We start from the raw sequence: 57,671 nt of genomic DNA on the forward strand, positions 1-57,671 counted from the left end.
CAGACAATCACGGTGATGCCCATGAAAAATGCCACGTGCGCTTGGGCATAGGCATCGCCATAGGGATAAAGCGACAGCGACCAGGCGGCGAAACCGGCAGCGATCACGCCTGCCAGTCCGTTGGTCCCGCGCAGCGTCGCCAGAATGGTGGTTGGCGCGGGTGGCGGCCGGTTTACCGTGAGCAGCCACTTGCGCGCACGAATAGCGCAAACAATAGTGAGCAGCGCCGGAACCAGCAGGGTCAGCCACATCGGAGCAGTTGCCCAATGGGTGAATGCCAACGCCCAGGTGTTGACCAGCAGCACGAAATACATCAATGGCAGCTGTCGGGACAACGCAACGTATTGGGCCTGCAACAGCCTGGGATTATCAGCGGGTACAGACATCACGGTGCGCAAGGCACTCACTAGTTTTTTCAGCATCGCAAGGCTTCTCTGTCACTACAGTCAAAGCGCACGTGGCTTGCTGCTCATCATGTGAGCCAATTAATGATCGGCCCACTTGTCATGCTCTCGGCAGGTGTGATTAATTCTTTACGGTAAAACCGATCCATGCGTCGGTTTAATGGAAATAAACAGGCGATACCCTTTTCGAGCAGGTGCTCGGGTATATCTAAAACGCTTGCAACCCCCCTCTTTTCAATCGTCCCCTATGGGCAGGGAGCATTACCATGAACAGGAAAGTCATTATCGATACGGACATGGGCTGGGACGACGTACTGTCCATCGCCTACCTGATGAAAAGGCCGGACATCGACATCGTCGGTATCACGGTCACTGGATGTGGCGAAACGGATCTCGGCTGGGGCGTCATCATCGCGCAGCATTTACTGGGCATTGGCAACCGTCTCAGTACTGTTGTGGCAAAAGGCACCGATAAGCCACTTGAGTACGACAACCGGTTTCCACAACCATTCAAAAACGATATGAATGACATCATGGGCCTTCTGGGAACGCTCAATCCGGCTGCCTTGCCGGCGTTATCAAACCTTCCCGCGTGGGAGTTCATGTATCAGGCCGTTAAGAACAGCCAGGATAAAATCACTGTTCTTTCGCTGGGTGGCTTTACCAACATTGCGAAGATGCTCTCACTGAGTAACCAACCCGCAGACTTCCAGATGATCGAGCAGATCGTCGCCATGGCTGGGGCTGTCTATGTTGACGGTAACGTCGCCGCCTTGAACGACGCTCAAAAGGAATGGAATCAGGGTGAGGCCTACAGCAGTAACCACTACGCAGAATGGAATGTGTTCGTCGACCCTGTCGCGGCCGATACCGTTTTTCAGTCGAGCCTGCCATTGACCTTGGTCCCGCTGGACCTCTGCAACCAGGTCATTCTCGACGCGAGCTACTCGCAAAAAATTACGGCGAGCGACCCTGTCGCCTTGCTGGTCAAGCAAGTGCTTCAAACCAAATCAGGCACGCACGCCGAAGGTTATCCGGTACCGATATTCGATCCGCTGGCAACGATGCTGATGGCAGGCGGTATTGAAGCGACGAAAATTGATGAGCAGTTTCTGTCCGTCAACACGAGCATTACACCGCAGGACAATCACTGCGGACAGATACAACTACAAGGCAGCGGTTCGCGAACCATCACCTCCGTGCTGGGTGTGTCGCAGTTCGCGTTCAGCGCGAATTTTGCTCAGGTCATCAACAACCGGACATGAACCAGGCGCGACCTAGACTCAGTTCGCCGCCACCTGAGCCCTATCGGCTTGCATGACCAGCGCTTTGAGCGATGCATCGAATTGTTTCAGCGCATTGACCTGCAGCTCGCGCTGCTGGTCAATCTGTGCGGCAATTTCTGGAGCAGCTTTGCCCTGCACCCAGACCGAGGTCATCTCCTTGACCACCTCACCTTCTGCCTTGCCGATGTATTGCAGATTGGTGTCATAAAACCGGGCCATGAACCGCGCTTCGACCTGACTATTGCGCTTGCTTACCAGGCGGTTATAGGTGTCAAGCATCACCACCACGTCGGGGCGCGCTTTCATCAGCGCGTCGAGGTTGTCGTAAACGGTCACCGAAGCGAACTCTTTCTGCAATGAGCCCACCAGCCAGTCGGTTGCGAGTTTCGGGTCCGAACTGCTGATGAATGCATTGCGGATGCGCGAATCGAGCGCGCCGTTCTGTCCGCTCCTGAGTGCTACCGAGTGATAGTTGTTCAGGTACTGGAGGTTACTGACGGTGTTTTCGCTATACAACACGCCCACTGACTGAGTGTGTTGCAGACTGGAGGCGCTGTCGGCCACCGGCATGAAATGGCAAGACTGTTCGGAGACCGTAGAGACTGACGAGACGGCAGCATTGGCTGGCGCAGTGAGCATCATGCTGGTGCTTAGCACAGCAGCAAACGTCAACAGGTTAAACATTCTCATCGCGTCGTCTCCCTTTGGAGCAGGTGGCTATGGCGCCATCCTCCTCCTTTGCCGGAAAAACAGAACTTGCCTTGCTTGATGATGACTATCGACTGAATGAATGATAGTTGATGCCAACGCACTGCAAGGTTTTTCGCGTCAATTTTCATCCGCCCTGACAGCCGCGCGAATGGCCTTGAGCAGCATCCGGGACGCCGGATTGTCATTATCGGCACGCCAGACCAGATGCAACTCGCTCTGCACGCCCTCGCCCAGATCAATGTCACGAAAAACGACGTCCTTGAACACCACATTGGTCGCACAGCGCGGTACCAGTGCCAGGCCCATACCGGCGTTGACCAGCGCCAGAATAGTCAGTGACGACCCAAGCCATTGGACATATTCCGGGGCAACTCGTGCGGAACGAAACATACCAGTCAGCAGTTCGTTGAACGGTGGGTACGCCGAGTGCGAATACATCAGAAATGGCGCGCCCTCCAGATCAGCCACCGTAACTGAATCAGCGTGAGCCAGCCGATGATTGCCCGGCACCGCCAGCACGAATGGCTCTCGCACCAGGCATTCGCTCTCGTAGCCCGGCTGAAACAGCGGCGCTCGCACGATACCCAGATCAATGCGTCGCGCCCTGAGTGCTTCGTGCTGCTGATAGGTGTTCATTTCAGTCAGGGAAATCTTCACCTGTGGCTGCTTCAGCCGCGCCTCGGCGATCACTCGGGGCAGAAATTCGTACACCGCGCTGCCGACAAAACTGATGGTCACCGAACCAATATCGCCTTCGGCAAAGCGCCGCGCGGAGATGGCTGCCTGCTGCGCACGCTCCAGCAAGGTCTGCGCTTCAATGAAGAACGCCCTGCCCGCTGCGGTCAGGGCCACACTGCGGGTGCTGCGCGTGAACAGCTCGACACCGAGATTGTGCTCGAGTATCTGGATTTGCCGGCTCAGCGGCGGCTGGGTCATGTTGAGCCGTTCGGCGGCGCGCCGGAAATTGAGTTCCGTGGCCACCGTGGTGAAGCAGCGCAGCTGAGAAAGCTCGAACATTGATCCACTCCCGGTATCAATCAAGTCACTAACTGGATTGGACGGGAATAATACACCCCCTCATGATCGACTCATCCCCAAAAAAACAATGAATGGGAGTCGCCTCTTGAATACCGTCTCTGGCACTACGGACCCCACGGTGCTTGCCCGTGCGGCCTCCAAGGTGAAACGCCACGTGTTGCCGCTGTTTGTGGTGATGTTCATCGTCAATTACATAGACCGGGTCAATATCGGTTTTGTACGCAGCCATCTGGAAACCGATCTGGGCATCGGTGCGGCGGCCTACGGGCTGGGCGCCGGATTGTTTTTTGTCGGCTACGCACTGTTCGAAGTGCCTTCCAATATGCTGCTGCAGCGCTACGGTGCCCGTGCCTGGCTGACCCGCATCATGTTCACCTGGGGCGCGGCCGCGATGGCCATGGCGTTCGTTCAGGGTGAAACCAGTTTCTACGTGCTGCGTTTCATTCTGGGTGCCGCCGAAGCTGGCTTCTTTCCCGGCATCATCTATTACTTCACCCAATGGTTGCCTTCCAGCGATCGCGGCAAGGCCATGGCGCTGTTTCTCAGTGGCTCGGCAATCGCTTCGGTAATTTCCGGCCCGGTATCCGGCGCGCTGCTGGGCATCGAAGGCCTGAGTCTGCACGGCTGGCAGTGGATGTTCCTGATCGAGGGTTTCGCGTCCATAGTGCTGTGCGGATTCGTCTGGTTCTGGCTGCAATCACACCCGCATGAAGCCACTTGGCTGAGCGACGAAGAAAAAGCCGCACTCAGCACCGCCATAGCCGAAGAGCAACGTCTGCGCGAAGCAACTCAGACCGTCAGGCCGTCGGTATTCCGCTTGCTGGCGGACCGGCAGATTCTGCTGTTCTGCTTCATCTACTTTTCGGTGGCGCTGACCATTTACGGCGCTACCTTCTGGCTGCCAAGCATGATCCGCAAGATGGGCAGTTTCAGCGACTTTGAGGTCGGCCTGTTCAACTCGGTGCCGTGGATCATCTCCATTGTGGCCATGTACGGCTTTGCCGCACTGGCGGCACGCTTCAAGCACCAACAGGCCTGGGTCGCTGTGACGCTGGTGATCGCCGCCGTCGGCATGTTCATGTCCACCATTGGTGGTCCGGTGTTTGCTTTTGTCGCCATCTGTTTCGCAGCAATCGGTTTCAAGGCCGCATCGGCATTGTTCTGGCCGATCCCTCAGGGCTATCTGGACGCGCGCATTGCCGCAGCGGTCATTGCGCTGATCAACTCCATCGGCAACCTCGGCGGCTTCGTCGCGCCCACTACGTTCGGTTTTCTGGAGCAGACCACCGGTTCGATTCAGGGTGGTCTTTATGGGCTGGCTGCCACCTCGTTACTGGCTGCCGTCGTGATTTTCTTTGCTCGCACCACCCCGCGTGGGGATCTGCGCCGCCCGTCCAGAGATGAGCCAGCCACACCGCACCGCGCCGTCGTGCCTGGTACCCCTTCCAGCCTCAAACCCTGATCACCGGGAGACCGCCCTTTGAAAATCATACGTGTGACCGTAACCCCAATCGCCTTTCGCGATCCGCCGCTGCTCAACGCCAGCGGTATCCATGAACCTTTCGCCCTGCGCTCAATCATCGAAGTGGAAAGCGACAACGGTTACATCGGCCTCGGCGAAAGCTATGGCGACGCCCCGGCGCTGGCCATTCAGCAACAGGTGCAGAACCAGTTGATCGGGCTCGACCCGTTCAACCTCAATCAACTGCGCAGCATCGTTCAGGCGACGGTTGCGGCACACAAACCTGCCAGCCTCGCCGGTGCTGAACTGGCACCGGGTTCGCACGCCAGCAAAGCGGTAAGCAACGCTTATTCAGCATTCGAGGTGGCGTTTCTGGACCTGCAGGCACGTTCCATGAACCTGCCGTTGGTGGACCTGCTCGGCGGTGCCATTCGTGACCAGATACCCTTCAGCGCCTACCTGTTCTTCAAGTACGCGCAGCATGCCGATGCGCCTTACGCGCCCGACAGCTGGGGTGAAGCGCTCAGCGAAGAACAGATTGTCGCCCAGGCACGGCGCATGATCGAAGCCTATGGCTTCAAAAGCATCAAGCTCAAGGCCGGTGCGCTGGAGCCGGAACATGAGGTGTCCTGCATCAAGGCATTGAAAAAAGCCTTCCCCGGCTACCCGCTGCGTATCGACCCCAACGGCAACTGGTCGCTGGAAACCTCGATTCGCATGGCAGAGCTGCTGGGCGATGACCTGCAGTACTACGAAGACCCAACCCCTGGCCTGGAGGGCATGTCGGAATTGCACAAGCGCACCGGCCTGCCGCTGGCGACCAACATGGTCGTGACCGATTTCGATGAATTTCGACGCAGCGTGGCCCTCGACAGCGTGCAGATCGTACTCGCCGACCACCATTACTGGGGCGGCCTGCGCGACACCCAGGCGCTGGCGAAGATGTGCGACACCTTCGGCCTCGGTGTGTCGATGCACTCCAACTCGCATCTCGGGATCAGCCTCATGGCCATGGCCCACGTCGCTGCGTCCGTGCCCAATCTGGACTACGCCTGCGATACGCACTACCCGTGGCAGGAACCGGATGAGGAAGTCATCAAGGGCGGCAAGCTGCCGATTGTCGACGGCTGCGTCAGCATCACCCGCGCGCCGGGCCTGGGCCTTGAGCTGGATTACGACCAGCTTGGCAAGCTCAACGATCAGTACCACAGCTGTGGCATTCGTCAGCGCGATGACGTGAAGCAGATGCAGAAGTACCAACCGCAATGGAAGGCCGTAAAACCAAGGTATTGAGCACGTTTTGGCAGCGTCAGTCAGACCGTGGCGCAGAACTGGCCGGCGGGTAGATACTCGGCGCATCCTGCCGGGTGCGACCACGGATCAAGGCTTCGGGGTTGCGGCTTATATAATCGGTCAGGACCCGCACCGAGCGGGCCGTACGTTGAACCTCGTCCATCGTCCGGCTGACCTGCTGGCGTACCGGCGAGTCTTCTGCAAGGGCCGCCCCGGCTATCTCCATCGTGCTTCGGGACTGCCCCAGAACAGTGTGAAGTTCGGGCATCACGTCTGCGTTGAACAGCTTGAACGTCTTGTGCGCTTCGTCAAGGCTGCCATTCAGATTGCCGGCGATCTCCTGCATCGGCAATTTGCTGACCTTTTCAACGATCAGCTGTACCTGCTCCTGCATTTTCTCCAACTCTCCCGGTACGGTGGGGATTATCAGCGGCCGCGCGTTGACATCGAATTGAACCGGCGCAGCGTTGGCAAAGAACCCCAGAGAAATATAAAGCTGGCCGGTCAGCAGACTCGCACTGCGAGGCTGTGCGCGCAGGCCCTGTTTGACGAAGTCGGCGATCAACTGCGCGGTACGCGAATCGTCGGGTGTGCCCAATGTCTCTACGATCTTTTCGTTGGCCTGCCCAAGGCGGTCCGGGTAGATAACCGCCCCTACAATGCTTGAAAAAGATTTGCTGGCCGCATCGTAGTCAAGATCGACGGAGACCACTCGCCCCAGATTTATGCCCATGAACTCGACGGGCGAATTGACTTCAAGTCCACGCAAGGACTGCTTGAACATCATGCGGATATAACCCGGCTCGCCATCGGGCGGTGACAGCGCCTTTTGCTGATCTTCGAACAGCTTGAAACGTGCATGCTCTGCAGCCCTTGGCGCGCTCGAACCGTATCCCGGCTCAACGAAGGCCACACCTCCGGCCAGTAACGTCGAAACCGATTCAGTCTTTATCTTCAGCCCATCGGCATCAACCGTCAGACCAATACCGCTGGCGTTCCAGAACCGTGTATCGGTGGTCACAAACCGGTCGTTGGGTGCATTGATGAAAATTTCCGCATCCACACCTTTGCCATCCTCGGACAAATGACAGGCAACCACTTGACCGACTTGAATGCGCCGATAATAGACGGGAGAACCGACATCGAGTGAGCCCATGTCCTCGGCGTGCAGGGTAAAACGTGTGCCTTTTGCGCCAAACGTAAGGGGTGGTGGGCTTTCCTGACCAATAAAGTGTTTTTTCGGGTGCTCGGACGTCCCGCTGTCTGCCGCGATAAACGGCCCGGAAAGCAGGGTATCCACGCCGGAAACGCCCTTGGCCCCGATACGCGGGCGCACCACCCAGAACATGGAGTCCTCGGCAGTGAAGGCACTGGCGTCGGCATTCAGATCCACTGTCGCCACAACACCCGTACGGTCTTTGCTGAGGGCGACGGCCGACACCTCGCCGATCACGACATTTTTGACCTTGACCCTGGTCTTATGCGCTTCAAGCCCTTCGGCGCTTTGAAAACTGATGAAGATTCTCGGCCCTTTCGACAGTGAACTGCTGATCAACAGCGATACGCATACCAGAGCAGCAATCACCGGAATCAGCCATACCGGCGAGGCACCGAATCGCCTTTTTCCAGTGATTGAAGCGCCAATTGTCGATGCAGAAACGGAACCTGAGCGATCAGACATTTTTTCCTCTGAGGCGCCCACACGGGGTCATGCCGACGGTTAATACTGTCGGCAGAACTCTGAACGTCGACTATCAATAAACCCTCAAGGAAATATCAAGATTTGATCAAGGCAGCGGGTCGAACTTCAATTCGCTGAGGCTTTGCACCTTGTCTTCACGAACCATTTTGTATTCGGTATTCGGGCCGATCCACTGCGCCCAGATCGCGTCGATTTCACCTGCTGCTTCCATCGCACGCAGCGATTCGTTGACCTTGGCCAGAAATGCCGGCTCGCCCTGACGCATACCGGCACCGATAGGCTCCAGCGCCATCGGCTCCTTGGCGATTGCCAGCTCCACACCACTGGCCTTGGCCTGCCCGACCAGCTTGATCGCGGTCATGGTGTTTGTCACCAGGCCCACCACCTTGTTCTGTTGCAGCGCCATGTAGGCAGAACCGGTGTCCTGGAAGGTCACAGGCGTGGCATCAGCCAGCCGAATCGACTGTTCGGACGTAGAGCCTTTGGTCGAGCTGATGCGTTTGCCTTTGAAAAAGGATTTCGGTTGATCGGCATTGGCGGCGCGCACTACCAGCGTTTCCTTGGCGATGTAGTACGGATCGCTGAACTGGATCTGGTCGGCGCGGCTCTTGGTGTAGGCCAGGTTGGCAAAAATCACGTCAACGCGGCCCATTTTGACTTCAGGAATGCGCGCTTCGACCGACAGCGGCTTGAGCTCCAGCTCGACGCCCATATGTTTGGCCAGCGCCTTGCAGAGGTCGACGTCCATGCCTACCAGTTCACGGGTTTTCGGGTCCGGTGCCGAAAACGGCGGGACGTCAGCATAGACGCCGCAACTCAGGCTTTTCTTGCTCATCACATCACTGAGCTGATCAGCGTGAGCAACCGAAACAGCCAATGGCGACAATGCCAGTGCAACCAGCAAAGACTTCATACGCATGGTGAGACTCCTGGAAATAAATGGAGGGATTGCTGAAACAGGGGCCTGTGCTCAATGGCTGCGCAGGTCGGAAATGAAGCGTTGGGCACGCGGGTGGTCCGGCTGCTGAAAGAAAGCCTCAGGACTGGATTTTTCAAGGATCTGCCCCGCATCCATGAACCAGATGGTGTCGGCCACTTCACGGGCAAAATTCATCTCGTGGGTGACGCACATCATGGTCATGCCCTCTTTGGCCAGGCCTTTCATGACGCTGAGCACCTCGCCGACCATTTCCGGGTCGAGAGCGCTGGTGGGCTCGTCAAAGAGCATCACGGGCGGTTCCATGGCCAGCGCCCGGGCAATCGCCACGCGCTGCTGCTGGCCGCCGGACAACTGCGCCGGGTAAGCGCCGGCCTTGTGTGCCAGCCCCACCCGATCCAGCAGTTCCATGGCCCTGGCGCGAGCCTCACTGTTTTTCAGGCCGCGCACTTTGGTCGGGGTCAGGATGATGTTGTCTAGCACCGACAGATGCGGGAACAGATTGAAGCTCTGGAATACAAAACCCACCCGACTGCGCAAACGATTGACGTTGGCGTCGGTGCCGTTCACGTCGTGGCCGTCAAACAGAATCTGGCCCTGCTGAACATCTTCAAGACGGTTGACGGTGCGGATCAGTGTCGACTTGCCCGAGCCCGAGGGCCCGCACAGCACCACCACTTCGCCGCGCTGCACTTCAGCGGTGATATCGGTCAGGGCCTGGTACTCGCCATACCACTTATTGATCTTGGAAAACATGATCATCGGATGCATTGGGCAACCCTCAATTGTCGGTAGTCAAAGGCCGGGGAACAGGTGCAGGCGACACGCTGCCCTCCCGTTTGCGGGCAATCCGCCGTTCCACCACTGCGGCCAGCCGGGTCAGGCCGTAGCACAGCACGTAGTAGGTGATCGCCAGAATGAAGAACACCTGAAACGGCTTGGTCAGCAGCTGGTTGTTGATCTGATTGGCGGCGAAGGTCACTTCCTGGACGTTGATCACGTAGCCCAGCGACGTTTCCTTGATGATCGAAATGAACTGGCTGATCAGGCTTGGCAATGCGTTGTACAGCGCTTGCGGCAGAATCACCCAGACCGTGGTGCGCATGTAGCCCATGCCCAGCGCGCGTGACGCTTCGTACTGACCAGCCGGCAGCGCCTGAATGGCACCGCGGATGATTTCGCACAGGTAGGCGCTCTGATAGACCACCAGCGTGCAGAGCATGGTGGTGAAGCCGGTGATGTTATGACCGATCAGCAGCGGGACCAGGAAGTAAGTCCAGAAAATCACCATCAGCAGCGGAATGCCGCGCATCACATAGACCCAGACCGTGGCCGGGTAACGCAGCCAGCGCCACGGCGAGACCCGTGCCAGCGACAGTAGCAGCCCTAGCGGGAACGCCAGCAAAAGCGCCAGCGCAGCCAGAGTCAGCGTTGAAACCAGCCCGCCCATCGGGCCGTGAGGGTATTGGCCGACCAGCAGCAAGGTCCAGTTATCGCGAACAATCGTGAACACATCGAACATCGCCGCCTACCTCGCCATGGCTTTGCTGAAATGCCGGGCCAGCAACGCACCCAGGCCCATCAGCATCAGTGAAATGGCCAGGTAGACCACGGTTGCGACCAGATACGCCTCGAAGGTGCGAAAGGTGTAGTTCTCGACCTCGCGAGTGGCATAGGTCAGCTCGACGACGCCGATGGCCATGACCAGGCTGGTGTTCTTGAACAGCAGCACCGTGTGATTGATCAATGACGGCAGGCAGTTGCGAACGCCTTGCGGCAGGATCACGTAACGCATCGAACGCACATAACCCAGGCCCAATGCGCGCGATGCTTCGACTTGCCCGGCCGGAATGGCGCGCAAGCCGCTGCGGATGTCCTCACTGAAGTAAGCCGCCTGGCACAGCCCCAGCGCGATCACCGAAAAAAGGTACTCGGTGCTGTAGTTGGCCAGCCAGAGCTGCGTGTTTTCGGACAGCAGCGTGGGAATGCCGAAATACCAGAGCATCAGTTGCACCAGCGTCGGCACATTGCGGTGATAGGACACATAACCCGCCACCAGGCGCTCGGCGTACTTGTTGCCGGTCAGGCGAATCGACACCAGCAGCAAGGCCACCGCCATGGCCATGCACCAGGCAACAAACGCCAGTTGCAGGGTTGTCTCTATGCCCTTGACGATCAGCTCGGCGTACTCGCCCTGCAGGATCGCTGAAAGATCGAATTTACTCGTCATGGTTGTTCCCATAGACATTCAGCCAGGGCAGAAGCAAGGCACCAGGGGTACTGGTGCGGGTGTCGCGTGGCGGCTGGTGCCGCTCTCGTGATGGGTACAGCGCTTGCAGCGAGGCGCAGTCTCAGCCTTCATAGTCCTGCGGGCGCGCGGTCGACAGCCCGCCGGGTACCTGTAGCGTAGGGGTGATTTCCATATGGCCGATGTTGACCGCGATGGGCGCAGCGATCACGTAGGCGATTGCATCGGCAATGTCCTTGGCCACAGGCAGCTCATAGCCCTCGATGAAGCGTTTGCGCACTTCCTCGGAATCGCCATGCACATGGGCAAAAATATCCGTGGCCACACGCCCCGGGCAGATTTCCGTCACCCGCACGCGCTTGCCGAACGCATCGATACGTAGCTGGCGAGAAAGCATGCTCACGGCAGCCTTGGTGGCGTGGTACGTCGAGTTGCCGCCGAAGTTGTAGGCGGCGGCAATCGAGCTGATGTTGATGATGTGCCCGCTGTCACGCTCGACCATACCCGGCAACGAAAGCCTGGCGATCTGCAATACCGCGCGCAGATTCACATCGACCAGCAGATCAATCCCTTCTGCGTCGGCCTTGAGCAGCGAACCGGGCCGGTCGACTCCGGCATTGTTGACCACAACATCGAACTGATGGGCCTGGAACAATGCGGTCAGACCGGCCAGATCAGTCACGTCGATAGCATGCGCGATGCAGCCGGTGCGCTGCGCCAGTGCCGCCAGCTTGTCTGCACTGCGCGCCAGCGCATGAACCTGCAGACCTTCGGCACACAGCCGTTCGACGACGGCTTCGCCAATGCCGGAAGAAGCGCCGGTCACCAGCGCAGTTTTGTAATCGGAAAAAGGCATGTCGGGGTTTCCTTGAATAAGCGTCGATCAGCCGCTTGGCTGTTAATGCTGATCGCCTTGTACTGGACTTTAACGAGCGTCATGGGCAGCGACCAAGACACAATGGTTTTGTGGCAATAAGCTGCGCTTATGACCCGAGCAGCTGTGAAACCGGGGTGATGACACCGCCCTGCTCTTCGATGCTCTGGCGAATGCTGCGCGCAAGCTCCACCGCCCCCGGCGTGTCGCCATGCAACAGGATTGATTGGGCATTGACCGCCACGCGCTTGCCGCCCAGGGTCGTAACCGTACCGTCCTGCAACAGTTGCGCAACCCTGGCGCGGACCTGCTGTGGGTCCTTGATCACCGCCCCGGCAATGCCACGCGGCACCAGCAGGCAGTTTTCGTCGTAGGCACGGTCGGCCAGAAACGTGGTCGCGACTCTCAGGCCGCACGCTTCGGCGGCCTGTTCGATGGCCGTGCTGCTGGATGAACTGATGATCATCTGCGCATCGAAACTGGCGACCGCCTTGGCCAGCGGCCTGGCCAGTTCGGCATCGGCCGCGGCCATATTACCCAGCGCGCCGTGGAAGCTCATGTGCGTCACGCGGTAACCGGCAGCGGCTGCAATGCCTGCCAGAGCGCCCAGCTGATACAACACCATGCTGCACAACTCGTTGAGTTCGATGTTCATTCTGCGCCGCCCGAACCCCTGCAGATCAGGAAAACCGACATGTGCGCCGAGATCGATGCCCAAGGCTTTGGCGCGGTGCACGGTGTTGTTCATGATCAATGGATCACCGGCATGAAAACCACAGGCCACGTTGGCCGAGGAGATCAGTTGCATCAGGGCCTCATCCTCACCCATGGTCCAGGGGCCGAAGCCCTCACCCAGATCGGCGTTCAGATCGATGCGCATCGTGTCACTCCTCCAGTTCTACCAGCGGCTGGCCGTAACCGACCCGTTCATGCTCGGCAGCCAGGAAACGCGTCACACGACCTGCCTGCTGGCTGCGCACCGGCAGATAAAGCAGGCCGATGCGCAACAGGCCCAGCAATTGCCCGGCTGCAACGGTGTCGCCGGGTTTTACGTAGCTGTTTTTTTCGTCGGGATGTCTCGATACAAAAACGCCGGGGTTATCCGCAGCTATTACAAGCGCAGTGGCTGGCGGCTGTTCGACTGCGACGTCCAGGTCAGCTCGCGATGCATGGCTATCCGCACGTATACCGCGTCGGATCAACAACTCGAACCCTGGTCCTTTCAGTTCAAGAACCGTGAGCCCGGCATCACGAATCCAGCCTGCCAGTTGGCGAATTTCATTGATGTTCATCAGCAATTTCCTTGCAGGCCGCGCAGCGCAAGCAAGCGCCGGGCGTCTTCGATGAAGGCGTGATTGGTGTCCAGTGCCTCGACGGCCTCCTTGTAACTGCATTGCACGAAGCGCACCTTGCTGCCAATGGGGGCCTGACCGAGACGCCACAGGTCGGCTTCGATAACCGTGGCAAACTTTGGATAGCCGCCGCTGGGCTGGGCATCGCGCATCTGCACTATCGGCTGGCCGCCGTGGGGCACCTGAATCACGCCAGGCACAATGCCGTGAGAGCGGATTTCCAGCGCCTCCCGTGGCAGCAAGGGCGTCCCCTCCATGCGGTAACCGTAGCGATTGCTTTGCGTGGTGATTTTCCATTCGCCGGCAAAAAATGTTTGTTGGGCTTCAACGCTGAAGCAGTCGAACTCGGCGGCAGGCAGTACGCGTATGGCCGGTAGCTCGTCGATAATCAACGGCAAGGCCGCCGCAGCAGATTGCAGACCAAAATCACCGGCGCGCGGTTGATTCGCCGCACCGGCAGGAATCAGATCGCCCTGCTGCAAGGCGCGGCCCTGCCAGCCGCCAAATGCACCGCGCAATTGCGTGCTGCGCGAGCCCAATACCTGCGGCACATCCACACCGCCCGCCAGGCATAAATAGGCGCGACTGCCCGTCGTTGGGTAACTCAGCTTCAACACCTGATTCTTGCGCGCCTGAGCGACCCAGTTACCCGGCAGTCGCTCGCCATCCAGCCGTGCAGAACAGGCAGCACCGGTGATAGCAAAAGTGCAGTCCTCGACAAAACGCACTTCGAACGGGAACAGTGGAATTTCGATGCCTGCCGCGTCTTCGTCGTTGCCCAACAACAAATTGCCGAGCCGCAACGACAGCGTATCCATTGCGCCGGAGGTGCCGACGCCGTAGCCCAGGCTGCCATGCCGGCCCAAGTCCTGGACCGTCGCCAGTGCGGTGGCGCTGATAACTTCGATCATCGAATGATCCTCTCGATACGCAAGCGCAGTTGATCGCCGGGCTGCAACAGCGCCGGAGGGTTCTGATCAGCGTCGAAAAACACCATTTCCGTGCGCCCTATCGTGTTCCAGCCACTGGGACCAGCCGAAGCGGAGATACCCGTCTGCACGCCGCCGATGGAAACCGAGCCGGCACCGATATCGAGTACCGGCACTTTGCGCCGAGGCGTCGCCAGACGCTGATCCATGCCGCCCAGATAGCAATAGCCGGGGTGGCTGCCCAAGGCATACACCGGGTAAAGCGGTTCGCAGTGCAGATTGGCGATGGTCTCGATGTCCAGTCCGGTATGGGCGATGACATCGGCCATGTGCGGTCCGCCGTCGCCGCCATACACCACCGGCAATTCGATGATCCGGCCTTGCAACGGCAGCGGCTGGCATTGCTCCCAGGCCTCCAGCAAGCGGGTTTTCAGCCCGGCGAGATCGCGTGGCGGCGCTACGAAGGTCAGCATCAGGTTGTTCATGCCCGGCACCGCTTCGCGCACCTGCGGCCAGTCTTTGCTCAGGCTGGCCAGTGCCCATATGCGTTGCTGCGCTGCCAGCTCAAGCTCGCCGGGTGCTTCGAACAGCAAGGCGGTGGTTCCCAGCAAAGTGATTCGTGGCGGCAACTGCTGGAGGGTCATGGCTGGCTCCTTGTCTGTAACCAGCGCTCCAGGTGGTGAATGTCCATGCCACCCTTGCAGAACACCGGGTCCTGCAAAATGTCGCGATGCAGCGCGATGTTGGTAGAGATTCCCTCAACGTGCATTTCGCTCAGCGCCAGGCGCATACGTGCCAAGGCCTCATCGCGACTGGCACCGTGGGTGATGACTTTCGCCACCATCGAATCGTAATAAGGCGGAACGCGATAACCGTGGCTCACATGCGAGTCGACCCGTACGCCAAGACCACCTGGAATCTCCCAGCGAGTAACCTGCCCCGGCGTCGGCATGAAGCTGCGTGGGTCCTCGGCGTTGATCCGGCATTCCAGCGAGTGGCCCGACACGCTGACGTCGGCCTGGCTGAAACTCAGGCGCTCGCCCATGGCCATGCGAATCTGCTGCTGAACGATGTCGATTCCGGAAGTCATTTCCGTGACCGGGTGCTCGACCTGTAGGCGAGTATTCATTTCGATGAAATAGAACTCGTCGTTTTCAAACAGGAATTCGAACGTGCCTACGCCCTGATAACCGATCTGCCGGCAGGCCAGTGCGCAACGTTCGCCCACTCCGGCCATGAGTGCCGGGGCGATGCCCGGTGCAGGCGCCTCTTCAAGCACCTTCTGATGTCGCCGCTGCATCGAGCAATCCCGCGAGCCGAGCCAGACGGCATTGCCATAGGCATCGCACAGCACCTGGATTTCGACATGGCGAGGCTGACCCAGAAACTTCTCGATATACAACTCGGGATTACCGAAGGCCCGGCGGGCTTCTTCGCTGGTCAGCGCAATTGCATCGAGCAATTGCTGCTCTTCCTGAACCACGCGCATGCCCCGTCCGCCGCCACCGCCAGCGGCCTTGACGATGACCGGGTAACCGATGTCACGGGCAATTTTCAGGATGCCTTGCGGATCGGCAGGCATGCTGGTGTCCGGGCCCGGTACGCACGGCACGCCGGCCTCACGCATTGCTCGCTTGGCCGCGACCTTGTCGCCCATCACCCGAATGCAGGCGGCACTGGGGCCGATGAAAGTCAGGCCAGCGTGTTCAATGCGCTCGGCGAACGCGGCGTTTTCAGACAGAAACCCGTAACCGGGATGGATAGCCTGAGCGCCGGTCAACTGCGCGGCGTAAAGCACGGCAGCCTGATTCAGATAACTCTGCCCCGGCGCGGCCGGACCTATGCACAGTGACTCATCGGCCTGCCGTACATAGCTGGCATCGCGATCCGCTTCGGAATAGACCGCCACCGTGCGCAGGCCCAGGCCTTTGCAGGCGCGCTGTATACGCAGGGCAATTTCGCCGCGGTTGGCGATCAACACTTTATCGAACATCAAAAACCCCTGATCTGTGAACCCGGAAGGCAGCCGCACGGCCACCCAAGACCTTCAACCGATGCTGAACAGCGCTTGTCCGGCCTGAACTTCTTCGCCATTGGCAACCAGAATGGCGGTCACTACCCCTGCGTTTTCAGCCGTCACCGGATGAAACATCTTCATGGCTTCAACCACTGCCAGGGTCTGCCCCACGTCGACTGACGTGCCGACTTCAACAAAGGGTGGCTGGTCGGGCGCCGGGGTCAGGTGCAAGACCCCGTACAGCGAGGCGCAGGCCTGTGCCGCTTGCGCATCGGTAGTTGCACTTGCCTGAGGGGAAGAAACAGCTTGGCTTGCAGGCGCTTTCAGCGACTTCGATGCAGAGAGACTGACGCCGCTGGCGGCCTGAACCGACTCACGCAGCAAACGCAACTGCGTATCGCCTTCACACAGGCTGAGTTCACTCAGGTCCGATTCGGCCATCAGGTCGATAAGTGCTTTGATACGTTCCGGTTTCATGCAAGAGCCCTTGCCTGGCAAAAGAAATGTGGCTGAGGGCAATGTAACGAGAGCGGTTTTCGACCGCCAAGACGGTTTGACTGTGGGGTGATAAGCACCCCTTATGACGCCGGGATTACTGTGTACGGCGATTGCCGCGCATCTCTGCGACCAGCTCCAGAAGGATGGCCTTGACCGCCTGGGCCGGAACCGAAAGCGGCAAGTGGCCTGACAGGCACAGGGCCAGCGGCGCTTCGATCTCGGGTTCGATGATCCGGCTCAGGTTGACCGCATGCGTATCGGCGAGCACCCGCGCAGCCGACTCGGGAAGAATGGTCGAGCCGAATCGATCCGCCACTGCGGCGGCCAGAGTCGTCGATGATTCGACTTCTGCCACCACCCGGGCACTGCGCTCGATGCGCACAAATGCCTCGTCCACCAGACGGCGGATGGTGTTGTAGGTGCGCGGTAACAGCAGGTCGATATCGGCCAGCTCGGCGAGCGCTATTTCCTCGCAGCCCTGAAGCGTGTCCTGGGCGCTGACCAGATACAGTTGCTCGCGAATCAACGGCACAAAACTCAGGCCATGCACCTCGCGCCCGCCATAAAGAACGGCCATGTCCATGCGCCCGTTCATGATCAGTTCGCTCAGCGTGGTGCCAAAGTTCTCGTTGAGGTACAGCAGAATGCCCGGATGACGCTCGCGCACCCGTTTGAGCAACGGCAGCGACAAGGTTGACGCAGCAGTGCCCGGGGCCAGCCCTACCGACACCGGCCCCGACAACGCCAGGCCGCTGGCGTTGACATCACTTTGCGCCTGCTCGCACTGACGCAGGATGACCTGAGCATGGCCATACAAAACCTTGCCCGCCTCGGTCGGGGTAACGCCGCGCTTGGTGCGGATCAGCAACTGCTGCTGCAACTCGGCTTCCAGCGTCACCAGTTGCTGGCTTAACGCAGGTTGCGCGATGTGCAGTACATCGGCGGCCTGGGTCAGGCTGCCGATGTCGACAATTTTCACAAAGTATTTCAAGCGGCGAAGGTTCAAGGTGCTGCACTCCAGAGTCACGACCCCGATGCTTCAGCAAGACACAGGCCAGCTCTGAAAAAACCAGACATAAGCAATTGCTATGTCAGCAACTGCAGAGCGTGTTCGCAACGCACGAATGCCCCCGCAGGCATTGCTCGCCCGCTTTTGGTGCAGCATTGGTTCATCTGCGGTCATAAGCGCTGCCTATCAACCCAGAACAAACTCGTCTTATGGCCTGCCGTCTGCAGGCTCGTAACGTATTCCCCGTCAAGGCCATCAACGAGGAATGCCAACGTGACCGCATCTCGCATCGCTGCCCGCGTGCTCCGCATCAAACCATCGCCCAGCAGCGCTGCTGCCGATCGGGCCAATGAACTGCGGCGCGCAGGCAAGTCGATCATCAATCTGGTGGTTGGCGAACCCGACTTCGATACGCCTGCCCACATTCGTCAGGCCGCCTCTGCCGCCATCGAAAACGGTGAAACCCGCTACACGCTCAATGCGGGTACTGCAGCGCTGCGCGACGCGATTGTGGCCAAACTCCAGCGCGAAAACGGCCTGACCTACGCCCCCGGCCAGATCGTAGTCACCAGCGGTGCCAAGGCTGCGATCTTCAATGCCTTCGCAGCGACGCTGGGCATTGACGACGAAGTGCTGATCCCCGCGCCGTACTGGGTGTCGTACCCGGACATGGTGCTGGCCTGCGATGGTCGCCCGGTGACCTTACCGTGCCCCGAAGACAATCAGTTCAAGCTCACCGCCGAGCAACTACGCCACGCAATCACGCCGCGTACCCGCTGGCTGCTGCTCAATTCGCCGAGCAATCCGACCGGCGCTACCTACAGCGCAACTGAATGGCGGGCACTGGCCGACGTGCTGCTCGACTACCCGAACGTGCTGGTCATGACCGATGATATTTACGAGCACATTCGCTATGACGACACCCCGCTCAGCCATCTGCTGACTGTCGAACCGGCGCTGCGCGAGCGTGTGCTGATCATCAACGGCGTATCGAAAACCTACGCCATGACCGGTTGGCGCATCGGCTATGCCGCAGGCCCCAGCGATATCATCAACGCAATGGCCACCCTGCAATCGCAATCCACCAGCAACGCCTGCTCGGTGAGCCAGGCCGCCGCAGTGGCGGCCCTCAATGGCGACCAGTCGTTTGTCGGCGAGAGCGTCAAGGTCTACAAACAGCGCCGCGACCGCTGCCTGGAGTTGATCAACGCAATTGACGGCCTGAGTTGCATCCAGCCACAAGGCGCGTTTTATCTCTACGTCAATTGCGTAGCGCTGATCGGCAAAACCACCCCGTCAGGCTCGGTACTGGAAGCCGACACCGATGTGGTCCTGTACCTGCTGGAGAGCCAAGGCGTGGCGGTTGTCGCAGGCACTGCGTATGGCCTGGCACCGTTTTTTCGGATGTCCACGGCGACTGCCCTGGAAACCCTTGAAACCGGTTGCACACGCATTGCGACTGCTGTCGCTGCGTTGCGCTGAGCGCCTCGCCATGACCACGCCGAGCCACCCGGCCCTGACCTTCAGACAGGCCCTGCTGGCCATGCTCGGCATTTCACTGGTGCTGATGCTGTCCGCACTCGACCAGACGGTGATCGGCAACGCATTGCCAAGCATCGTCGCGGAACTCGATGGTTTCGAGCTGTATGCCTGGGTCGCCACCGGCTACCTGCTGGCGTCCATTGTGACCATTCCGATCTTTGGCCGACTGGGCGATTTCTACGGGCGCAAACCATTCGTGCTGGCCGCCACGGTCATTTTCACCCTCGCTTCGCTGGTCTGCGCGCTGGCCGACAGCATGTTGGTGCTGGTCATTGGCCGGGCGCTGCAAGGCGTCGGTGGCGGGATGCTGATCGGTACGGCATTTGCCTGTGTGCCGGAGCTGTTTCCCGACACCCGTCAGCGGCTGCGCTGGCAGGTGCTGCTGAGTGCCATGTTCAGCGTGGTCAATGCCATCGGCCCAGGGTTGGGCGGTTACCTGTCCGGCGAGTTCGGCTGGCGTTCGGTGTTCTGGCTGAACCTGCCGCTGGGCGTGATTGCGTTGTTTTTTGCCTGGCGCTTTTTACCCTGGTATCGCCCGCCAACAGCCGGTGCGATCAGGCTCGACTGGATCGGCGCAGTGTTGATTGTCCTGAGCCTGGGCAGCCTGCAATTGTTCGTTGAATGGCTCGGTCAGCGCTCTCTGGCGATCAGCCTGCTGTGCGGCGCTATCACCGTTATTGCCATGACCGGACTTTGGTTCAGGGAGCGCCGTTGCGCATTTGCCTTGCTGCCGGCCGGGCTGTTTGCCAATCGCAGCATCCGCCTGCTGTTCATCATGTCGCTGCTGGCCGGTGCGATCATGTTCACCCTGCTGTTCTACCTGCCGCTGCTGTTGCAGGGCAGCTACGGCTACTCGCCGCAGGACGCCGGGCTGCTGCTGACACCACTGGCCCTGAGTATCACTCTGGGCGCAATCGTCAACAGTCGCATCGTCACGCGCCTGGCAAACCCCAACTGGTTACCGATTGGCGGATTCATTGCCTTGTCGATTGCCTGCATCACGTTGGCACTGGTCGGACTGCACGCCGGCTTCACGACCTTGCTGGGTCTGATTCTGCTGGCGGGGCTGGGTCTGGGGTTCATTCTGCTCAACCTCACTGTATTCACCCAGACGCTTGCCGAGCGGCAGTTTCTCGGTATCGCCACAGCACTCACTCAATCGTTGCGACTGGTTGGCGGCTTGCTGGGCACTGCCGCAATGGGTGTGCTGGTCAAGTTGCTGTACGTCGCCAATCTGCAACATGCACTGGCCTCGGCAGGCCAGATGCAGGCACTAGCGCGTCTGGCCGACCCTCAGGTCCTGCTGCAGCACATGCCCACAGATATCGACACCACGTTGCAGCTGGCTCGCACTGCCCTCGCCCATGCAGTCGGTACGGGGCTGTTGATCTGCGCCGCACTGGGCGTACTCGCACTGGTGGTTCTTTGCCGTTTACCTCGCGTCGCGCTGTATCAAGCGCCTCGCACAACGACACCTGAAACGGATTCAGCTGCAAAACACGCCTCTTAAAACAACAAGAAACCTGACTGCCGCCCGACCCTGCCTCTCACAACACTTAATGACAGCATGAGGATGAACCCGATGGAGCGTATCAATCGCGCCACCCCTTTCGTTGCGGGCTTTTGTGGCCTGCTGATCGCGCAGCAGAGCTTCGGCGAAGGTTTTCTGGAAGACAGCAAGGCCAGCATTCTGGCGCGCAACTTCTTCAGCAACGCAGACAACCGCAGCGGTGCTGCTGACCCGAACTACACGCAGGAGTGGGGCCAGGGCTTCATGCTCAACTACCAGTCCGGCTACACGCCCGGCACCGTCGGCTTTGGTGTCGATGCGCTGGGCCAGTTGGGCATTCGTCTGGACTCGGGCAAGGGCCGCCACTACAACCCGCAAAGTACCGCATTCAATGGCAACATATTCCCGACTGACAGCGACGGCCGCGCGGTCGATGAGTTCAGCAGCCTGGGCGCGACGCTCAAGGCACGCGTTTCAAAAACCGAGTTGAAGTACGGCACGCTGGTGCCGATGCTTCCGGTGGTCATGTCCACTGATCGCATGCTGCAACAGACTTTTCGCGGCGGGCAGATCCAGTCGAAAGACCTGAGTGATTTCACCTTCACTGCCGGGCAACTGGAACATGTAATGGGCCGCGGTTCGACCAACCAGATGGGCATGTCGATTCCGGGTGCCAATAACCCGCTGACCGGCGAATTCGTCAACAAGTTCTACTACGCAGGCGTCGATTACAAACCGACCAAAGACCTGACCTTGCAGTATTACTACGGCAACCTGGAAAACTTCTACAAACAGAACTTTCTCGGACTGAAATACGACATGCAACTCGGTCCGGGCACCCTGCGCACCGACCTGCGCCACTTCGACAACCGCTCGGACGGCGCCAACGGTCACGATCCATCGTTCTACACGGTGGGTTATTACGGTAACGGCGTTACCAAGGGTGAAGTCGACAGCCGCCTGTCCAGCGCTCAGTTCACCTACCTCATCGACGGTCATACCTTGGCTGCCGGTTATCAGGCAGTGACCGGTGACAGCGACGCGGTATGGTTGAATCAGGGCGATGGATCAACCGCTTACTTCATGACCGAATCCATGATCGGCAAGTTCCAGCGCGCCGGAGAACGCACCTGGCAGGTCCGTTACGGCTATGACTTCGCCAGGCTTGGCGTTCCCGGGCTGAACTTCCTGGCCATGTATGAAAGCGGTTCGAACATCCAGACATCCGACGGCGACAAGAAGGAATGGGAACGCAACGTGACCCTGAGTTACGTGGTGCAGTCCGGCCCGGCGAAAAACCTCAGCGTTGCACTGCGCCATGCGCAACTTCGTACCGAGTTTGCCAGCCAGCGTGATGCCGATGAGCACCGGATCATTGTCAGCTATCCGATCAATATCTTTTAAAACCCGAGTGGGTGGCAGATACGGGGTGTATCTGCTGCCTGAGGGTTGGTTGACGGCGTGCACAAGCGCTCGTGCTGGTCACAACATTCGTTATAACCTTTGCACCTTGCAGAGGAAGCGAAAACAATGGATAAAAAGATCCCGAACCCCCCCACCGACCACGACCGCCCCACTGTCTTACTGGTTGTTGAAACCGATCCTGGCAAGCCTGAAGTCATCGGTGGCCCCGCTACGCCGTTAAAAGCAACTCATCCGAACTTCAATGACACACCAGCAGACCTTTACCCCGTAATGGAAAACCAGACGGGCATGCCTTTCAGCTCGTTCTATCGAAGCAGATACATCGGTTTTGCGTCCATCGCAGTTGTTGTGATCGGCATCGGTTTCGCCCTCTTTTTCCTAAGCCTGCAAAGTGACTGGTTTCAGGTGAAGAAAGTGCTGGCGATTACTGTGCTGTGGTTCGCCAACCTGATCTCGACAGTGCTCAATGCAGCCTACTGGTTTATTCGCAGAGGCCCGAAGTGGCTGACAGTATTGCTAGGCATTCAACTGATAATAGTGATGTCCGGGGTATTGTCTGCCTTGATCAATGACGGATGATGATACCTGTCTCTTGAGAGAGGGTGCCCATCATGGGTTAGAGCGTGTTTGGGGTAGCCGTACAGGGGCTCGAACGTGCCGAGCCCCTTATCCAGATCAGCCAGACACCTGATCCAGAAATATCAGCTGCGGTGGCTCTGCCAGCCACTCGCCGCTTGCAGCTGCAAACTGTTGGTAATGCGGCGTGGCAACGTGCGCATCCAGTGCTGCCTGATCCTTGAAGCATTCACGCATGTAAAACGTGCCGTGCTCATCGCGCGCCTCGAACAGTGTGTACTCGATATTGCCCGGCTCTGATCGGGACGGTTCCACCAGTGCTGATAATGCTTCTTTCAATGCGGACTCTTTGCCCACAACGGCTTTCAGAACGGCGATCAAGGCCAACGGCTTTGCAGGTGTATTCATTATCAATGCTCCGGTATTCAATTCGATCAATGAGTGGGTGCAGGCGCAGCGTCGACTTTCACGCGTAGCAGGCTATAAGGTTTTGCACGCTTGTCGTGGCCCGAATTGAAACCGGCCTGACGGTGCAATTGGTTGACGATGAAATACAGGTAGCCATCCGGACCGATAGACAACGTATCAGGCCACAGCATGCGAGGATCGTGCGCCACGGTTTGCCATACACCGCTCGGCAGGCGTTTGCGAATTGCATTGTGCTCGTAGTCACCTGCATACACAGCACCGTCTGCATCAGCCTCAAGACCATCGGAGGCGCCCTTTTCACCGAGGTCCTCAACAGCCGCGGCCAGTTGCTGCTCACTTACACCGCTGTCGTTCAACAGCTCGGTAGCGACGGAGTACAGGTGGCGGCTGGACAGTGGCGAGAAATAAAGCGTTTTGCCATCGGCCGACAGCGCAATGCCGTCTGCGGCTACGTGAACCGGTTTGCGCGATCCGTCCGGGCCATCACCCAGCACCGGCACGCCCTCGACCACGGGCACGAAAGCCGGGTCGGCAGACGTCGACTTCGCGCCGCTCAGGCGCCGTACGGCATGCCCACTGGCAATGTCCATGACAATGATTGCACCCGGACCGCTTACCGAAGAGTCAGTCACATAGACAGTCCCCTGCGATCCTTTGCGGAAGTCGAAGCGCATATCGTTGACATAAGTGCTGGGCAATATGACGTTATCCGGAAACACCAGCCGCTTGACGATTCGGTTGGTGGCCAGGTCTACCGCAACCAGCTTGGCACCACCCGGACGCGGAGCAGCAAACTGCGGTGCGGCAGTGTCCAGAAGCCAGACGCGTCCTTTGCCGTCGGCCACCACACTCTGCACGCTGATCAGCCCGTCGCCGGGGTCATTCGGATTCTCGCGGTTGACCGCCAGATCCGGGTAGGCAACCACTTTGCCATCACGAATCTCGCCCACCGTAAAAGGCACCTTGTCGCCCCAACGAGGGAAGTTGACGAAAATTCGCCCGGCTTCAGTAACTGTCACACCGGTAGGCATCGCATCGTAAAAGGCATGCACCTGTTCAAGCTTGCCTACCGGTCTGTCGGCAGGGGCGCTTGCAGGGAGCCCGGTGATGGTCGCGCCGTAGGCCAGGGAGGTGGTGAGTGTGGCGGCGGACAGGATGGCCAGTGCTGCGCAAATTGATTTTCGATGCATGGTGCTCTCCTGATGGAACAGCCAGGGCTGCTCATCGGCATTCAGTAATACGGGCTGTGCGCACGGAAGGTGATGGCGTTCATCACCCTACGAGGCTCAAGGACGATGAATAGACAAGACTGCGGGTATTTTGGTCTTTCTCATTACAAAGAAAAACGCGGGGAATACGCTAACACTTTCAACGCTGAGGCGAAGATCACCACTTTCGCCAAGGCACGCAAGCACCGCATTCATGCGGCGAAGCTGCGCCTGGAAGGGCTCCCAGCCGCTCATTTGGCGGCGGGCAACCAACTATCCGAGCCAAGCCAACAACTCAGGCAACTCCCCTTGCGCGAGTCTCATCCGACCAATCAGCCGCCGACCTTGGTCCAGCGGAGGGGTCCAGACTACTGACCGCATCGAGCCGTTGAATCTGTTCGTCAGCCAGCGTCAGCGACAAGGCACCCAGATTATCGGCAATCTGCTCGTGCGAACGGGGGCCGATGATAGGAACAGCGCCGTGCGAACCTGCCCAGGCAATGGCTACCTGACCCGCGCTGACGCCAAGCTCATCGGCAACTGCCAGAACAGTATCGAGAATCCGGGTGCGCTGCGCCGAGTTCTCAGGCTGGAACACCTTGCCGCCAAACCCCTCAGCGCGCCCGCTCTCCCCCTTGCGGTATTTGCCGGTCAGCATGCCACCCCCCAGAGGTGACCAGGTCACGACGCCAAGGCCAAGCGCGTAAGACGCCTGAAAAAGATCGGCCTCCGGCTCGCGATGCACCAGGTTGTGTTCGAACTGAGCGGCTGCAATCGGTAATGCGCGGCTGATTTCGGCCAGCGTAACCGCGCGAGCAAGCCGCCATGCAGGGAAATTGGACAGGCCTGCATAGAGGATCTTCCCTGCACGCGCCAGATCTTCAAACCCTCTGACAATTTCCTCGATGGGTGTAACAGCGTCTGGGTGGTGCGCCCAATAGATGTCGATGCGGTCCGTCTTCAAGCGCTTGAGACTTGCCTCCACAGAGCTGACCATTGCCTTGCGGTTGTTGCCGATCGTCAGTCGGCCGGGATTGGCCGAGGCGCCGTTGGTGAATTTGGTCGCCAGCACGAAATCATCGCGTCGGCCTTCCAGCAGCGTACCGAGTAACTCTTCGGACTGACCGAACTGATAAATGTCTGCAGTATCGATGAAGTTGCCACCCGCCTCTGCATAGGCTTTGAAAATTGCCTTGCTGGCAACCGGGTCGGCACCGTAGCCCCAGCCCGTGCCGAAGTTTCCTGTGCCCAGCGCCAATTGCGAAACATTGAGCCCGGTTTTGCCAAACGTTCTGTATTACATGGTTTTCTCCTGCCGATTGAGGATCGCCCGTGGTGCGATCCTGTTGCTGAGAAACAAGGTGGACAGCTATCAGTCAGCTTTGAGCGGTTATGATTACGATCAGCATCTTAACTGTCAACGTTTTTGATGACGGTCAGCATCAATGCTATATTCACACCCTGCCGAACCCGGACGGGAAAAAACCAAGCAGGCAAGAGAGGCAAACCACATGAGAGTCACCAAGGCGCAGGCCCAGGCCAACCGGGCACACATTGTCGAGACGGCATCCGTTCAGTTTCGCGAGCACGGCTTTGACGGTGTCGGGGTTGCAGACCTGATGGCCGCAGCGGGCTTTACCCACGGCGGGTTCTACAAGCACTTCGGCTCCAAGTCCGACCTGATGGCCGAATCGGCAGCCTGCGCCATCTCGCGAACCGTGGAGCAATCGAAAGACGTCGATCCTGCGCAGTTCATCGAGTACTACCTGTCCAGAGAGCACCGGGATAACCCAGGCACCGGCTGCACGATGGCCGCACTCAGCGCTGATGCCGCACGTCAGTCAGACGACGTCAAGGCAACCTTCGCCGAGGGTATCGAGAGCATACTTGCCGCCCTGGCTCCCGCAGGCACGTCTCCTGGCGACAACGAATGGAAACATGCGCGGGCAAACACCATCGATATGTTTGCCCATGCACTGGGCGCGCTGCTGCTATCGCGCAGTTGCCCGAACGACTCGCCACTGGCAGACGAAATACTCGATGTGTGCCGTACGAAAATGTTTGAGCAACTGCAGGCTCTTTGACCGCTTCTATGAAGGAAACAGTTTGCTCAGGCACGCCAGCTTCTTCTTGTACGACTTTCGCGCCTCCAGCGCTTCCTCCAGCGTTACCGCCACGAATCGAGCCTTCTGGTTGGGTTGCATCTGACCAATCAGGTCGAGGTCGGCGCTGATCACCGTGCCGATCATCGCGTAGCCTCCGCCAGACACCGCGTCACGGTGCAGGACAATCGGCTCCAGCCCGGCAGGCACCTGAATCGAACCGATCGGGTAGCAGCTGTCGACGATATTCGATGGATCCGAGCCTGCCCCGAAAGGCTGCTCCCTGGGCTGGAATGTCAACGCCCTGCCCCCCTTGAAGCGATAACCGATGCGGTCGGCTTCCGAGCCTACGCTCCAGGACTCTGAGAAAAAGCTGGTGGCTGCGAATTCGGTCAGACGTTCGTAATACAGGCCCGGCACCACACGCAAATACACTTCCCCACCCAAAGACTGGCGCAAAGCCATCGGCAAGCTCGCCCCAGCCCGCCCCTTGCCGCCGGGAATGCCTATTGGCAACTGGTCATCAGCCATCAGTCGGCGGCCCTGAAAACCGCCAAGCGCACCCAGCGTGTAAGTCGACCGACTGCCCAGCACCAGCGGCACATCAATCCCCCCGGCAACCGCCAGATAGGTGCGGGCGCCGTCCTTTGGGAAGTCGAAACGCAGCACCTGCCCGGCCTTTACCGCAAAGGCGGTGTCGTGGTGCATTTCCACCCCGTCGAGGCGCGCCGCCATGTGTGCACCACAGACAGCGGCCAATGTATCGCACTGGAACTCCAGCTCCGGCCCAAGCAATGTGCATTCAAGCCCGGCGGCACCGGGTGGGTTGCCAACGAGTTGATTGGCAGCGCTGAGCGCGTACTGGTCAAGCGCACCGGAGGGCGGAATGCCCAGGTGGTAATAGCCTTCGCGGCCAAGATCCTGCACCGAGGTCGCCAGACCGGGTTTGAGCACCTTGATCATGCCAGCACCTCCTGCAACGACTTGGGATAACCAGCGGGATCAGCCAGAAAGGCATCCAGGGAAAACTCGACCGGACGAATCCGCAAATCGAAGCGCCCGGCTTCGACCTCTGCAACGGCCGCGTCATAGGTGTCCCGATCAACCGGTTTGAACTGGACGATGTCGCCCGGCCGGAAAAACACCATGTGCTCTTTCAGATAAGCCAGACCCTGCTGCGGATCGTAGATCGGCGCGGGCGTGACGCCGAACATCTGGTAGCCACCCGCTCCGCGCACCGAGTAGATGCAGCCGAAGCAGCCGCCATGACCCAGCGTAAGCTTGGGTGTATCGGTACGTGGCCGCAGGTATTTGGGCACTTGCAGTTGGCGCTCGCGTTCGACCATCTGAAACATGAATGGCAGACCAGCCACAAAACCGACCATCGAGACGAACCACGGCGCGCCGCTATGAGCAGCAATGAAAGCATCGACATCCGCCAGGTTATTGATGCGCGCAGCGTATTCCAGGTCCGTCGAACCCGGATCCTGGTGGCGGTCACGAAAACGCATCAGGGTTTCACGGGTCCACGGATCGTTGTAAAGCACCGGAATCTCGATGATGCGGGTTTGCAGCGTACGTTCGGCCACTGCATCGGCCTCGGCCGCTCTCACTGCCTCAAGCAAGGCATGCGGTGCAATACGGTCCGGGTCGAAGCGAATCTGGAAGGACGCGTTGGCCAGGCATACGTCCAGTACACCGTCCAGCTCCAGACGCTCGACCGCACGGGTCACCGCCAGCCCTTTGAAAAAGGCCTCCAGCGACATACTCTCGCTGACCTCCGCGAAAAGGTGTTCATCAGCGCCAAAGCTGTAGCGAATCGGATCAGCCATGTCTGTTCCTTGTTGAATTTGTTGTAGAACGGCAGGCGAATATCAGTAACGTGGCTCCTGTGTCTGTGCACACGATGCCATTTGACTCAGCGCGGCTTGCGCACCGTGATCCCGGCAGCGTCCAGCGCCTTGCGGGTCGCTTCGGCAAGGGCCAGAGCGCCCGGCGTGTCGCTGTGCAGGCAGATCGAATCGAATTCAATGCTCAGGTCCTCGCCCTCGACGGTGCGCACCAGACCTTGCTGGCACGCGCGAACCACGCGTGCCGCGACCTCGGCCGGGTCATGCGCACGCACATTACGGGTGAAGACGATGGAGCCGCTCAAGTCGTAGTCGCGATCAGCGTAGAACTCGCGAATGACCGGCTGACCGAGTTCCTGAGCGATCTTGCAGATAACCGAACCGGGCATGCAGTAAAGCAGCAATTCAGGCTCCAGGCGCTGAAGGTTTTCCACCAGCAGACGGGCAGCGGCTTCATCCCGGGCAAGGTGCATATACAGCGCCCCATGGGGTTTGAAATGCTGCAATGTCACGCCCTGAACCCGCGCCAGCTCACGCAACGCCCCCAGCTGGTAGAGCATGTCATCGACCAGTTCCTGCGGCGCTGCGTTGATGTGCCTCCGTCCGAAGCCGACCAGATCGCGGAACCCGGGGTGCGCGCCAATGGCAACGCCCAGCTGTTTCGCCTGTTCTATGGTACGGCGCATCGTGCCGGGGTCACCCGCGTGAAAACCGGTAGCGACGTTGGCGGAACTGATGAAGGCCATCAATTCGTTATCGACGCCGTCACCAATGGTCCACGCGCCGAAGCTTTCACCCATGTCCGAGTTGAAATCCACCTGCATGGCGTTTGCTCCTGAGGCTATCGAGTCAAGGGTCAATCCGGAAAAGAAGCTATCCGGCTTCCTGCAAAACACGTTAGATTCGCTCGCACCCCTTGGGTAGATCTATTTACAGATACATCATCTTCTGAAAAACAGATACCCACCAATTGGAGTGCTTATGTCCCTGACGTTGCGCCAGGTTCGTTATTTCGTGGCAACGGCCGAGATCGGGCAAATCTCGCAGGCGGCCATTCACCTGAACATTTCCCAGTCTGCGGTGACCACGGCAATCAAGGAACTGGAAAGCATGCTCGGCACGCTGTTGTTCCAGCGCTCGACTCAGGGCATGAGCCTGACCGAAGCGGGTCGACATTTTCTGAACCGGGCCTACGTGATCCTGCGCAGCGTCGATGATGCGCTGAACAGCCCGCTACCCGATATTCGCGCCAGCGGCGTATTGCGCCTGGCCGCCAGCTACACCGTGATTGGCTACTTTCTGCCTCACCACCTGCAACGTCTGGAACATTGGCACCCCGATGTAGCCATCGAGGTTCATGAACGCGAACGGCAAGCCATCGAACAGGGTCTGCTGGAGGGGCGCTTCGATATGGCGGTGGTGCTGACAGCCAACATCACTCACCCGGATATCGTCTCGGAGACACTGTTCAACTCCGAACGCCGCCTATGGCTGTCCAGCCATCACCCGCTGTGCCAGCGCGCCGCCGTGAGCCTTGCCGATGTGGCACAAGAGCCCTATATCCTGCTGACGGTCGACGAAGCAGAGCAAAGTGCAATGCGCTACTGGGAACTGGCCGGCCAACGACCCAATGTCAGAGTGCGCACCAGCTCCGTGGAGGCAGTGCGCAGCATGGTCGCCAACGGCAGCGGCGTGGCGATTCTCTCCGACCTGGTGCATCGTCCCTGGTCGCTTGAAGGCAAACGTATTGAAACGTTGACTGTCACCGACTCGGTAACGCCAATGAGCGTCGGCCTGGCCTGGCACCGCGAGCGCGAGTTGAGCCCGGCGATGCAGGCGTTTCGTAACTATTTTCACGATGCGTTTCTGGCACCGCAGCAGCTGTCGGCGCGGCGTTGAGCCGGGCAGGAATTATTGAAATCAAGGTGATTGCCAGGTTGCCGGAAACTGCACGCGACTAGCCGCAGCCGGCAGCTCAGCTGCTGCGAATCGGTACCACGCGGTCGCTGGCATAAACAGCCGCGGGCTCTTCAAACTGCTGGAAGAACTGTCCGGACACTACATGATCAAGAAACTGCGCCTGGTCTTCAGTGGCGTGCAGCATTGGCGAGTAGCCATCGGCATCGGGCACTGCAAAAAGACGGGCCTTGCGTTCATGCGCCACAGCGATGAACGCTCTTTTCTCTTCGTCGGACATCGCCGAAAAGTAGTCAGACAGATTTTCCAGCGAGCGTACCGCCAGATCCTGGTCGAGCTGATCGTCATCCGTGAACATCAAATGCCAGACGAAATCGAAAGAAAGCTCAGCGAGGGCACGCATAGACGGGTTCCGTAGTGTTGAGAGACGCGAGAGTCACTGTTCACTTCAATTCGGTCAAGCGCTAAAGGATGACCTGCGTCAAGTGCAGCGCTTTAAATGGCTGAGTGTCGTTTTCGAGTCATGGATAAGGGGGGCAGGCTCAGCGGGCAATAAATGCCGGATTCTCGATCAGCAGCGCCATGCCCTGCCCGCCGCCTACGCAGGCGGCGGCAATCCCGTAGCGCAGGTTTTTTTCGCGCAATTGCCGCGCCAGAGTCATGACCAGACGCAATCCGGTGGCAGCCAACGGGTGGCCCAAGCCCAGTGAACCGCCCAGACAGTTGAGTCGTTCGTTGTCCAGTTCCAGCGTTTGTGTCACCGCCAGCATCTGGGCCGCCTGCGCTTCGTTTATTTCCAGCTGGCCAATGTCGCTCAGCGCCAGCCCGCTGCGCTGCAATAACAGCTGGATGGCAGGCGTCGGGCCAATGCCCATGAACTCCGGAGCGACGCCAATCACAGCACTGGCCAGCAGGTGCGCCAATACAGGCCGTTGTGACTGCGAAGCGCTGCCCACCAACGCCGCGGCCGCGCCATCGACCACCGCACAGCTGTTGCCTGCGGTCTGCACACCATCAGCATGAATGGCGCGCAAACGGGATAAAGCCGCCAGGGTGGTTGCTCGCGGATGGCTGTCCTGTGTGACCGTTTCAACCCCTCGCGGCAACTCGATTCCGCGCGGCTGATACCCCTCCAGCTCAAAGCGCTGGCTGTTGACCGGCACAATTTCGCCAGCCCATTGGCCGCCAAGCTGCGATTGCAGTGCGCGCTGATGGCTGAGCAATGCATAACCGTCGACGGCTTCACGGCTCAAGCCGTAACGTTTTGCAAGATTATCCGCCGTAGCGATCATGTCCATTGCCGGTGCCGGGTCGTACAACGCTTCCCAGAGAAAGTCCTTGAACTGCACGGCACCGCCCAGCGGGAAACCGTCGCGATGGGTATAGGCCGCAATCGGGTTGCGCGACATCGATTCGGCAGCAACGCACAGCGCCATCTGCCCGCCTTCACTCACGTGCTGAGCAGCCTGACGCAACAGTTCGAGACCTGTGGCGCAGATGCGTTGCACGCCCAGCGCCGGAACGCTTTGCGCGACGCCGCTGTACAGGCCGATATGCCGGGGCAGCAGGTACGCATCGAAACTGGCTTGCGCCATTGAGCCAGCCAGCACGCTGTCGACCTGATCAGGCTGAATGGCAGCACGCGCCAGAACCTCACGACCGACCTTTATACCCAGATCGATGGGTGAAATATGCCCCAGAGCGCCGCCCAGATCGACCCACGGCGTACGCACTGCGTCGACAATGGCCACGTCGCTGAACGCCAGATATTGCCCGCCGCTGCTCATGCCGTCGGCTCGGCACTGATTTTGTCCGGGGACTGATCACGATAAAGCGCTTCGACTGTTTCTGCCCGCCACTGCAGCACCGCACGCTGGTTGATCGAACCCTTATCGGTGATTTCGCCACGGTCAATAGACGCGGGTTCGTCAAGCAGCACGATCCACTCCAGACGGCTGGCATTGCCATTCGCACCTTGGTTCAGGCGGGTCAGCCATTCGCCAAACCACGCACGTACCGGCGCACTGGCCAACACCTGTGTATCAGAAGCCTGTGCATCCAGCCCGGCCAATTGGCGACATTCGTGCAACCTTGGAAACACCAGCGCACCCAGGCATTCGCGATCAGGCGCGGTGATGACCACATCCTGCACGTACGGCGAGCCTTCCAGCACTGCACGGTTGCGCATGGGTCCGACACTTACAAACACGCCGGACGACAGTTTGAAGTCCTCGGCCAGACGCCCGTCGAACATCAGGCCCAGCTCGGGTGCCGCAGGATCGGCGAGCTTGATCGCATCGCCGGAGCAATAAAAACCGTTTTCGTCGAATACGTCGGCAGTCTGCTGCGGCGAGCGCCAGTAGCCGGGCATGATGTGCGGACCGCGGAAACGGCCTTCCAGCTTGCCGTCCACCGGCACCAGACACACTTCGCAACCGGGCGCAGGCAAGCCGATATAGCCAGCCATCGACAGCGGTCCGGTGGTGAACGTGCAGGAAGGCGCAGCCTCGGTCATGCCCAACCCGGCCATCATGCGAATCCGTTCGCCACAATGCTGCTCGGCGACACGGTCAAGGCGATCCCAGATACTTTGCGACAGGCCGGCTGCGGCGAAGAAGAACAGTTTCATGCGCGAGAAGAATCGCTCACGCAGTTCGGCGTCCTGCTCCAGCGCGTTGACCAGCTCTTCCCAGCCCTTGGGCACGGTCAGGTAGGCCGTCGGCGAGATTTCCTTAAGGTTGCGCAGGGTTTCGGCAAAACCCTGGACGGTCGGTTTGCCGTTGTCCAGATAGAACGTGCCACCGTTGTACAACACGATACCGAGGTTATGGCTGCCGCCGAAGGTGTGATTCCACGGTAGCCAGTCGACCAGCACGGGCGGCTCTTCGCCGAACACCGGAAATGTCTGCAGCAGCATCTGTTGATTGGCACACAGCATGCGCTGCGTGGTCACTACGGCCTTGGGCAGTTTGGTCGAGCCCGAGGTGAACAGGAACTTGGCGATACTGTCAGGACCACTGGCCAGAAAAGCCGCCTCGGCTTCACGGCCGCCAGGCTGATCGAACAGGCTGGCGAAGCTCAGTGGACGCCTGCCAGCGAGTTGGCCGCGTACAGTGATGATCGGCGTATCAGCTGGAATGACCGCGTCAATGGCGCGCTGAAACGGCGCGGCGTCGCTGACAAATACCAGCCCTGGCTGCAACACTTCGCAAACATGCCGTAGCTTGGCGAAATCCTGGGACATGACTGAATACGCTGGTGATACTGGGCAATAGGGAATACCCGCGTACATGGCACCCAGTGCAAGCTGCAAATGCTCGATGTCGTTACCCGAGAGCAGCGCCAACGGCCGTTCGGCGGACAACCCATACGCCAACAGGCTCTGCGCAATGGCGCGAACGTCTGTGAGCATGTCGGCGTAACTGACCTTGCGCCAGCCGTCACGGCTGTCGCGGGCGGCAATAAAGGTTTGCTGCGGACGGATGCTGGCCCAGTGCACCAATCGGTCGAGCAAGCGATCGGGCAATTGCGCCAGTGGTTCCAGGGCACGCATATGCAAAATGCCCTGCTCTTCCCGCACCTCGATGTGCGGGTGACCGATGGAGACCTGGCGATAGCGTGGTGAGCTATCTTCACTGTGCAGCGTTGATGATCTGATATCGGAACTCACGTGCGTTCTCTCCATCAAGGTACGCAGACACCCAACGGCTTGCAGCGGTTCGGGCGGGGCGTAGCAGCACAGGCTGCAGCCTTGTTATTGTTATGCCTGACTTACCGGCGACACGGTTTTTTGCAACAGTTCGGCGACGCCGGCACCGGAGGATTCAGATCGGGTAGTGCCGCGGCCCGTTTTGCAAGGTCACCCAGCGCAACTGGGTAAAATGCTCGACAGAAGCCTTGCCGCCGAAACTGCCGTACCCGCTGGACTTGACCCCGCCAAAAGGCATTTGCGCCTCATCGTGCACAGTCGGTCCGTTGATGTGGCAGATCCCCGACTCGACTCGCTGCGCAAGCGCCAGAGCGCGGCTGGTGTCGCGACTGAAAATCGCCGCCGAGAGGCCGAACTCCGAATCATTGGCCAGCCGCAGCAACGCCTCGTCACCGTCGCCACGGATCACCACAGCCACCGGCCCGAAGGACTCTTCGCGGTACAGGCGCATGGTGTCAGTCACGCCATCGAGCAGCGTCGGTTGCAGAATGCTGCCCTGTAACTGCCCGCCAATCACCAGCGTTGCGCCCAGCCCCACGGCGTCGTCGATCAACGCCTTGATGCGCGTGCCAGCCCCGACATCTACCAGCGACCCCAGCACCGACTCACTGTCATCCGGGTTGCCGGCACGCAACGTTTCGATCTTGGCGGTGAGTTTCGCAACAAAGGCATCCGCCACCTTCCGATCAATGATCAACCGTTCGGTGGACATGCAGATCTGGCCCTGATTGAAATAGGCCCCAAACGCGGCCGCTTCCACCGCCGCGTCCAGATCAGCGTCGTCCAGCACCAGAAACGGTGCCTTGCCACCCAGCTCAAGCAGTGCCGGTTTCAGATGGCGTGCCGAAAGCTCACCGACGATACGCCCCACATGGGTCGAACCGGTGAAATTGACTCGACGCACGGCCGGGTTGGCGATCAGACGCTCGACAATCGCCGCAGCATCGGCAGGCGCATTGCTGATCACGTTGACGACACCATCGCCCAGCCCGGCGTCCTGCAATACCTGACCGATCAGCCGATGCACTGCAGGGCTGAGCTCCGATGCCTTGAGCACCACGGTGTTACCGCAGGCAAGCGGCATGGCGATGGCGCGGGTAGCAAGAATCACCGGCGCATTCCACGGTGCGATGCCGAGCACCACGCCGCAGGGTTGGCGCAGCGCCATGGCAAAGCAGCCGGGCACATTGGAGGGAATGACTTCACCGTTAATCTGCGTGGTCATCGACGCGGCTTCGCGCAGCATGTTGGCGGCCAGCTGTACGTTGAAGCCATACCAGTTAGCCATTGCGCCGGTTTCGCCAGCGGCAGCGATAAATTCACCACTGCGCGCCTGCAACTGCTCGGCAGCCTTGAGCAGACGCGCTCGACGCTCGCCGGGTGCCAGCGCCGCCCAGGCGGGGAACGCAGCCTGAGCAGCCGCGACTGCCGCATCGGCATCTTCCAGGGTCGCTGCGGCCACACGCGAAACCACTTCGCCTGTCGCCGGGTTGCAGCGTTCAAATGTACGTCCATCACGGGCGGGGCACGACTGGCCGCCGATCAGCAGGGGCACGTCCAGCATGATCATTCCTCTTTGTTATTGTTGTTCAAGAGCAGCCTCAAACCTTGAAATACAAGCCTCAAGTCAAAGCCTCACGCTTGTAGCTTGTTACCGCTTATAAGCTTCCAGCCCTGGCTTGATGCTCTTGTCGTCGAGGAATTGCTTCATGCCTTGCTCGCGCCCGCCTTCCTTGTCCAGCAGGCGTGACTGATCGAGTTTGGCATACAGGTAGTCTTCGTTCTGCTCCCAGGTCAGTTCGCGGCAGCGCTTGAAGCCGTGCTTGGCGGCGCGCAGTACCACCGGGTTCTTTTCCAGCAGATTGAGGGCCAGGTCGATGGTCACCTGACGCAGTTGTGCCAGCGGCACGCTCTCATTGACGAGCCCCATTTCAGCGGCTTTCTTACCATCGAAGGTCTTGCCGGTCATGATGTAGTAAAGCGACTGGCGATGACCCACGGTATCGGCCATAGCCTTGCTCACCAGGTTGCCAGGCGGTATACCCCAGTTGATTTCCGACAGCCCGAAGGTCGCTTCATCGGCGCAGATCGCCAGGTCACATGCCACCAGCGGGCTGAAGCCCCCACCGAAACACCAGCCGTTGACCATTGCGATGGTCGGTTTGGCGTACATGCGCAACATCTTCCATTGCCACTGGGAGGCCTCGCGACGGATTTTTTCTTGAAGAATCTCCGGTCCGGCGTCCACCTCACGAAAGTACTCCTTGAGGTCCATGCCGGCAGTCCAGGCCTCGCCCGCACCGGTCAACACCAGAACACCTGCGTCGGGATCCTGCTCGAGTGTTTCCAGCACATCGATCATTTCACGGTTCAGGGTCGGGCTCATGGCATTGCGCTTTTCAGGCCGATTGAGGATGACCCACGCGATGCCTTGCTCGATCTCGACCTTGACGGTTTTCCAGCGACCTTCGTACTTGCTCATGGCGATACTCTCTTGTTCTTGGCTTGACGATAGCTCAAAGCTAAACGGCAAATATAGTTATGTCAATTAACTGTTATCGGTATTAATTAAAAAGTCGGCACTCCGCCTGCATACACTGGTCACAGTGACGTATACCCCATAGCTATCGTTCGCTAACCTCGGCAAACTGATCGGCTGATTGACCCACCCCATCAAAAGGACTGCACTTTCAATGGCCAAGCCATCCGACATTGCCGACATTTGCCAGGCCTCCGCACAGGTTGCCGAAGCAGCTTTGCCAACGGATTCTGCGCTGGATGATCTGATCGGTTATGCCATGCGCCGGGCACAGCTCAAGCTGTTCCAGAACCTGATCGGACGTCTTTCCGCCCACGACCTGCGCCCGGCGCAGTTCTCGGCGCTGGCGATCATTGAGCAAAACCCCGGCCTCATGCAGGCGGATCTGGCCAAGGCTCTGGCAATCGAGCCACCCCAGGTCGTCCCCTTGCTGAACAAACTCGAGGAACGCGCGCTGGCCGTGCGGGTTCGTTGCAAGCCGGACAAACGCTCGTATGGCATCTTCCTCAGCAAGAGCGGCGAGACATTGCTGCGCGAACTGAAACAGATCGCCATCGACAGTGACCTCGATTCCACTTCAGCGCTGAATAACCAGGAACGTCAGGACCTTCTCAGGCTGCTGAAAAAGGTTTACCAATCGTAAAAATCCGTCATCGACGGCGATTTTTGCCGTCGATGACGGGCTGATTACCAAAGCGGCAAGCTGTACTGGACAATAAAGCGCGTCTGGTTTTCATCGCGAAAGGCGGCGCCTGCGGGGAAGTCGTTGCGATAGATCGACTTGCGCGCCAGCAGGCCTATATTCTTCAGCGGGCCGCTCTGAACGACGTAGCCCAGCTCCATCTGAAACTCACGCTCCTTGCGATCATCGGCATTGAAAGCGGCCAGTTCGATGTTGTCGCCGCGCACATAACGCAGGCGACTGCGTAACCCGACAAGCCCCACGGCAGTGAAGTCATAGTCGTAAATGGCTTGCCAGGTACGCTCCCTGGCATTGAGAAAATCAGAACTCATGGTCATCTCGCTCAACCCCATCAGTTCGGTACCCGATACATAGGGTGTAGCGGTATCGCCGCTCGAATGCATATAGCCAAGACTGACGCTGTGTCCTCCCCACTTGTAGCCCAACAGCGCCGACAGGTTCTGGTTATCCACTTCTCCGGCTTTCGCGCTGCCCGTGTCGCTACTGAAAAAGCTGCGCAGATCAGTGGTCAGCACGCCATCGCCGATTGCCATTTTGTGCAATAGTGCGAGCGTGTTCTGAGTATAAAGATCAGCCACTTCAGCGTGATACGCGCGTACGCTGAGCTCCTTGTTGACCTGATAGTCGCCCCCGGCATAAACCATGTGCGATGACGTTGCTGCACCATTGAAGCGTCGGTTCGGCGACGCGATGGTCATCGCCTGATAGTTGCTGGAGTCGCGCTTGTTGACCCGGTCGATATAGCCGGCATTGAAGGTCAAGCCTTCGATGTCCTTTGAAGTCAGCGTCGTGCCCCGAAAGGTCTGTGGCAACAGGCGCGAGGGGCTGGCGAAAGCAAACGGCAGAAAAATCGACACGTCGCCCGTCTTGATTGTGGTTTCGCGGAATTTAAGTTTGCCGGTCAGCGCCAGTCGTGAATACTCGTCAGCAGCCCGTCCGTCGCTGGCCGATACCGGCAATAGCTCGGTACCTCTGCGGTCTGGCGAGGAATCAAGCTTTACACCCACCAGCGTTCGCGCATCAAGACCGAAGCCCACCGGTCCTTCTGTAAAGCCGGATTCGGCGTTGATAATGAACCCCTGCGCCCACTCCCGTGTGGCTGTTTTGGCACCATCGTCCTTGTAATCACGGTCCATATAATAATTGCGCAGCGTCAAGGTGCCGTGGCTGTCCTCCAGAAGCCCCTGAGCCTGTGCGAGGTCAGGTATAGCGCTGACGCCCAGCAGGCCCAGCGCGAGACCGCAATTTTTTCCACGGAAAAAGAGAGTTGACACAGCTGTTGCTGCACCACGAGTGAGCGTTGGCATGTTGGATGTCCACTTATTGTTGTTGTTTTTGGATTCGGTCCGGCGCTGGCCGCAGGTCCGTGGAAGGAGAATTGGAGGATTTCGTATCGACGTCAATCCAGATTGACCGATAATCGAACATTAATAATGTTAACTACTTGACTAGCACTCTTTAAATACCTACCTAACTCAATGTTTTAAAAAGACTAATTCCTGATTTTATTGAATTATTGGTCCGGATTCATTTTTTAGTTATTTTTGTTACCTTGATCAACACCTGTCACAACGCCTCGTCGGCGCTCGGGAACAGGCTTTTCTCCACAACAAAAACAACAATGAGGCTTGCCATGAACAGTTCGTTGCGTCGTTCGACGCTGACCATCATCTTGTGTTTTATCGTCGCACTCATCGAAGGTTTCGACCTGCAGGCTGCCGGGACGGCGGCGGCGGGACTTCGTCAAAGCTTTGCCCTTGACCCGAAAATGATGGGCTGGGTATTCAGTGCAGGGATCATCGGGCTGCTGCCGGGCGCTTTTTTTGGCGGCTGGATTGCGGATCGCATCGGCCGCAAGAAGATTCTGGTAAGCGCAGTACTGCTGTTCGGGGTCTTCTCGCTGAGCACTGCTTATGTCGAAAGCTTTTCTGCCCTGTTGCTGGTGCGCTTCATGACCGGCCTGGGGCTGGGGGCTGCGCTGCCCAACCTGATCGCCTTGTGCGCCGAAGCTGTCGGCGAACGCCATCGCGGGCTCGCCATCAGCGTCATGTATGCGGGCGTTCCGCTGGGCGGAGCCTTGGCTGCGGTGGTCGCGATGTTTGCCAGCGAGCACTGGCAGACAACTTTCATCATCGGTGGTCTGGTGCCACTGCTGGTGGTCCCGTTGATGATCCTGTTACTGCCCGAATCCAGCGCCTTTAAACAGCAGACGACTGCCAGCGCTGTCCGGCATTCAAGTGCCAGCGCACTGTTCGGTGAAGGCAGAGCTCGCACGACACTGGCCTTGTGGGTCGGCTACTTTTTTACCCTGACCGTCATGTACATGCTGCTCAACTGGCTGCCGTCGCTGTTGATCGGCCAGGGTTTCAGCAAACCTCAGGCGGGCCTGGTGCAGATGCTGTTCAATATTGGCGGCGCGCTGGGCTCGCTACTGGGCGGGCTGTTGCTGGATCGCTGCAACGGCACCAAGGTCGTGCTGTTCGTCTACGCCGGTTTGCTGGCTGCGTTGGCGGGCGTGGGCGTGTCGGTCGGCATCGTGCCGATGGCAATTGCCGGGTTTGCTGCCGGGGTATTTGTCATGGCTGCGCAACTGGTGCTGTATGCGTTGGCTCCTCCTTCGTACCCGACTTCGGTACGTGCCACCGGTGTCGGCGCTGCGGTAGCCATCGGCCGCCTCGGCTCTGTGGCCGGCCCTTTGGCTGCCGGGCATCTGCTCGGAGCCGGTGCGGGAACTGCTGGCGTACTGTTGGCCACCTCACCCGGCCTGGTGATTGCCGCACTGGCGGCGATCACGGTGCTGTCCAGGTCGGTCGCCCTCGAGAAGCGTGAGCTCAAGGCTGCGGAGTCGAGGTGATCAGGTCGCTATGTCCATCGTCATGCACAAGTCTTGAAGAGCCCGAAAACATAGCTGAAATCCCGATAGTTCTCGTTCCCACGCTCCGCGTGGTAATGCATTTCGTGACGCTCTGCGTCACATTGCAGCCGTGATTCATCATTCAATCCGGCCCGAGATACAGGCAGCACCAAAGCCTGAGACTGCTTCGCCCTTGATACCGCGCAAGGCTGCAGATTTGTGACGCGGAGCGTCACCCAATGCATGCCAACGCGGAGCATTGGCACGATAGTCATCTGGATAACGCCGAGCACTCTGCGTAGCGCCAGGAACTGCACACTACGCATTGGCCGATAGCTATAAGACGAGTAATGCCTTACAACTTGTGCAGAAAATTCAGCACCAGCTTGTTGCCTTCGGTGCGGTTTTCCGCGCCCTGTTCGAAGTAGCTGTTGACCGTCAGGACGTTCTCCTTGCTGAAGGCATACAGGAAGCCGGGGCCGATGGCCCAGACTTTTTCCTTGCGGCCACTGACATCATGGCCATCCACCTGGGTGTCCGTGAACTGCTTGAGCCAGTAGCCATTGAGACCCAGCGAGAGCTGTTCGGTCACTGCGTATTGCACGGTCAGGTTGGCATGCAGCGCCTGACCTGCCTGAGTGTCGGAGACATTGCCGAACCCGGCTTGCGGGTCGTCGTTCTTGCCGTTCCACAAGTACATGAAACGTCCGCTGGCCGACCATTTTGGGGAAAACCAGTAAGTCGCGGCGTAGTACGGGTTGAACGACCAGAAGTTGCTGCCAGGGTTGATCGAGCGATTGCGATTGTAGGCACCAACCGGGATCGCAATGTCCGCCTCGATACGCTGGGTCAACAGCGGGCTGCCGTCAGCACGAGTGATCGTCGGTAATTGCAGAAACGGGCCGATGATCACATCACCAAACCCTGCGCGCGAACTCAGCACGGTGTTATCCAGACCATCGTCCACGTCGGCATGCGCCAGCGACGTGTTGATTGCGGTAATACCCGGCATCGCGCCATTGGCCAAAGGCTGGCCGACGTAAATCAGCTGCGTGGTCACGGCCAGTACATCCACATCCTGCTTGGGAAGTTGCAGTTTGTCGCCATTCACGTCATTGAAGCGATCGGCCCTGGCGTAGTTAAGGTACTCCTCCAGATACCAGCCTGGCCCTGCCGGAGCTGGCGATCCGTCGTAGAAGCTGGTGTTGCCCAGATTAAGGCCGGGCAAGTCATAGGCATGGACGGTTGATGAAAGGCCGATGATTGATACGGTCGCAACGGTACGCAAGATAGACTTGGGCATCTTGTGATTCCTGTACTTATTGTTGTTGTTTTTCAATATCCCCGACGCCACGAGCGTGTCGTCGGGGTTGCACCGCTTGCAGCCATTACACGTAAGAAGCTGCCAGCCCTCCGTCTACCGGCAAGTTGACACCGTTGATCCAGCGCGATGCGTCGGAACACAAAAACGCAATCACCTCGGCCACCTCGTCGGCCAGCGCAGGACGCTTCATGTGCAAGCCGTCACGGGTAACCCGTTCCTGGCCGACCATGCTGACAAAATCCCCCAGAATAGGTGTGAACACCGGGCCCGGCGCGACGCAGTTGACACGCACCGACTGCTCGCGAAACCACTCTTGCGACTGCTGAAAGCTCCAGACAATCAGCGCCTCCTTGAAGTACTGGTAACAGGTCTCTTGAGCGACCGGATTGGCTGCCAGCCACGCCTGCCCTTCGCTATAGCTTTCAGTGGCGGCCAGCGCCTTGTGCAGTTCCAGCCGTTTAGCCCATTGGTCACCGAGTATCGACGATACGTTGACGATACTGCCGCCCGGGGCCATGCGCGGCAGCAGACACTGGGTCAGATGGCGCAGCCCCAGGTAATTGACTCGGGCAACCGCCTGAACCGGCGCAGTGCCAGGCACGCCGGCGATGTTGCACAAGGCGTCGATCTGCCTGGGCAAGCGCTCGACCAGCGCATTGATACTGTCAGGATCAGCCAGGTCCGCCTGGAAGAATCCGTCCACGGTCAGTTGCGGTTCATGGCGATCGATGCCAATCACTCTGGCACCTTGAAAGCGCGCCACCCTCGCCAGCTCAGCGCCAATTCCGGAGGACACACCCGTAACGATCAGTGTTTTATTATTCAGGTTCATAGTCACGCGCTCTTATTGTTGTTGGATCACGTTTTGTCGCTGCATCACATCGCTACTTGCAATAAAGCATAGAAGCCCGGGCACACTCAGAATGGATAGGTCGGCGCCTGATTCTTTACCGTCACCCACTGCCACTGGCTGTACTCCTCCCAGTCTGAAGGGCTGCCTGCGCTGCAGCCGTTGCCCGACGCTCCGCGCCCGCCGAACGAGTTGATGCACTCATCGGCCACGGTCTGGTCATTGATGTGCAGCATGCCGCACCGCAGTCGGTCGCCAATCGCCGTGGCGCGGCCCACATTCGGGGAAATAACGGCAGCGGCCAGACCATATTCAGAGCGATTGGCCAGTTCAATGGCTTCCTCATCGGTGGAAAAGCTGACCACAACGGCCACCGGGCCGAAAATCTCCTCCTCGAAGGCACGCATACCGGGCTTCACGCCGCTGAGCACTGTAGGGCGATAGAACAGGCCCTCATATTCGCCGCCGGTTTCCAGCTGCGCACCGGCTTGCAGGCTGTCGCTGACCACCTGGTGGACGTGCTGCAACTGGCGTTTATTGATCAGCGGCCCCAACGCAGCTTCCCCGCGTGCCGCATTACCGACCGTCAACGCCCGCGCCTTGTCTGCCAGCTTGCGGGTAAGATCGGCGACAATCGATTCGTGAACCAGAATCAGGCCGGTGGCCATGCAGATCTGCCCCTGATGGAGCCAGGCTCCGAACGCTGCATTGCTGGCAGCCAGATCAAGGTCGGCGTCTTCGAGAATGACCAGCGGGTTTTTGCCTCCCAATTCCAGCGACACTTTCTTCAGGTTGCGCCCGGCAGTCTCGGCAACCTTGCGTCCGGCCGCAGTTGAACCGGTAAACGTGATCATCTGTACGTTGGTGTCGCGGCACAGCGCTTCACCTGCATCCGCCGCCCCCGGCAACACATGCAACAGCCCTTTGGGCAGCCCGGCTTCCTCGAACAGCCTGGCGATCAGGAAACCGCCACTGATCGGCGTCTGCGGGTCAGGCTTGAGCACCACGGCATTGCCAGCCGCAAGCGCCGGAGCGACCGAGCGCATGGACAGCACCAATGGAAAATTGAACGGCGAAATCACCCCCACCACACCGTGCGCAACGCGCCGTGCGTAAGACAGGCGACCGGCGGCGCTGGGCAGCATCAGACCGTGACCATGAGCCTGCGAAAGCATGCCCGCGGCCTGGCGCAGCAACACAATGGCCTCATTCACTTCGTGCTGGCCCTTATGCAGACTGCCGCCGCTCTCGCGGGCCACATACAAAGCCAGTTCATCGAACGCGCAGACCGCGTGATCAGCGGCCAGCAAAAATATTTCAGCCTTTTCACGAGGCCCCAGCGCCGCCCAGGCAGGCTGTGCAAGCGCAGCTTCCCGACAGGCAACGGCGATATCCGCCGCGTCAGCCATGGCAGTGTTCATCAACAGCTCGCCGGTCGCAGGCTCGATGACAGGCAATAACGGGGATGAGGAAGGAATCCAGTCGCCATTGAATACACATTCGGCTTCAATCGCGCGGTGCAACAGGGGGGTGCCATCAGACGCTGACATATTCAGACTCCGGCTTTTATGGTTGTAATCGCCTGCTCCACTCCAATGGACAGCACGCGCCGTAAACAGGCCTGAGCAAAGCCTGTGCCGGGATTGCTATCAGGTTGTCATATAGTCGCTAAACCGCTCTGGGACAAGGCTTTTCGGCAACCTCATTAACTGAGCAAACATCAAGGACCGGAAATCCTACGCGGCCGAGCTTGTTCATTTGATGAAGTTATGTTTATTAATCGAGTCATGATTTGATCATTTAGACCAATGCCGGGCCGAGGTACAAGAATGAGAATTCCTCACTGCGAGCTTCCCGACCACAGCGTCTCCACTGAGCACTTCCTGCCTCGCGGCGACAGTAGTCAGCCAGACGCCAGTGGCTCGCCCACCGCCGAGGAATTGACCGGTTGCCTGTTCTTCTCGCCTGACGATGGGCGCATCTGGCTCAACGATCAGCGCATGTTGCTGCTGCACACCTCATCGTTCGGCACCTTGCGCCGCGAGATCATCGAGCGTCTGGGGCAGGAGCAGGCACGCGGAATGTTCACCCGCGCCGGTTATCTGTCTGGCGCGCGCGACGCCCGGCTGATTCGCGAACGCTGGCCACTGGCTGATGCCACATCGGCGTTTCGTGCCGGTACGCACTTGCACACGCTGGAAGGCATGACCAAGGTCGAGCCGTTGCACTTCAAGTTCGACGCCGAGTCCGGGTTCTACGAAGGGGAGTTTCTCTGGCACCACTCCTGCGAAGCCGACGAGCATGTCGCGGCGTACGGCATCGGGCAGGATCCGGTGTGCTGGACCGAAATCGGCTACGCCATCGGTTTTGTCAGCGGCCTGTTCGGGCAAATGGTGGTCTTCCGCGAAGTGGAGTGCCGCGGCATGGGCCACGCGACCTGCCGGGTCGTTGGCAAGACCGCAGAACAATGGGGCGACGTCGAACGCGACCTGGGCTACCTGAGCGTGGTCAAACCACCTGCCCCTGAACAAACTCCTCCGCTGGCAAAAGCGAACCATGACGCAAGCCCACCCACCGGCACCGAGCAGCCGCTGATTGGTGCCAGCGCCGCATTCAATGCCGCCACCCAGGCACTGCAGCGTGTGGCAATGACCCCGGCAACTGTATTGATCAGCGGTGAATCCGGCGTCGGCAAGGAAATGTTCGCCCGCCAGTTGCACCAGCTCAGCCGCAACCGCGAAGGCCCGTTCGTGGCGCTCAACTGCGCAGCCATTCCCGATAACCTGATCGAAGCCGAGCTGTTCGGTGTCGAGCGTGGGGCATACACCGGGGCGACGCACTCAAGGCCCGGGCGTTTCGAGCGCGCCAACGGCGGTACGCTGTTTCTGGACGAAATCACCTCGCTGAGCCTGGCCGGGCAAAGCAAACTGCTGCGTGCCCTGCAGGAGCGGGAGATCGAACGCGTCGGGGGCGGCCACGGCATCAAGGTCAATGTTCGGGTGGTGGCGGCGACCAACGTCGACTTGCGCAAGGCGGTGGCCGATGGCGAGTTCCGCGCGGACCTGTTCTATCGCCTGAATGTCTACCCGATCACCCTGCCCCCGTTGCGCGAACGCCGCGATGACATTCCATTGCTGATCAACGCCTTTCTCAAACGATTCTGTCAGGAGTACGGCAGGACGCCGGCCGGATTGACCATGCGAGCGTTGAAGACGCTGTTGCGTTATGACTTCGCCGGGAATGTGCGCGAACTGCAGAACCTGATCGAGCGCGGGCTGATTGCCAGCGACGAGGGCCAGGCCATTGATCTGGTGCATATCTTCCGCAACGAGTCGTTACCGGAAGACTCCTACTCGTTGAACCCCGAGGGCGCGTTGCGGCAGACCTCTGTTTCAGAAACCCGGCAGGCCTCGACTGCCAGACTGCTGGACACTCTGGGGCAGTCCGGCCAGGCATTCTCCATCGACGATCTCGAACAGCGCCTGATCCACGAAGCGCTGAACGAGAGCGAAGGCAACCTGGCGGCCGCCTCGCGTTTACTGGGCCTGAGTCGCGCCCAGTTTGCCTATCGTCTGAAGAAACAGCAGCCAGGGGGCGCCTAGATCGGCAAGGTGCTCACCACACGCAGGGCAAGCCCTTCGTAGGCATCCAGCGTGATGGTGAACTCGCCCTGATCGGTCAGATCGCCCTCGACCCGCTCGTTGATGATATCGACCACCGGACCCGGCGCGATGCCAGGCAGGTGCAGCGTTTCGACAATAGTCTCTGAGCTGAAGTTGAGCGCGGTGATCTGCGTGCCCTTGCCGGCAGGCAACTCGTGCACCATGACCAACAGCCCTGGATGCTCGACGTCGGGAATCAGAATCTGGCGGCTTGCTGCAATGTCGTAGGCGCGGCGCACAGCAAGAATTTTCTTGAGCTGCGAGGCAAACGAATCAGGTCGCTGGAGCTGACTGACCAGGCTGCCATACAGCGTCTTCGGACGCGGCATGTCACCAGCAGAAAATTCAGCTTCCGGGTCCAGATCCACCAGATCGTAGGCACCCCGATGAATCCAGCGAGTATCACCGTCCTGCATCAGGTGGTCGACCTGCTCGGCCGGCAGCGTCAAGGCGCCGACCAGGTCCCAGCCCGACAAGGCAAACACGCCCGGCTGCATGGCGTTGTACATCACCAGCAGCAGGTGGATGTGCTGGATCTGCTGAATGTCTGCATCGCTGATCGTGCTGAGATCACGAATGCCCAGCGCCGCGGTGATGATGCTGGCCGTCGTGCAGGAGACACCATTGGTGACGAACTTGAGGTTGTACGGCGCGTGTTCACCGGACAACTTCTCGTACATCTCTTCACGGATGTGCTCGCGCAGGATATTGCCCGGGAACGTCTGCCCCTGGTAATGGAAGGTGTCGTGGGCGTGCAGCGTCCAGAAATGCACCAGCTCCAGAGTCAGCTCATCGTGGTTCTGCAAGGCATGGATCAGCGATGCCGGATCGATGCCGTACGCATGCACCTGACGCAGCATCAAGCGCAGGAACTCGGTGGTGCCGGTCAACAGTGCATGCTGATAGGCCGGTCGTGTGATGAAGTCGTAGGACAGGTCAGCGCCGCCCTGCCCCATGGACGCGATGTCATCGATGGTCAGGTTCAGTTCCTGGAAGCTGAAACCGCCCGCCTTGCGGATCGCACCGGCGAGTAGCTGGTTGCCGGTGATCGACAGCGGATGGCTTTCCGACCAGGCAGTGCCTTCGGCGCGACGCTCCACGCCAAGGAAGCCGTTGGCGTCCAGACGCAGTACCCGCGCGCCCATTACATCAATGGCATGCAGTGCATCACCAATGATCATCTGTTGCGCGGCAAAACTTGGGTCCAGCCAGTTCAATGAAGGCTGACCGTCCTTGAAATAATGCAGGTAGACCCAGCGGCGGGCCTTGCCATCGACGCCATGCACCACGTCGGTGGCGCTCCAGTCGGTTTCCTTGACGCCGGGCTCGAAGAAGATCACCCGTTGCAACTGGCCGACGATGTAATGCTTGTCGCGTAACTGATCGACCACATCGGGCATCAGATTGACGGCGTCGCGCCCGGTCGGCACTTCAGGCAACAGCGGCCAGTCTTCCTCACGGATCTCGACCATGTGAAACAGGCCAGGGTAATCCTCGTACGCCAGCTCGGCAAGACGGAAGTCTGCGCCCTTACCCGTGTGCGACGGGATGATGTCATCGATGATCACAGCGTTGTGCGCTGCGGCGATGCGCGTCAGGCTCAACAGTTGTGCCTCGGTGCCCAGATCCGGGTCGATGCCGAAACTGATGCGGTCGAAGTTGCCATCGATACTCGGGGTCCGCTCGCGGCCTTTCAACCCGCCGGACAGCTTCAGCGGGCCGTTGTGAATGCCTTGAATGCCGATCTCCGACAGCGCGTGCCAGAGGGTTTCATCACCCAGCGCTTCCAGCACCGAGCCGCCTTCGCGAGTGACGATAGAAGCCGGATAGGCGGTGAACCAGACTGACGCAATAGCGGATGCATCTCTGGGACGTGCAAGGGCGAAAGGACGCTGCCAGAGCCTGCCCTGCCCCGAATAGGTCTTGGCGCGCTGTCTTGCGGCATTAAGCATCGATTGCTCGACCAGCCAGTCCACGTACTGCTTGTCCGGTATCGTCATAGCGTCCAGTCTTCCTCTCGAATCGGCGACCTGAGACGCTCCGCAAGCGGAGCGTCCTGAATGTATTGCTTACGGATATGAGCCCACCGGGCCCGATTCGTTGCATTCATGTCGCGGTCTGACGCTCGCCGACCGTGCTATGACGAAGTTTTGCGGCATCAATAAGGTTGAGGGATGGCAACAGGAGGCTTTTTCAGTGCCTGAATCACCGCATTGGCGGCATTGGAAAGCAGCGAGGCCGGCCGCGCCACCACACTGATGTGCCGCATCACGGTCAGCGGCAGCGGGATCGACTCCAGCTCACGGAAGCGCCCGTTCAGCAACGCCCTGGGCAGAATCGAAATGCAATGGCGCTTGGCGACCAGATCCAGAAGTGTGTCCAGACAGGTCAGTTCGCCGCGTTGACTGAGCCGCACCTGCGCCGATGCCAGTTGCTGGTGCAAACGCTCGACCCCGGGATGCCGCCAGGCCACGTAACGTGACACCTGCGAAAGCTCGGCGAAGCTTTGCGGCGTTGCCTGTTTGCTGCGCGCCGCCACCAGCACGTAATGGTCCGACCAGCAATGATGCTCGAGATAATGCTCATTCAGGACAGTACCGGGCAGGATGAGGATGTCGGCTACTTCCTTTATCAACGCGTCCAGCGAGGGGTGTTGTTCGGAGCGGTGCAGCACGTTCAAGTGAATATCGGGGTAGTGATGGGCGAGAAAGTCCAGCGAGGCGCTCAGGCTGGTCTCGAGGATATGCGAGTGGTAATGAATGGTTACGCTGCCGCTGACCCCATTTTTTTTAGTTGTTCGAGTGTGGCCATGATGTTTCCGAGGGTCTGGTTGATGACCTTGCCTTCAGGGGTGAGGGTGCAGCCCGTACGGCTGCGAATGAACAGGCGTTTTTCAAAAAAATCTTCGACTTCCTTGATGGCATAGCTGATGTTCGACTGGCTGCAGCCCAGAATGGCTGCGGCCTCCGAGAACGAACCGTGCTGGGCAACGGTTTGAACGACTTTGAAGAAATGGGTTTTCATGTGTCCTGCACTCTGGTTTTGCAAAGGTGGGTGCGGCCCTGCCGCTGAGCCGAAGGCTCGGGAATACAGGAAACCCCCGCTGAAACACCGAACTGGCCGGGATATCGGCCGTTCGAATAAATGTCTCAAGCGGGGGTAAAGCGAACGCTGGCTATCAGGTTGAAGGCGTGGCTATGCACATTTCGGGTGCACGGCGTCTTCAGGGGTATCCGCAGGGGAACTGAGTGGCTCAGTCGTTCTCGGTCCAGTCGAAATCCATTTGCAGCGCCGTGCGTTCGGCCAATTCACGACTGTGCAGGCGCTCTACCAGGTGAAGGCTCATGTCGATACCGGCGGAGATACCTGCCGATGTCACAAATGAGCCCTCGTCGACCCAGCGCAGGGTGCTGAGCACGTCTACCGAAGGGAACATTTCCTTGAGGTCGTCAATGTCTTCCCAGTGCGTGGTTACTTGCTTGCCTGCCAGCTTGCCGGTCCTGGCCAGCAGAAAGGCACCGGTGCACACGGCAGCCACTACGCGACCGGGTTCCGACTGATCGCTGATCCAGTGGATCACGTCGGGTTTTTCCAGTTCGGCGGTCACGACCCCGCCCGGGACGATCAGGCAGTCGATGGCCGGATGGTCGTTGATCGAAAAGTCCGGATCGACCTTGAGCCCGGCGCGGGCACGCACTGGTGCGGTGCTGCGCCCGATGGTGAACACATTGAACAACTGCCGGTCATCGCGGCTGTTGCGAGCGTGCATGCGTGTTGCGGTGGTGAACACTTCGTAGGGGCCAGCGAAGTCGAGAACCTCGACGTCGTCATAAACGTAGATACCGATATTGAGTGGCACGAGTTGGCTCCAGGGCCTGCATGGCAGACCACTTGCATCATATTAAGGTTTAAGCAGTTTCAAGCGGTGACAGGGTGCAGATTACCCAGTAGCATCACGCCAAACTACTGGCTGAAATGCCAATATCCGGTAACATCGCGCCATGAAAAATCATCTCGTTGTCGCACTCATCTACAACCAGTTGTGCACCTTCGAATTTGGCTGCACGGTCGAAGTATTTGCGCTGAAAAGACCTGAACTGGGGGTCAACTGGTACGAATTCGCGACCTTCCCGGTCGACGATGGGCCGATCACCGCCGCCGGGGGCATTACCATCGTGCCAACGCCTGGCGAAGTGCTGCTGGAGAATGCCGATACAATCATCGTGCCAGGCTGGCGCGGAGTGGAGTCCGCAGTTCCGCAGCGGCTCATCGAACAGCTCCAGGCTGCTCATGCACGCGGCGCGCGGATCTGCTCGATCTGTACAGGCGCTTTCGTTCTGGCCGCGGCCGGTTTGCTCGACGGGCACAAGGTCACCACCCACTGGCGCTACACCGACCTGCTGGCAACCATGTATCCGGGCCTGACCATTCAACCCAACGAACTGTATGTGGACCAAGGCACTATCGTGACAGCTGCGGGCTCGGCCGCGGGGCTGGACATGATGCTGCACCTGGTGCGCAACGATCACGGCTCGCGCGTTGCCAACATGGTGGCGCAGCGCATGGTCATCCCGCCTCATCGCGAAGGCGGGCAATCGCAATATGCGTCCCGGCAACTGGTGTCGGCCAGCGACGGGCCGATTTCCAACCTGATGGACTGGATCCGCAGCGATCTGCAGCGCCCTCACACCATCAAGGAAATGGCCTCAAGGGCGGCGCTCAGTACCCGCACCTTGCACCGCAGCTTTATGGAAAGTACCGGCCTTACGCCTTACGACTGGCTGCTCGGCGAGCGCATTGCCTACGCCAAGGAATTGCTGGAGTCCTCGAAGCTGCGTCTCAACGAAGTGGTGGACCGCGCCGGTTTCGGCTCCGAAGAGTCTTTTCGCCGACACTTCCGCAATCTGGTGGGCATCAGCCCGAGCAGCTATCGCAAGCAGTTTGCCCGGGCGTGACCTCGGGCCTCGCGTAGACCGCATCGACAAGCGTATCGGCAAACTCACCCCACGCGCCCGCAACAGCCGTGTTGGTCAGGACGACCATGCTGAGCGCAGAAACCGGATCAACCCAGTAATGACTGCCATACAAGCCGCACCACGACCAGGTCCCGACACCCTGTTGCTGCCCCCGCACCGCAGCGGGATCGGCAAGGATCATCGGCCCCAGGCCGAACTTCCAGCCAGGCCCCCGACTGGCAATGGTTATGCTTCCAATCGCGTTATTCAGCAAGCGCTCGGTACTGACGGCGCTCAATAACGGCGCGCCCCCCAGACGCAGGCATTCGAGCAGCCGGAGATAGTCATCAGCCGTGCCCAGCATGCCTGCCCCGCCAGATTCATATGCACCTGCGTCAAAAGCCCGAGCCGATGACAGCCGCGCCTGTCCGCTGTCGAGCAACAACACATCGTTTTCGCCGATACGTTGCGGGCCGTTGACACTGTCCTTGTAGGCGCTGGCCAGCGTTCGTTGCTGGTCGTGCCTGAAGGAAGTCGCATCCATGCGCAAAGGCAGGGTAACCCACTTGGCAACAGCCTCTGACAACGGCATGCCGGTGGCCTGTTCAATCACAGCGCCCAGCACATCTATGCCCAACGAGTATCCCCAGGCGCTACCCGGCTCAAACAGCAGTGGCAGACGCGCCAACCGGGTCAGGTTTTCCTTTAGATCGAACGGCACACAGTCCAGCCCGTCCGACACCCCTGCCCGCTCATAGGCATTACCGGACGTTTGTTCGAAACCGTAGCTCAAGCCGCAAGTGTGCGACAGCAAATGCTGCAGCGTGATGACAGGTTCACGGCCGCAGGCCAGACGTGGACGAAAGGCAGGCAGCCAGTCCGTTACCGAGGCTTGCAGGTCCAATATGCCTAGCTCGCAGAGCCGCAACACCACCACCGAGGTCAACAGTTTGGTCAGTGATGCCAGACGAAAGCGCGTGCTGCGAGTGACCGGAATCTGCTGCTCGCGATCTGCCCAGCCGAGTGCGCTGGCGTAAACCAGGCGCCCCTGCCCGGCCAGCAACAGCACCCCGCCAACGATCCGGCGCTGATCGATGAAGCGTTGCCAGACACCGCTGACACGCTGCACGGCGGGCTCATTCAGGGCAATCATCGCTCACAGGCCCTTCACTGCGCGGCTGAAGATCTGCGCATACGCCTCGGCCGAATGACGAATCGGGTTGGTGTGCGAGCAGCCATCGGCAAATGCCATGCGTCCGACACGCTCGGCGTCGCGATCATCGATACCTATCTCGCCCAGCGTATGTGCAATGCCAATCTGCTCGCGTAGCGCCAGTAACCAGTCCATTACCCCGGTAAAACCGGGCATGGGCAAACGCAGGTAAACCGCCAGATCATCCATTTGCTTCAGCAGCGCCGAGCGATTGGCCTCCAGCACATAGGGCAGCAGAATCGCATTCAGCAAACCATGATGCTGGTCGTAGAGCGCCCCAAGGCTCTGAGCAATTGCGTGTACGCCGCCCAGACCGCGCTGAAACGCGGCGGCACCCAGGCTGGAAGCCACCAGCATTTGCTGCCGCGCCTCCAGGTCCTGACCGTCAGCAACAACCCGAGGCAAATATTCCTTGATCATCTGCATGCCCTTGACCGACACCGCTTCGGCCATCGGGTGCCAGGCCGGTGAACACCAGGATTCCATGCAGTGAGTCAAGGCGTCCGCACCCGTCGCGGCAGTCAGGTGCGTTGGCAGGTTCAGGGTCAGCGTGGCATCCAGAATCGCGATGCGCGGCATCATGCGAATGTGCAGGATGGTGCGTTTGACCTGGGCCTGCTCATCGGTAATCACCGACGCACGCCCCACTTCAGAGCCGGTGCCGGCCGTCGTCGGCAGCGCGATCACCGGCGCAATGCCGTCTGGATCGGCGCGCAGGTGGTTCTGACCGATGTCTTCGAAATCCCACAACGGGCGGGTCTGGCCGGACATCAGCGCCACCGCTTTGGCAGCGTCCAGCGCCGAGCCGCCGCCAAACGCGATGACGCCGTCGTAATCCCCGGCTCTGTAGGCTTGCAGCCCCTCGGCGACGTTGGTCCCGGTCGGGTTGCCCTTGACCCGGTCAAACAGGCCGCAATGGCCTAATTGGCGGCGGCAATCCTGCACGGCGCTGGCGATCATGTCGGTGCTGCCGAGAAAGCTGTCGGTAATCAGTAACGGCCGTTTTATGCCGGTCTTCCGGCAGGCGTCGGCCAGTTCATTAACGCGTCCAGCGCCTGCACGGATTGAAGTCGGGTAGTGCCAGTCGTTGCTGTGCATGTACGTAGTCCCTTGCAGGTTATTTCAGTAAATGAAGTTGGCGGGCAGCAAACCGATCAGCAGGCGCAGACCGAAAGCGATCATGAAAAGACCGGTAACGATATCGATGGCCTTTTTCATCCGCTGATAGCGCGCCTGCACGGCCGGGATCGAAAACAACGTAGCCAGCAGCACGAACCAGGAAATCGCCAGCACCGCGATGATCGATACCCCCGCAGTGCGCACCCACATCGGCATGCCCGGCGTGGTCACGGTGGTGAACACGCTGGTGTAGAACGCCAGCGCCTTGGGATTGGTCAGGTTGGTCAGCAGGCCGAACCGATAGGCGCGGCTCAGACTGCCGATGCCCAGCGCACCGATGTCCCTCGGCTTGGGCTGGCTGCCAGCACTGCGCAGGCTCTTGGTGCCGAGCCAGGTCAGGTAAGCACCGCCCAGCAATTGCAACGCCGGTTGAAGCCACGGCAACTGCTGAAACACCAGCCCTAACCCGGTGGCTGCCAGCAGGGCCCAGAGAATGCTGCCCGAGGCGACCCCCAGCCCGGCACAGATGCCCTGCTGCCGTGACTGGCTGAACGAGAGCTGGGTGATCACCAGGAAGTTCGGCCCGGGACTGATGATCAGCACGATGAACGCTCCCGCCAGCGCGGTTAGTAAAGTGACTTCATACATATCAGCAATTCCTTTTTAATTAATAAGTTAAACAGCTTTGTTAAACGTTAATGTGATGCAACTTGAAGTGTGCTTCGCCAGCATCTCCAGGCATGACTCGACCGCCCTGCGCGCTTCGATCAGTGCGCGGCAGGTCGGGTCAGGCGTGGGCACGTAGTGGTTGTAAAAGGTGCAGCCTTCCACGGCAGGCCCCAGAACCCAGAGCCGCTGCTGCACCGAACCATCGCGGCCAATGGCACGAGCAGACTCATCGGTTTCAATACCGTCGGCAGGCCAGGCATGCGCAGCGCGAATCAGTCCTTGCTCGTGCAAATCACTGATCAGACCCGGGCCATTGCCCGACAGACCGCCGTGGGCGACCCGCGCGCCAATGATGCCGTCGGGGCGAAAATCGGCCCGTTGCACATCGTCCATCGGCGGCAGGATCGTCACGACGCCAGCCTCGATCAGCGCCAGCAGATCTTCATGGCGCTCCTTCTGCGGCCCGCCGACCAGCCGGTTGCTCAACCCGGCCCATGTGCCATAAAACTCCAGGGTCGACGATTCAGTCAGGCCGTTGCGATCCGCGATCAGGCGCAGCAGGTCGCGGTAATCTCGCCAGACCTCCAGTGCCTGGCAGATCGGACTGCCTGCCGTGCCCAGCCGACTCAGCGCCAGGTCCCGTTTGATCCAGTCGACGAACCATTGGCCATACGTGCCTTGCGCACCCGACCAGCGTTGGGTCAACAGCCATTGCTCAGGGTCAAACTCACCCCATAGCTCGGCCAGCCGCTCAAACGCTGCGGGTATGGCGGTTGACTCGCGCAGCAGCCGCTGCACCGACGCCAACTGCGCTGGCGCATCGAGCCGGACCCTGGCCTGATAAAACACGGCGCGCATTTCATCCTTGATCAGCGGCAGCACATCGGCCCGAAAGTCGAGTTGCCCGCCCTCCTTTTGCTCGCGCAAACGGGCTATGGCGGCAGCGTTGAAGAACAGCCTCGGCAATGCGGGCTGGCTGGAGGCATGCCATTGCGGCCGTGCATGAAACGGCAGCCCTGTGCGCGAGTACAGGAACACCTTGGGCTCGCGGCCGGACGGCAGATATCGCCAGCCTGCAAAACCGCTATCGCGCACGTAGCGCCCGCCGCGCCCTTGAGTCAGGTGAGCCAGCGTGTCCAGCGCGGTCAGTCCCAGTCCCTCGATGGCGACCGTATCGCCGACCTCCAGTTGCGCGCCGGTTTCAAAGGCATGCCCGCTGGCGAGGAACACGGCATCGACATCCATCTCCTGACTTCGGGTGTGCAACCTGAAGCCGGGGGCTTCCAATAGCGGCCCACAGGTCATGACCTGCTCGGCGTGATAGCGCACCTGCACATGCGCCGGGCAGCACTGCAGGAGCAGGCGATAGCTGTCCTGCAAGTAGCGCCCGAGCAGTGCGCGCGGCAAAAAGTCGCCAAACGCCACCGCTCTGCCCTGCCCGTCCGTGCTGACGTGGCCGCGCTCGTCAAGGCGCACATCCTGACTGCGGCACCATTGCAGAAAGGTCGGACCTGATGGCGCGCACGCCGGGAATGCGGAAGAAAACGCGGATAACTGGCCGGCCATGGTGTTGAGCATCAGGTAATCCGCCTGCTGCGCATGGTGCAGCCCGCTGCCGGGTGGTTGCGGGTCGAACACTTCGATATTCAAAGGCCGATCGGCATGGCGACTCAGGCCGATCAACTGCTCCAGAATGCTCAAACCACGCGAGCCCAGACCGATAATCGCTACGGTATGCGTCTGCACGGCCATCACCAGCGCTTCGACTCAAAGAAGAACTTCGGCACCGGCAACGCGCTGCCTTCGGCCACTGCCTGGCGATAGACGCGCTGGCCCACGGCAAGGTCCAGTACGCCGAGACCGAATGGCGAGAAGATCGAGGCCCGATCCGGACTCAGTTCCACCTGCCCGGTCATCAGTTGTGCCAGCGTCCCGGTGATGAACGATCGGTCCTGATACTGCTGCACGGCGAGATCAGGTGAGGTCTGAGCCTTGAGGCAGTGCTCAACGTCATCAAGAATGTTATTGGCCTGCGCGATGACGTCCGCGCCCAGATCACGCAACGAAATGTTCAGCAGCAGTTGCCCTGGCCGAAACAGCGGCTCCAGCACATAAGGGCTCGGCGCGGTGGTAGCGAACACCACCACGTCAGCCTGCAAGGCGGTCGGCAAATCGCTTGGCTGACTGTTCAACCGATGTCGACTGGCGGCATGCTGCACCAACGCCGATGCCGAGTCCTCGTGTTGATCGAAGACGGTTATTGCGTCCATCGTCCAGCCATCGCTGACGAACATGTCGAGGATGGTTCGGGCGATGAAACCGGCACCGATGAACGCCATTCGTCCGACGTGGCGCTGATGACGGTTCATCCAGCGCGCACCGAGCACCGCCGAGGCTGCCGTGCGCATGGCGCTGATGCGTGAGGCTTCCAGGCAGGCAAAGGCATAGCCGGTCAGCGGGTCATTGAGGATCAGCACGGCCGAGGCGCGTTGCAGGCCCGTCTCGATATTGTCCGGAAAGCTGGATATCCACTTGATGCCACTGACTGCCTGCTCGCCCGACAGGCTGGCGGGCAAGGCAATGATCCGATTGGCCAGTGCCTCGGGAAAACGCAGAAAGTAACTGTCAGGGTTGATCGTGCGCCCGGCCTCGTGGGCCAGATACGCCGCCTGCACATCCTCGATGCAAGCCAGCGGATCAGCCGCCAGCAGGCGCGCGACCACCTCGCCATCGACTACATGAAACGCCGCCTGCTTCAGGCGCTCGGCAGCCAGCCAGAAGGTTGAACACTGCTCCTGCGCAAGCGCGCTTGCACCCGAAGGCGCTGTCACCGACCCACCGCTTTCGCGAGCAAGCTCGCTCCCACAAGGGCTTGCGCACGCGCATGCAACAGATTCACACACATCCTGTGGGAGCGGGTCTGCACCCGAAGGCGTCGCCACCGACCCATCGCTTTCGCGAGCAAGCTCGCTCCCATAAGGGCTTGCGCACGCGCATGCAACAGATTCACATACATCCTGTGGGAGCGAGCTTGCTCGCGAAGGCGTTTTCACGCGTCCCGGAAATGTTGCCGCCTCTGGTGAGGAAAGATCCGCCAGGGTCATGTTCAGCACTTCACGGCCAAAACGCTGCTCGACCCACTGGTCATCGTAGAGGGTGTCCAGATAGCGCTCGCCCCAGTCTGGCGACAATGCCACGACCACCGAACCCGGCTCGATGCGCTCGCGCCAGGCATGTACCGCGGCGATCACCGTCGCGGTGGACCCGCCAACCAGCAAGCCTTTGCTGCGCGCCAGAATGCGACACATGGCGACGGTACGGGATTCAGGAACCATCTCCAGCGCGTAAATACCATCAGCCTTGAAGATCGGCGGATGCTGGCTGGTACCCAGCCCCGGTATGAAGCGACGGCTGGCCGGAGTGCCAAAGGTCACCGAACCGACGCTGTCGACGGCAATGATTCTGGTGCTCGGGTGATGCCGCTGAAAATGCTGGACGCAGCCCATCAGCGTGCCGGTGGTCCCGGCACCGACGAACAGATAGTCGACATGACCGAAGTGCTGGCTGATCGAGCGTGCCGTGGTCCGGGCGTGAGCACGCGGGTTGGCGGCATTCTCGTATTGATTGAGCCAAACATATCGCGGATCGCTGGCGAGCTTTTCCCGGATCAGCGCAATGCGTGTTCCCAGAAACCCGCCGTTGGCATCCGGGGCCTGGACCTGAATCACCTCGGCGCCATAGCTGCGCATCATGCG

The 57,671-nt window shown here is 59.6% G+C and carries 53 protein-coding genes (2 of these 53 only partly in view); 13 read left to right on the forward strand and 40 right to left on the reverse strand.

Translation table 11 applies throughout. The annotated features are described in order from the left end of the window. Positions 1-422, reverse strand: the start of a protein-coding gene (locus tag RYC17_RS00540) for a putative bifunctional diguanylate cyclase/phosphodiesterase (protein ID WP_005743733.1). Its footprint begins 1,549 nt before the window's first position; 422 of the gene's 1,971 nt are visible here — the first part of the coding sequence; it begins with the start codon at positions 420-422; the stop codon falls past the left edge of the window. Between the two features lie 248 nt (positions 423-670). Between RYC17_RS00540 and RYC17_RS00545 the strand changes: the two genes are divergently transcribed. Next, positions 671-1,669 (forward strand): nucleoside hydrolase, encoded by a 999-nt coding sequence (locus RYC17_RS00545; RefSeq protein WP_316902141.1) that lies wholly within the window; start codon positions 671-673, stop codon positions 1,667-1,669. A gap of 18 nt (positions 1,670-1,687) precedes the next feature. Here the strand turns inward: RYC17_RS00545 and RYC17_RS00550 are convergent, their stop codons facing one another. Together RYC17_RS00550 and RYC17_RS00555 are read right to left on the reverse strand one after the other, a co-directional pair. After that, positions 1,688-2,380: a hypothetical protein gene (locus RYC17_RS00550; protein ID WP_002553487.1), complete on the reverse strand. Its 693-nt coding sequence runs from the start codon at positions 2,378-2,380 to the stop codon at positions 1,688-1,690. A gap of 138 nt (positions 2,381-2,518) precedes the next feature. Beyond that, positions 2,519-3,418, reverse strand: coding sequence for a LysR substrate-binding domain-containing protein (locus RYC17_RS00555; RefSeq protein ID WP_057402386.1), 900 nt, complete (start codon positions 3,416-3,418; stop codon positions 2,519-2,521). Positions 3,419-3,557: 139 nt separating this feature from the next. Between RYC17_RS00555 and RYC17_RS00560 the strand changes: the two genes are divergently transcribed. Together RYC17_RS00560 and RYC17_RS00565 are read left to right on the forward strand one after the other, a co-directional pair. Next, complete coding sequence (locus RYC17_RS00560; protein WP_177342398.1) at positions 3,558-4,901, forward strand: MFS transporter; 1,344 nt, start codon at positions 3,558-3,560, stop codon at positions 4,899-4,901. A gap of 18 nt (positions 4,902-4,919) precedes the next feature. After that, the gene (locus RYC17_RS00565; protein ID WP_316902145.1) at positions 4,920-6,194 is read left to right on the forward strand and encodes a glucarate dehydratase family protein; all 1,275 of its coding nucleotides are present in this window, start codon (positions 4,920-4,922) and stop codon (positions 6,192-6,194) included. A gap of 16 nt (positions 6,195-6,210) precedes the next feature. Here RYC17_RS00565 and RYC17_RS00570 read toward each other — a convergent pair whose 3' ends face one another. The 13 genes from RYC17_RS00570 to nac all read right to left on the reverse strand — a co-directional run bounded on the left by RYC17_RS00570 (position 6,211) and on the right by nac (position 17,757). Continuing rightward, entirely contained in the window at positions 6,211-7,875 is a 1,665-nt protein-coding gene (locus RYC17_RS00570; RefSeq protein ID WP_316902147.1) for an intermembrane transport protein PqiB, read from the reverse strand. A gap of 106 nt (positions 7,876-7,981) precedes the next feature. Continuing rightward, on the reverse strand, positions 7,982-8,815 hold the full coding sequence (locus RYC17_RS00575) for an ABC transporter substrate-binding protein (protein ID WP_002553482.1): 834 nt from the start codon (positions 8,813-8,815) through the stop codon (positions 7,982-7,984). Positions 8,816-8,866: 51 nt separating this feature from the next. Continuing rightward, the gene (locus tag RYC17_RS00580) at positions 8,867-9,595 is read right to left on the reverse strand and encodes an amino acid ABC transporter ATP-binding protein (RefSeq protein WP_193601067.1); all 729 of its coding nucleotides are present in this window, start codon (positions 9,593-9,595) and stop codon (positions 8,867-8,869) included. A gap of 19 nt (positions 9,596-9,614) precedes the next feature. Continuing rightward, on the reverse strand, positions 9,615-10,355 hold the full coding sequence (locus tag RYC17_RS00585; protein WP_010210800.1) for an amino acid ABC transporter permease: 741 nt from the start codon (positions 10,353-10,355) through the stop codon (positions 9,615-9,617). Positions 10,356-10,361: 6 nt separating this feature from the next. After that, positions 10,362-11,063: an amino acid ABC transporter permease gene (locus RYC17_RS00590; RefSeq protein WP_316902150.1), complete on the reverse strand. Its 702-nt coding sequence runs from the start codon at positions 11,061-11,063 to the stop codon at positions 10,362-10,364. Between the two features lie 121 nt (positions 11,064-11,184). Next, positions 11,185-11,937 (reverse strand): SDR family oxidoreductase, encoded by a 753-nt coding sequence (locus tag RYC17_RS00595; RefSeq protein ID WP_005731845.1) that lies wholly within the window; start codon positions 11,935-11,937, stop codon positions 11,185-11,187. Positions 11,938-12,064: 127 nt separating this feature from the next. After that, positions 12,065-12,835, reverse strand: a complete 771-nt coding sequence (locus tag RYC17_RS00600) for a 5-oxoprolinase subunit PxpA (RefSeq protein ID WP_316902152.1) — start codon at positions 12,833-12,835, stop codon at positions 12,065-12,067. Between the two features lie 4 nt (positions 12,836-12,839). Continuing rightward, positions 12,840-13,247 (reverse strand): biotin/lipoyl-containing protein, encoded by a 408-nt coding sequence (locus RYC17_RS00605; RefSeq protein ID WP_058402882.1) that lies wholly within the window; start codon positions 13,245-13,247, stop codon positions 12,840-12,842. Further along, complete coding sequence (locus RYC17_RS00610; protein ID WP_058402881.1) at positions 13,247-14,218, reverse strand: biotin-dependent carboxyltransferase family protein; 972 nt, start codon at positions 14,216-14,218, stop codon at positions 13,247-13,249. The genes RYC17_RS00605 and RYC17_RS00610 overlap by 1 nt, the downstream gene beginning before the upstream one ends. Continuing rightward, positions 14,215-14,880, reverse strand: a complete 666-nt coding sequence (pxpB, locus tag RYC17_RS00615; RefSeq protein WP_316902155.1) for a 5-oxoprolinase subunit PxpB — start codon at positions 14,878-14,880, stop codon at positions 14,215-14,217. The genes RYC17_RS00610 and pxpB overlap by 4 nt, the downstream gene beginning before the upstream one ends. After that, the gene (accC, locus tag RYC17_RS00620) at positions 14,877-16,229 is read right to left on the reverse strand and encodes an acetyl-CoA carboxylase biotin carboxylase subunit (protein ID WP_316902157.1); all 1,353 of its coding nucleotides are present in this window, start codon (positions 16,227-16,229) and stop codon (positions 14,877-14,879) included. The genes pxpB and accC overlap by 4 nt, the downstream gene beginning before the upstream one ends. A 54-nt stretch (positions 16,230-16,283) precedes the next feature. Beyond that, positions 16,284-16,730 (reverse strand): acetyl-CoA carboxylase biotin carboxyl carrier protein subunit, encoded by a 447-nt coding sequence (locus RYC17_RS00625; RefSeq protein ID WP_316902159.1) that lies wholly within the window; start codon positions 16,728-16,730, stop codon positions 16,284-16,286. 115 nt (positions 16,731-16,845) lie between these two features. Next, complete coding sequence (gene nac, locus RYC17_RS00630) at positions 16,846-17,757, reverse strand: nitrogen assimilation transcriptional regulator NAC (RefSeq protein ID WP_316902161.1); 912 nt, start codon at positions 17,755-17,757, stop codon at positions 16,846-16,848. A 276-nt stretch (positions 17,758-18,033) separates the two neighbouring features. Here nac and RYC17_RS00635 point away from each other — a divergent pair, with 276 nt between their 5' ends. The 4 genes from RYC17_RS00635 to RYC17_RS00650 all read left to right on the forward strand — a co-directional run bounded on the left by RYC17_RS00635 (position 18,034) and on the right by RYC17_RS00650 (position 22,816). Next, the gene (locus RYC17_RS00635; protein WP_316902163.1) at positions 18,034-19,242 is read left to right on the forward strand and encodes an aspartate transaminase; all 1,209 of its coding nucleotides are present in this window, start codon (positions 18,034-18,036) and stop codon (positions 19,240-19,242) included. Further along, positions 19,214-20,812, forward strand: coding sequence for an MFS transporter (locus RYC17_RS00640; RefSeq protein ID WP_316902391.1), 1,599 nt, complete (start codon positions 19,214-19,216; stop codon positions 20,810-20,812). Before RYC17_RS00635 ends, RYC17_RS00640 begins: the two co-directional genes overlap by 29 nt. A gap of 72 nt (positions 20,813-20,884) precedes the next feature. Further along, positions 20,885-22,216, forward strand: coding sequence for an OprD family porin (locus RYC17_RS00645; protein ID WP_316902165.1), 1,332 nt, complete (start codon positions 20,885-20,887; stop codon positions 22,214-22,216). Between the two features lie 126 nt (positions 22,217-22,342). Beyond that, positions 22,343-22,816 carry a hypothetical protein gene (locus RYC17_RS00650; RefSeq protein ID WP_316902167.1) on the forward strand — a complete coding sequence of 158 codons (474 nt, stop codon included), beginning with the start codon at positions 22,343-22,345 and terminating at the stop codon, positions 22,814-22,816. Between the two features lie 96 nt (positions 22,817-22,912). Here the strand turns inward: RYC17_RS00650 and RYC17_RS00655 are convergent, their stop codons facing one another. From RYC17_RS00655 to RYC17_RS00665, 3 genes are all read right to left on the reverse strand, one after another. Beyond that, the gene (locus tag RYC17_RS00655) at positions 22,913-23,221 is read right to left on the reverse strand and encodes a putative quinol monooxygenase (RefSeq protein WP_122281004.1); all 309 of its coding nucleotides are present in this window, start codon (positions 23,219-23,221) and stop codon (positions 22,913-22,915) included. 26 nt (positions 23,222-23,247) lie between these two features. Then, positions 23,248-24,432 (reverse strand): L-dopachrome tautomerase-related protein, encoded by a 1,185-nt coding sequence (locus RYC17_RS00660; protein ID WP_316902169.1) that lies wholly within the window; start codon positions 24,430-24,432, stop codon positions 23,248-23,250. Positions 24,433-24,745: 313 nt separating this feature from the next. After that, positions 24,746-25,708 (reverse strand): aldo/keto reductase, encoded by a 963-nt coding sequence (locus RYC17_RS00665; RefSeq protein ID WP_316902171.1) that lies wholly within the window; start codon positions 25,706-25,708, stop codon positions 24,746-24,748. A gap of 253 nt (positions 25,709-25,961) precedes the next feature. Between RYC17_RS00665 and RYC17_RS00670 the strand changes: the two genes are divergently transcribed. Continuing rightward, positions 25,962-26,534, forward strand: coding sequence for a TetR/AcrR family transcriptional regulator (locus tag RYC17_RS00670; RefSeq protein ID WP_316902172.1), 573 nt, complete (start codon positions 25,962-25,964; stop codon positions 26,532-26,534). 6 nt (positions 26,535-26,540) lie between these two features. Here the strand turns inward: RYC17_RS00670 and RYC17_RS00675 are convergent, their stop codons facing one another. From RYC17_RS00675 to RYC17_RS00685, 3 genes are all read right to left on the reverse strand, one after another. Continuing rightward, positions 26,541-27,515, reverse strand: coding sequence for a biotin-dependent carboxyltransferase family protein (locus tag RYC17_RS00675; protein ID WP_044318781.1), 975 nt, complete (start codon positions 27,513-27,515; stop codon positions 26,541-26,543). After that, positions 27,512-28,384 carry an allophanate hydrolase subunit 1 gene (locus tag RYC17_RS00680; protein WP_316902175.1) on the reverse strand — a complete coding sequence of 291 codons (873 nt, stop codon included), beginning with the start codon at positions 28,382-28,384 and terminating at the stop codon, positions 27,512-27,514. The genes RYC17_RS00675 and RYC17_RS00680 overlap by 4 nt, the downstream gene beginning before the upstream one ends. Positions 28,385-28,470: 86 nt before the next feature. Then, positions 28,471-29,226 (reverse strand): 5-oxoprolinase subunit PxpA, encoded by a 756-nt coding sequence (locus tag RYC17_RS00685; RefSeq protein WP_057402540.1) that lies wholly within the window; start codon positions 29,224-29,226, stop codon positions 28,471-28,473. Positions 29,227-29,383: 157 nt separating this feature from the next. On the opposite strand from RYC17_RS00685, the gene RYC17_RS00690 reads away from it, so the two are divergent. Next, complete coding sequence (locus tag RYC17_RS00690) at positions 29,384-30,301, forward strand: LysR family transcriptional regulator (protein WP_230016256.1); 918 nt, start codon at positions 29,384-29,386, stop codon at positions 30,299-30,301. Positions 30,302-30,377: 76 nt separating this feature from the next. Here the strand turns inward: RYC17_RS00690 and RYC17_RS00695 are convergent, their stop codons facing one another. From RYC17_RS00695 to RYC17_RS00715, 5 genes are all read right to left on the reverse strand, one after another. Then, the gene (locus RYC17_RS00695; RefSeq protein ID WP_057402539.1) at positions 30,378-30,722 is read right to left on the reverse strand and encodes a hypothetical protein; all 345 of its coding nucleotides are present in this window, start codon (positions 30,720-30,722) and stop codon (positions 30,378-30,380) included. 139 nt (positions 30,723-30,861) lie between these two features. Then, positions 30,862-32,106, reverse strand: a complete 1,245-nt coding sequence (locus RYC17_RS00700) for a thiolase family protein (RefSeq protein WP_122259952.1) — start codon at positions 32,104-32,106, stop codon at positions 30,862-30,864. Continuing rightward, the gene (locus RYC17_RS00705; RefSeq protein WP_316902178.1) at positions 32,103-33,989 is read right to left on the reverse strand and encodes a feruloyl-CoA synthase; all 1,887 of its coding nucleotides are present in this window, start codon (positions 33,987-33,989) and stop codon (positions 32,103-32,105) included. The genes RYC17_RS00700 and RYC17_RS00705 overlap by 4 nt, the downstream gene beginning before the upstream one ends. A gap of 154 nt (positions 33,990-34,143) precedes the next feature. After that, a complete protein-coding gene (locus RYC17_RS00710; protein ID WP_316888819.1) occupies positions 34,144-35,592 on the reverse strand; it encodes an aldehyde dehydrogenase in 1,449 nt (482 codons plus the stop codon). A gap of 87 nt (positions 35,593-35,679) precedes the next feature. Further along, the gene (locus RYC17_RS00715; protein WP_058402866.1) at positions 35,680-36,510 is read right to left on the reverse strand and encodes a p-hydroxycinnamoyl CoA hydratase/lyase; all 831 of its coding nucleotides are present in this window, start codon (positions 36,508-36,510) and stop codon (positions 35,680-35,682) included. 211 nt (positions 36,511-36,721) lie between these two features. Here RYC17_RS00715 and RYC17_RS00720 point away from each other — a divergent pair, with 211 nt between their 5' ends. Beyond that, positions 36,722-37,210: a MarR family winged helix-turn-helix transcriptional regulator gene (locus tag RYC17_RS00720; protein ID WP_058402865.1), complete on the forward strand. Its 489-nt coding sequence runs from the start codon at positions 36,722-36,724 to the stop codon at positions 37,208-37,210. Between the two features lie 44 nt (positions 37,211-37,254). On the opposite strand, the gene RYC17_RS00725 is transcribed toward RYC17_RS00720, so the two are convergent. After that, the gene (locus RYC17_RS00725) at positions 37,255-38,577 is read right to left on the reverse strand and encodes an OprD family porin (protein WP_316902181.1); all 1,323 of its coding nucleotides are present in this window, start codon (positions 38,575-38,577) and stop codon (positions 37,255-37,257) included. Positions 38,578-38,903: 326 nt separating this feature from the next. Between RYC17_RS00725 and mhpT the strand changes: the two genes are divergently transcribed. Continuing rightward, positions 38,904-40,124: a 3-(3-hydroxy-phenyl)propionate transporter MhpT gene (gene mhpT / locus RYC17_RS00730; RefSeq protein ID WP_316902182.1), complete on the forward strand. Its 1,221-nt coding sequence runs from the start codon at positions 38,904-38,906 to the stop codon at positions 40,122-40,124. 355 nt (positions 40,125-40,479) lie between these two features. On the opposite strand, the gene RYC17_RS00735 is transcribed toward mhpT, so the two are convergent. The 3 genes from RYC17_RS00735 to RYC17_RS00745 form a co-directional block, all read right to left on the reverse strand. Next, positions 40,480-41,427 carry a transporter gene (locus tag RYC17_RS00735; RefSeq protein ID WP_044323274.1) on the reverse strand — a complete coding sequence of 316 codons (948 nt, stop codon included), beginning with the start codon at positions 41,425-41,427 and terminating at the stop codon, positions 40,480-40,482. An 85-nt stretch (positions 41,428-41,512) separates the two neighbouring features. After that, the gene (locus RYC17_RS00740) at positions 41,513-42,280 is read right to left on the reverse strand and encodes a coniferyl-alcohol dehydrogenase (RefSeq protein WP_122280994.1); all 768 of its coding nucleotides are present in this window, start codon (positions 42,278-42,280) and stop codon (positions 41,513-41,515) included. Positions 42,281-42,366: 86 nt separating this feature from the next. Next, on the reverse strand, positions 42,367-43,848 hold the full coding sequence (locus RYC17_RS00745; RefSeq protein WP_058402860.1) for a benzaldehyde dehydrogenase: 1,482 nt from the start codon (positions 43,846-43,848) through the stop codon (positions 42,367-42,369). A gap of 279 nt (positions 43,849-44,127) precedes the next feature. Between RYC17_RS00745 and RYC17_RS00750 the strand changes: the two genes are divergently transcribed. Next, complete coding sequence (locus RYC17_RS00750) at positions 44,128-45,900, forward strand: sigma 54-interacting transcriptional regulator (RefSeq protein WP_316902184.1); 1,773 nt, start codon at positions 44,128-44,130, stop codon at positions 45,898-45,900. Here RYC17_RS00750 and treS read toward each other — a convergent pair. From treS to RYC17_RS00770, 4 genes are all read right to left on the reverse strand, one after another. Then, positions 45,897-47,960 (reverse strand): maltose alpha-D-glucosyltransferase, encoded by a 2,064-nt coding sequence (treS, locus tag RYC17_RS00755; RefSeq protein ID WP_122259962.1) that lies wholly within the window; start codon positions 47,958-47,960, stop codon positions 45,897-45,899. The two genes, RYC17_RS00750 and treS, sit on opposite strands and share 4 nt — an antisense overlap. 158 nt (positions 47,961-48,118) lie before the next feature. Beyond that, the gene (locus RYC17_RS00760) at positions 48,119-48,688 is read right to left on the reverse strand and encodes a LysR substrate-binding domain-containing protein (RefSeq protein WP_230018864.1); all 570 of its coding nucleotides are present in this window, start codon (positions 48,686-48,688) and stop codon (positions 48,119-48,121) included. Positions 48,689-48,723: 35 nt separating this feature from the next. Then, positions 48,724-48,984 (reverse strand): LysR family transcriptional regulator, encoded by a 261-nt coding sequence (locus RYC17_RS00765; RefSeq protein WP_002553444.1) that lies wholly within the window; start codon positions 48,982-48,984, stop codon positions 48,724-48,726. A 229-nt stretch (positions 48,985-49,213) separates the two neighbouring features. Beyond that, a complete protein-coding gene (locus RYC17_RS00770; RefSeq protein ID WP_005734627.1) occupies positions 49,214-49,819 on the reverse strand; it encodes a DJ-1/PfpI family protein in 606 nt (201 codons plus the stop codon). Positions 49,820-49,961: 142 nt separating this feature from the next. Between RYC17_RS00770 and ftrA the strand changes: the two genes are divergently transcribed. After that, on the forward strand, positions 49,962-50,915 hold the full coding sequence (gene ftrA, locus RYC17_RS00775) for a transcriptional regulator FtrA (protein WP_002553443.1): 954 nt from the start codon (positions 49,962-49,964) through the stop codon (positions 50,913-50,915). Here ftrA and RYC17_RS00780 read toward each other — a convergent pair. The 5 genes in view from RYC17_RS00780 to sbnB are tightly spaced (at most 27 nt apart) and all read right to left on the reverse strand, a layout consistent with a single transcriptional unit that may run on beyond the window. After that, positions 50,875-52,068, reverse strand: coding sequence for a serine hydrolase domain-containing protein (locus tag RYC17_RS00780; RefSeq protein ID WP_316902187.1), 1,194 nt, complete (start codon positions 52,066-52,068; stop codon positions 50,875-50,877). The two genes, ftrA and RYC17_RS00780, sit on opposite strands and share 41 nt — an antisense overlap. A gap of 3 nt (positions 52,069-52,071) precedes the next feature. Next, a complete protein-coding gene (locus tag RYC17_RS00785) occupies positions 52,072-53,226 on the reverse strand; it encodes an iron-containing alcohol dehydrogenase (RefSeq protein WP_316902189.1) in 1,155 nt (384 codons plus the stop codon). Positions 53,227-53,250: 24 nt separating this feature from the next. Beyond that, a complete protein-coding gene (locus RYC17_RS00790) occupies positions 53,251-53,895 on the reverse strand; it encodes a LysE family transporter (protein ID WP_054987408.1) in 645 nt (214 codons plus the stop codon). A gap of 27 nt (positions 53,896-53,922) precedes the next feature. Next, the gene (locus RYC17_RS00795; RefSeq protein WP_316902192.1) at positions 53,923-55,668 is read right to left on the reverse strand and encodes an FAD/NAD(P)-binding protein; all 1,746 of its coding nucleotides are present in this window, start codon (positions 55,666-55,668) and stop codon (positions 53,923-53,925) included. Continuing rightward, positions 55,668-57,671, reverse strand: partial view of a 2,3-diaminopropionate biosynthesis protein SbnB gene (gene sbnB / locus RYC17_RS00800; protein WP_316902194.1) — the 3' portion only. The gene runs 291 nt beyond the window's last position; 2,004 of the gene's 2,295 nt are visible here — the last part of the coding sequence; the start codon falls outside the window, past its right edge; it ends in the stop codon at positions 55,668-55,670. The genes RYC17_RS00795 and sbnB overlap by 1 nt, the downstream gene beginning before the upstream one ends.

The organism is Pseudomonas syringae group sp. J248-6 (assembly GCF_032586995.1).
Classification (GTDB): Bacteria; Pseudomonadota; Gammaproteobacteria; order Pseudomonadales; family Pseudomonadaceae; genus Aquipseudomonas; species Aquipseudomonas amygdali.

Coding starts and splice junctions, on each gene's coding strand:
- RYC17_RS00625 (WP_316902159.1), bottom strand. CDS start 16,730: ATGAAACCGGAACGTATCAAAGCACTTATCGACCTGATGGCCGAATCG.
- RYC17_RS00650 (WP_316902167.1), top strand. CDS start 22,343: ATGGATAAAAAGATCCCGAACCCCCCCACCGACCACGACCGCCCCACT.
- mhpT (WP_316902182.1), top strand. CDS start 38,904: ATGAACAGTTCGTTGCGTCGTTCGACGCTGACCATCATCTTGTGTTTT.
- RYC17_RS00745 (WP_058402860.1), bottom strand. CDS start 43,848: ATGTCAGCGTCTGATGGCACCCCCCTGTTGCACCGCGCGATTGAAGCC.
- treS (WP_122259962.1), bottom strand. CDS start 47,960: ATGACGATACCGGACAAGCAGTACGTGGACTGGCTGGTCGAGCAATCG.
- RYC17_RS00555 (WP_057402386.1), bottom strand. CDS start 3,418: ATGTTCGAGCTTTCTCAGCTGCGCTGCTTCACCACGGTGGCCACGGAA.
- RYC17_RS00750 (WP_316902184.1), top strand. CDS start 44,128: ATGAGAATTCCTCACTGCGAGCTTCCCGACCACAGCGTCTCCACTGAG.
- RYC17_RS00580 (WP_193601067.1), bottom strand. CDS start 9,595: ATGATCATGTTTTCCAAGATCAATAAGTGGTATGGCGAGTACCAGGCC.
- RYC17_RS00765 (WP_002553444.1), bottom strand. CDS start 48,984: ATGAAAACCCATTTCTTCAAAGTCGTTCAAACCGTTGCCCAGCACGGT.
- RYC17_RS00680 (WP_316902175.1), bottom strand. CDS start 28,384: ATGGCTGATCCGATTCGCTACAGCTTTGGCGCTGATGAACACCTTTTC.
- RYC17_RS00710 (WP_316888819.1), bottom strand. CDS start 35,592: ATGCTGGACGTGCCCCTGCTGATCGGCGGCCAGTCGTGCCCCGCCCGT.
- RYC17_RS00690 (WP_230016256.1), top strand. CDS start 29,384: ATGTCCCTGACGTTGCGCCAGGTTCGTTATTTCGTGGCAACGGCCGAG.
- RYC17_RS00575 (WP_002553482.1), bottom strand. CDS start 8,815: ATGCGTATGAAGTCTTTGCTGGTTGCACTGGCATTGTCGCCATTGGCT.
- pxpB (WP_316902155.1), bottom strand. CDS start 14,880: ATGACCCTCCAGCAGTTGCCGCCACGAATCACTTTGCTGGGAACCACC.
- RYC17_RS00700 (WP_122259952.1), bottom strand. CDS start 32,106: ATGAGCAGCGGCGGGCAATATCTGGCGTTCAGCGACGTGGCCATTGTC.
- RYC17_RS00780 (WP_316902187.1), bottom strand. CDS start 52,068: ATGATTGCCCTGAATGAGCCCGCCGTGCAGCGTGTCAGCGGTGTCTGG.
- RYC17_RS00735 (WP_044323274.1), bottom strand. CDS start 41,427: ATGCCCAAGTCTATCTTGCGTACCGTTGCGACCGTATCAATCATCGGC.
- RYC17_RS00600 (WP_316902152.1), bottom strand. CDS start 12,835: ATGCGCATCGATCTGAACGCCGATCTGGGTGAGGGCTTCGGCCCCTGG.
- RYC17_RS00675 (WP_044318781.1), bottom strand. CDS start 27,515: ATGATCAAGGTGCTCAAACCCGGTCTGGCGACCTCGGTGCAGGATCTT.
- RYC17_RS00585 (WP_010210800.1), bottom strand. CDS start 10,355: ATGTTCGATGTGTTCACGATTGTTCGCGATAACTGGACCTTGCTGCTG.
- RYC17_RS00740 (WP_122280994.1), bottom strand. CDS start 42,280: ATGAACCTGAATAATAAAACACTGATCGTTACGGGTGTGTCCTCCGGA.
- RYC17_RS00725 (WP_316902181.1), bottom strand. CDS start 38,577: ATGCCAACGCTCACTCGTGGTGCAGCAACAGCTGTGTCAACTCTCTTT.
- ftrA (WP_002553443.1), top strand. CDS start 49,962: ATGAAAAATCATCTCGTTGTCGCACTCATCTACAACCAGTTGTGCACC.
- RYC17_RS00550 (WP_002553487.1), bottom strand. CDS start 2,380: ATGAGAATGTTTAACCTGTTGACGTTTGCTGCTGTGCTAAGCACCAGC.
- RYC17_RS00570 (WP_316902147.1), bottom strand. CDS start 7,875: ATGTCTGATCGCTCAGGTTCCGTTTCTGCATCGACAATTGGCGCTTCA.
- RYC17_RS00795 (WP_316902192.1), bottom strand. CDS start 55,668: ATGGCCGTGCAGACGCATACCGTAGCGATTATCGGTCTGGGCTCGCGT.
- RYC17_RS00655 (WP_122281004.1), bottom strand. CDS start 23,221: ATGAATACACCTGCAAAGCCGTTGGCCTTGATCGCCGTTCTGAAAGCC.
- RYC17_RS00545 (WP_316902141.1), top strand. CDS start 671: ATGAACAGGAAAGTCATTATCGATACGGACATGGGCTGGGACGACGTA.
- RYC17_RS00645 (WP_316902165.1), top strand. CDS start 20,885: ATGGAGCGTATCAATCGCGCCACCCCTTTCGTTGCGGGCTTTTGTGGC.
- RYC17_RS00590 (WP_316902150.1), bottom strand. CDS start 11,063: ATGACGAGTAAATTCGATCTTTCAGCGATCCTGCAGGGCGAGTACGCC.
- RYC17_RS00595 (WP_005731845.1), bottom strand. CDS start 11,937: ATGCCTTTTTCCGATTACAAAACTGCGCTGGTGACCGGCGCTTCTTCC.
- RYC17_RS00695 (WP_057402539.1), bottom strand. CDS start 30,722: ATGCGTGCCCTCGCTGAGCTTTCTTTCGATTTCGTCTGGCATTTGATG.
- RYC17_RS00610 (WP_058402881.1), bottom strand. CDS start 14,218: ATGATCGAAGTTATCAGCGCCACCGCACTGGCGACGGTCCAGGACTTG.
- RYC17_RS00670 (WP_316902172.1), top strand. CDS start 25,962: ATGAGAGTCACCAAGGCGCAGGCCCAGGCCAACCGGGCACACATTGTC.
- RYC17_RS00720 (WP_058402865.1), top strand. CDS start 36,722: ATGGCCAAGCCATCCGACATTGCCGACATTTGCCAGGCCTCCGCACAG.
- RYC17_RS00715 (WP_058402866.1), bottom strand. CDS start 36,510: ATGAGCAAGTACGAAGGTCGCTGGAAAACCGTCAAGGTCGAGATCGAG.
- RYC17_RS00660 (WP_316902169.1), bottom strand. CDS start 24,432: ATGCATCGAAAATCAATTTGCGCAGCACTGGCCATCCTGTCCGCCGCC.
- RYC17_RS00790 (WP_054987408.1), bottom strand. CDS start 53,895: ATGTATGAAGTCACTTTACTAACCGCGCTGGCGGGAGCGTTCATCGTG.
- RYC17_RS00685 (WP_057402540.1), bottom strand. CDS start 29,226: ATGCAGGTGGATTTCAACTCGGACATGGGTGAAAGCTTCGGCGCGTGG.
- RYC17_RS00605 (WP_058402882.1), bottom strand. CDS start 13,247: ATGAACATCAATGAAATTCGCCAACTGGCAGGCTGGATTCGTGATGCC.
- RYC17_RS00785 (WP_316902189.1), bottom strand. CDS start 53,226: ATGCACAGCAACGACTGGCACTACCCGACTTCAATCCGTGCAGGCGCT.
- accC (WP_316902157.1), bottom strand. CDS start 16,229: ATGTTCGATAAAGTGTTGATCGCCAACCGCGGCGAAATTGCCCTGCGT.